52 protein-coding genes (1 of these 52 only partly in view) are annotated in these 56,526 nt (G+C 75.3%); 29 read left to right on the top strand and 23 right to left on the bottom strand.

Annotated elements, in window-relative coordinates; genetic code table 11:
- The 7 genes from LQ51_RS05330 to LQ51_RS33715 form a co-directional block, all read left to right on the top strand.
- Positions 1-2,476, top strand: the 3' portion of a protein-coding gene (locus LQ51_RS05330; RefSeq protein ID WP_052744758.1) for a non-ribosomal peptide synthetase. Its footprint begins 854 nt before the window's first position; the window shows 2,476 of its 3,330 coding nt (coding positions 855-3,330); its start codon lies off the left edge, out of view; it ends in the stop codon at positions 2,474-2,476.
- Positions 2,473-5,601, top strand: a complete 3,129-nt coding sequence (locus tag LQ51_RS05325) for a type I polyketide synthase (protein ID WP_046563530.1) — start codon at positions 2,473-2,475, stop codon at positions 5,599-5,601. The genes LQ51_RS05330 and LQ51_RS05325 overlap by 4 nt, the downstream gene beginning before the upstream one ends.
- Positions 5,594-5,794 (top strand): MbtH family protein, encoded by a 201-nt coding sequence (locus tag LQ51_RS05320; protein ID WP_046563529.1) that lies wholly within the window; start codon positions 5,594-5,596, stop codon positions 5,792-5,794. Before LQ51_RS05325 ends, LQ51_RS05320 begins: the two co-directional genes overlap by 8 nt.
- Before the next feature lie 159 nt (positions 5,795-5,953).
- Positions 5,954-6,472, top strand: coding sequence for a cupin domain-containing protein (locus LQ51_RS05315; RefSeq protein WP_231605401.1), 519 nt, complete (start codon positions 5,954-5,956; stop codon positions 6,470-6,472).
- 238 nt (positions 6,473-6,710) lie between these two features.
- Positions 6,711-7,922, top strand: coding sequence for a helix-turn-helix domain-containing protein (locus LQ51_RS05310; RefSeq protein ID WP_046563527.1), 1,212 nt, complete (start codon positions 6,711-6,713; stop codon positions 7,920-7,922).
- 336 nt (positions 7,923-8,258) lie between these two features.
- Positions 8,259-8,438 carry a hypothetical protein gene (locus tag LQ51_RS31805; protein WP_082159279.1) on the top strand — a complete coding sequence of 60 codons (180 nt, stop codon included), beginning with the start codon at positions 8,259-8,261 and terminating at the stop codon, positions 8,436-8,438.
- A complete protein-coding gene (locus LQ51_RS33715; RefSeq protein WP_082159278.1) occupies positions 8,435-8,743 on the top strand; it encodes a hypothetical protein in 309 nt (102 codons plus the stop codon). Before LQ51_RS31805 ends, LQ51_RS33715 begins: the two co-directional genes overlap by 4 nt.
- 50 nt (positions 8,744-8,793) lie before the next feature.
- Here LQ51_RS33715 and LQ51_RS05305 read toward each other — a convergent pair whose 3' ends face one another.
- Positions 8,794-9,678, bottom strand: a complete 885-nt coding sequence (locus LQ51_RS05305) for an aminoglycoside phosphotransferase family protein (protein WP_046563526.1) — start codon at positions 9,676-9,678, stop codon at positions 8,794-8,796.
- A gap of 175 nt (positions 9,679-9,853) precedes the next feature.
- Positions 9,854-10,678, bottom strand: a complete 825-nt coding sequence (locus tag LQ51_RS05300) for a MarR family winged helix-turn-helix transcriptional regulator (RefSeq protein ID WP_046563525.1) — start codon at positions 10,676-10,678, stop codon at positions 9,854-9,856.
- Positions 10,679-11,063: 385 nt separating this feature from the next.
- Here LQ51_RS05300 and LQ51_RS05295 point away from each other — a divergent pair, with 385 nt between their 5' ends.
- The 9 genes from LQ51_RS05295 (at position 11,064) to LQ51_RS33270 (ending at position 15,966) form a co-directional block, all read left to right on the top strand.
- Positions 11,064-11,642: a helix-turn-helix domain-containing protein gene (locus tag LQ51_RS05295; protein ID WP_046563524.1), complete on the top strand. Its 579-nt coding sequence runs from the start codon at positions 11,064-11,066 to the stop codon at positions 11,640-11,642.
- A 303-nt stretch (positions 11,643-11,945) separates the two neighbouring features.
- The gene (locus LQ51_RS33280) at positions 11,946-12,086 is read left to right on the top strand and encodes a hypothetical protein (RefSeq protein WP_197087534.1); all 141 of its coding nucleotides are present in this window, start codon (positions 11,946-11,948) and stop codon (positions 12,084-12,086) included.
- A 251-nt stretch (positions 12,087-12,337) separates the two neighbouring features.
- Positions 12,338-13,534, top strand: a complete 1,197-nt coding sequence (locus LQ51_RS05285) for a helix-turn-helix domain-containing protein (protein WP_046563554.1) — start codon at positions 12,338-12,340, stop codon at positions 13,532-13,534.
- A gap of 397 nt (positions 13,535-13,931) precedes the next feature.
- On the top strand, positions 13,932-14,084 hold the full coding sequence (locus LQ51_RS05275) for a hypothetical protein (protein ID WP_231605389.1): 153 nt from the start codon (positions 13,932-13,934) through the stop codon (positions 14,082-14,084).
- Positions 14,081-14,254, top strand: a complete 174-nt coding sequence (locus LQ51_RS33275) for a hypothetical protein (RefSeq protein WP_197087533.1) — start codon at positions 14,081-14,083, stop codon at positions 14,252-14,254. The genes LQ51_RS05275 and LQ51_RS33275 overlap by 4 nt, the downstream gene beginning before the upstream one ends.
- 223 nt (positions 14,255-14,477) lie before the next feature.
- Entirely contained in the window at positions 14,478-14,978 is a 501-nt protein-coding gene (locus LQ51_RS05270; protein WP_156312976.1) for a hypothetical protein, read from the top strand.
- A 105-nt stretch (positions 14,979-15,083) separates the two neighbouring features.
- Positions 15,084-15,563: a DUF2975 domain-containing protein gene (locus tag LQ51_RS05265; protein ID WP_046563521.1), complete on the top strand. Its 480-nt coding sequence runs from the start codon at positions 15,084-15,086 to the stop codon at positions 15,561-15,563.
- On the top strand, positions 15,563-15,796 hold the full coding sequence (locus tag LQ51_RS05260) for a helix-turn-helix domain-containing protein (protein WP_046563520.1): 234 nt from the start codon (positions 15,563-15,565) through the stop codon (positions 15,794-15,796). The genes LQ51_RS05265 and LQ51_RS05260 overlap by 1 nt, the downstream gene beginning before the upstream one ends.
- Complete coding sequence (locus LQ51_RS33270) at positions 15,793-15,966, top strand: hypothetical protein (protein ID WP_197087532.1); 174 nt, start codon at positions 15,793-15,795, stop codon at positions 15,964-15,966. The genes LQ51_RS05260 and LQ51_RS33270 overlap by 4 nt, the downstream gene beginning before the upstream one ends.
- A 7-nt stretch (positions 15,967-15,973) precedes the next feature.
- On the opposite strand, the gene LQ51_RS05255 is transcribed toward LQ51_RS33270, so the two are convergent.
- The 11 genes from LQ51_RS05255 to LQ51_RS05205 all read right to left on the bottom strand — a co-directional run bounded on the left by LQ51_RS05255 (position 15,974) and on the right by LQ51_RS05205 (position 33,274).
- Positions 15,974-17,185, bottom strand: a complete 1,212-nt coding sequence (locus tag LQ51_RS05255) for a 2-oxo acid dehydrogenase subunit E2 (protein WP_046563519.1) — start codon at positions 17,183-17,185, stop codon at positions 15,974-15,976.
- Complete coding sequence (locus LQ51_RS05250; protein WP_046563518.1) at positions 17,178-18,191, bottom strand: alpha-ketoacid dehydrogenase subunit beta; 1,014 nt, start codon at positions 18,189-18,191, stop codon at positions 17,178-17,180. The genes LQ51_RS05255 and LQ51_RS05250 overlap by 8 nt, the downstream gene beginning before the upstream one ends.
- The gene (locus LQ51_RS05245) at positions 18,184-19,119 is read right to left on the bottom strand and encodes a thiamine pyrophosphate-dependent dehydrogenase E1 component subunit alpha (protein ID WP_046563517.1); all 936 of its coding nucleotides are present in this window, start codon (positions 19,117-19,119) and stop codon (positions 18,184-18,186) included. The genes LQ51_RS05250 and LQ51_RS05245 overlap by 8 nt, the downstream gene beginning before the upstream one ends.
- A complete protein-coding gene (locus LQ51_RS05240) occupies positions 19,116-19,364 on the bottom strand; it encodes an acyl carrier protein (protein WP_046563516.1) in 249 nt (82 codons plus the stop codon). The genes LQ51_RS05245 and LQ51_RS05240 overlap by 4 nt, the downstream gene beginning before the upstream one ends.
- Positions 19,357-21,243, bottom strand: coding sequence for an HAD-IIIC family phosphatase (locus LQ51_RS05235; protein WP_052744756.1), 1,887 nt, complete (start codon positions 21,241-21,243; stop codon positions 19,357-19,359). The genes LQ51_RS05240 and LQ51_RS05235 overlap by 8 nt, the downstream gene beginning before the upstream one ends.
- A gap of 61 nt (positions 21,244-21,304) precedes the next feature.
- Positions 21,305-22,345: a 3-oxoacyl-ACP synthase III family protein gene (locus tag LQ51_RS05230; protein ID WP_052744755.1), complete on the bottom strand. Its 1,041-nt coding sequence runs from the start codon at positions 22,343-22,345 to the stop codon at positions 21,305-21,307.
- On the bottom strand, positions 22,342-23,931 hold the full coding sequence (locus tag LQ51_RS05225) for a hypothetical protein (protein WP_046563515.1): 1,590 nt from the start codon (positions 23,929-23,931) through the stop codon (positions 22,342-22,344). Before LQ51_RS05225 ends, LQ51_RS05230 begins: the two co-directional genes overlap by 4 nt.
- Before the next feature lie 73 nt (positions 23,932-24,004).
- Complete coding sequence (locus LQ51_RS05220; RefSeq protein WP_046563514.1) at positions 24,005-24,235, bottom strand: acyl carrier protein; 231 nt, start codon at positions 24,233-24,235, stop codon at positions 24,005-24,007.
- Positions 24,232-25,617 (bottom strand): MFS transporter, encoded by a 1,386-nt coding sequence (locus tag LQ51_RS05215; RefSeq protein WP_046563513.1) that lies wholly within the window; start codon positions 25,615-25,617, stop codon positions 24,232-24,234. The genes LQ51_RS05220 and LQ51_RS05215 overlap by 4 nt, the downstream gene beginning before the upstream one ends.
- A gap of 11 nt (positions 25,618-25,628) precedes the next feature.
- The gene (locus LQ51_RS05210; protein ID WP_046563512.1) at positions 25,629-32,489 is read right to left on the bottom strand and encodes a condensation domain-containing protein; all 6,861 of its coding nucleotides are present in this window, start codon (positions 32,487-32,489) and stop codon (positions 25,629-25,631) included.
- Positions 32,486-33,274 carry a thioesterase II family protein gene (locus LQ51_RS05205; RefSeq protein WP_046563511.1) on the bottom strand — a complete coding sequence of 263 codons (789 nt, stop codon included), beginning with the start codon at positions 33,272-33,274 and terminating at the stop codon, positions 32,486-32,488. Before LQ51_RS05205 ends, LQ51_RS05210 begins: the two co-directional genes overlap by 4 nt.
- A gap of 251 nt (positions 33,275-33,525) precedes the next feature.
- On the opposite strand from LQ51_RS05205, the gene LQ51_RS05200 reads away from it, so the two are divergent.
- The 6 genes from LQ51_RS05200 to LQ51_RS05180 all read left to right on the top strand — a co-directional run bounded on the left by LQ51_RS05200 (position 33,526) and on the right by LQ51_RS05180 (position 38,406).
- Positions 33,526-34,317, top strand: coding sequence for a class I SAM-dependent methyltransferase (locus LQ51_RS05200; protein WP_046563510.1), 792 nt, complete (start codon positions 33,526-33,528; stop codon positions 34,315-34,317).
- 55 nt (positions 34,318-34,372) lie between these two features.
- Positions 34,373-35,374: a hypothetical protein gene (locus LQ51_RS05195; RefSeq protein ID WP_046563509.1), complete on the top strand. Its 1,002-nt coding sequence runs from the start codon at positions 34,373-34,375 to the stop codon at positions 35,372-35,374.
- Positions 35,371-36,024 carry a hypothetical protein gene (locus tag LQ51_RS05190; RefSeq protein ID WP_046563508.1) on the top strand — a complete coding sequence of 218 codons (654 nt, stop codon included), beginning with the start codon at positions 35,371-35,373 and terminating at the stop codon, positions 36,022-36,024. The genes LQ51_RS05195 and LQ51_RS05190 overlap by 4 nt, the downstream gene beginning before the upstream one ends.
- A gap of 16 nt (positions 36,025-36,040) precedes the next feature.
- A complete protein-coding gene (locus LQ51_RS05185) occupies positions 36,041-36,943 on the top strand; it encodes an inositol monophosphatase family protein (protein WP_046563507.1) in 903 nt (300 codons plus the stop codon).
- A gap of 64 nt (positions 36,944-37,007) precedes the next feature.
- Complete coding sequence (locus tag LQ51_RS34465; RefSeq protein ID WP_082159277.1) at positions 37,008-38,042, top strand: alpha/beta hydrolase; 1,035 nt, start codon at positions 37,008-37,010, stop codon at positions 38,040-38,042.
- Entirely contained in the window at positions 37,924-38,406 is a 483-nt protein-coding gene (locus LQ51_RS05180) for a YfbM family protein (protein WP_369799822.1), read from the top strand. Before LQ51_RS34465 ends, LQ51_RS05180 begins: the two co-directional genes overlap by 119 nt.
- 123 nt (positions 38,407-38,529) lie before the next feature.
- Here LQ51_RS05180 and LQ51_RS05175 read toward each other — a convergent pair whose 3' ends face one another.
- Both LQ51_RS05175 and LQ51_RS05170 read right to left on the bottom strand, forming a co-directional pair.
- Entirely contained in the window at positions 38,530-39,438 is a 909-nt protein-coding gene (locus LQ51_RS05175; RefSeq protein WP_046563505.1) for a GNAT family N-acetyltransferase, read from the bottom strand.
- A 129-nt stretch (positions 39,439-39,567) separates the two neighbouring features.
- Positions 39,568-40,893 carry a glycoside hydrolase family 18 protein gene (locus tag LQ51_RS05170; protein WP_046563504.1) on the bottom strand — a complete coding sequence of 442 codons (1,326 nt, stop codon included), beginning with the start codon at positions 40,891-40,893 and terminating at the stop codon, positions 39,568-39,570.
- Between the two features lie 206 nt (positions 40,894-41,099).
- On the opposite strand from LQ51_RS05170, the gene LQ51_RS05165 reads away from it, so the two are divergent.
- Positions 41,100-42,065 (top strand): NAD-dependent epimerase/dehydratase family protein, encoded by a 966-nt coding sequence (locus LQ51_RS05165; RefSeq protein ID WP_046563503.1) that lies wholly within the window; start codon positions 41,100-41,102, stop codon positions 42,063-42,065.
- A gap of 111 nt (positions 42,066-42,176) precedes the next feature.
- On the opposite strand, the gene LQ51_RS05160 is transcribed toward LQ51_RS05165, so the two are convergent.
- A complete protein-coding gene (locus tag LQ51_RS05160; protein WP_046563502.1) occupies positions 42,177-42,953 on the bottom strand; it encodes an alpha/beta fold hydrolase in 777 nt (258 codons plus the stop codon).
- Positions 42,954-43,115: 162 nt separating this feature from the next.
- Between LQ51_RS05160 and LQ51_RS05155 the strand changes: the two genes are divergently transcribed.
- Positions 43,116-43,835 carry a phosphotransferase gene (locus LQ51_RS05155; protein ID WP_082159276.1) on the top strand — a complete coding sequence of 240 codons (720 nt, stop codon included), beginning with the start codon at positions 43,116-43,118 and terminating at the stop codon, positions 43,833-43,835.
- Between the two features lie 91 nt (positions 43,836-43,926).
- Here LQ51_RS05155 and LQ51_RS05150 read toward each other — a convergent pair whose 3' ends face one another.
- The 3 genes from LQ51_RS05150 to LQ51_RS05140 are packed head-to-tail and all read right to left on the bottom strand — an operon-like array spanning position 43,927 to position 45,904.
- Entirely contained in the window at positions 43,927-44,550 is a 624-nt protein-coding gene (locus LQ51_RS05150; RefSeq protein ID WP_046563501.1) for a methyltransferase domain-containing protein, read from the bottom strand.
- Complete coding sequence (locus tag LQ51_RS05145; protein ID WP_046563500.1) at positions 44,547-45,233, bottom strand: TIGR04282 family arsenosugar biosynthesis glycosyltransferase; 687 nt, start codon at positions 45,231-45,233, stop codon at positions 44,547-44,549. The genes LQ51_RS05150 and LQ51_RS05145 overlap by 4 nt, the downstream gene beginning before the upstream one ends.
- Positions 45,230-45,904 carry a glycosyltransferase family 2 protein gene (locus LQ51_RS05140; protein WP_046563499.1) on the bottom strand — a complete coding sequence of 225 codons (675 nt, stop codon included), beginning with the start codon at positions 45,902-45,904 and terminating at the stop codon, positions 45,230-45,232. The genes LQ51_RS05145 and LQ51_RS05140 overlap by 4 nt, the downstream gene beginning before the upstream one ends.
- Positions 45,905-46,049: 145 nt before the next feature.
- Between LQ51_RS05140 and LQ51_RS05135 the strand changes: the two genes are divergently transcribed.
- A complete protein-coding gene (locus LQ51_RS05135; protein ID WP_046563498.1) occupies positions 46,050-47,483 on the top strand; it encodes a hypothetical protein in 1,434 nt (477 codons plus the stop codon).
- Positions 47,484-47,543: 60 nt separating this feature from the next.
- Here the strand turns inward: LQ51_RS05135 and LQ51_RS05130 are convergent, their stop codons facing one another.
- The 3 genes from LQ51_RS05130 to LQ51_RS05120 all read right to left on the bottom strand — a co-directional run bounded on the left by LQ51_RS05130 (position 47,544) and on the right by LQ51_RS05120 (position 50,433).
- Positions 47,544-48,605, bottom strand: a complete 1,062-nt coding sequence (locus LQ51_RS05130; RefSeq protein WP_046563497.1) for an NAD-dependent epimerase/dehydratase family protein — start codon at positions 48,603-48,605, stop codon at positions 47,544-47,546.
- Between the two features lie 153 nt (positions 48,606-48,758).
- The gene (locus tag LQ51_RS05125) at positions 48,759-49,841 is read right to left on the bottom strand and encodes a questin oxidase family protein (protein WP_046563549.1); all 1,083 of its coding nucleotides are present in this window, start codon (positions 49,839-49,841) and stop codon (positions 48,759-48,761) included.
- 10 nt (positions 49,842-49,851) lie between these two features.
- Positions 49,852-50,433, bottom strand: coding sequence for a dihydrofolate reductase family protein (locus LQ51_RS05120; RefSeq protein WP_046563496.1), 582 nt, complete (start codon positions 50,431-50,433; stop codon positions 49,852-49,854).
- A gap of 98 nt (positions 50,434-50,531) precedes the next feature.
- On the opposite strand from LQ51_RS05120, the gene LQ51_RS05115 reads away from it, so the two are divergent.
- From LQ51_RS05115 to LQ51_RS05105, 3 genes are all read left to right on the top strand, one after another.
- Positions 50,532-51,557 (top strand): DUF5937 family protein, encoded by a 1,026-nt coding sequence (locus tag LQ51_RS05115; RefSeq protein WP_046563495.1) that lies wholly within the window; start codon positions 50,532-50,534, stop codon positions 51,555-51,557.
- A 188-nt stretch (positions 51,558-51,745) separates the two neighbouring features.
- Positions 51,746-53,065: a molybdopterin-dependent oxidoreductase gene (locus tag LQ51_RS05110; RefSeq protein WP_082159273.1), complete on the top strand. Its 1,320-nt coding sequence runs from the start codon at positions 51,746-51,748 to the stop codon at positions 53,063-53,065.
- Complete coding sequence (locus tag LQ51_RS05105) at positions 53,058-53,507, top strand: hypothetical protein (protein ID WP_046563494.1); 450 nt, start codon at positions 53,058-53,060, stop codon at positions 53,505-53,507. The genes LQ51_RS05110 and LQ51_RS05105 overlap by 8 nt, the downstream gene beginning before the upstream one ends.
- 91 nt (positions 53,508-53,598) lie before the next feature.
- Here LQ51_RS05105 and LQ51_RS05100 read toward each other — a convergent pair whose 3' ends face one another.
- Complete coding sequence (locus tag LQ51_RS05100) at positions 53,599-54,825, bottom strand: ArsB/NhaD family transporter (protein WP_046563493.1); 1,227 nt, start codon at positions 54,823-54,825, stop codon at positions 53,599-53,601.
- A 96-nt stretch (positions 54,826-54,921) separates the two neighbouring features.
- Between LQ51_RS05100 and LQ51_RS05095 the strand changes: the two genes are divergently transcribed.
- A partial coding sequence (locus LQ51_RS05095; protein WP_046563492.1) for a TIR domain-containing protein occupies positions 54,922-56,526 on the top strand: 1,605 nt, incomplete at its 3' end.

Genomic DNA, 56,526 nt, shown 5'->3' with positions numbered 1-56,526 from the left:
GGCGGCGCTGCTGCACCGGCGCAGTCAGCAGGCCGACCTGCTCATCGCCACCCCGGTGGCGAACCGGCAGACCCTGGACAGCGAGACCGCCGTCGGCTTCTTCGTGAACACCCTGGTGCTGCGCAGCCGGCTCGACGCCGGGCTCACCTTCGCCGGCCTGCTCGACCAGCTCCGGGACCGGGCGCTCAGCGCGCTCACCGACCCGGTGCCGTTCGACGCCCTGGTCCAGGAGCTGCGACCCGAGCGCGACCCGGGCCGGCACCCCCTCGCCCAGGTGATGTTCGCCGTGGAGGACGGCTGGGAGGACCGGCTCGCCCTGCCCGGGCTCACCGTGCTGGCCAGCGGCGAGACGCACACCGGCACCTCCATGTTCGACCTGACGCTGACGGTCATCCCGCACGACGGGCGCATCGACGGCCGGGTCGAGTACCGCACCCGGCTCTTCGACGAGGGCACCGCCCGCGCCCTCGCCGACCAGCTCGACACCCTGCTCACCGCCGCGCTCACCGACCCGGACACCCCGGTCGACCGGCTGCCGCTGCTCGGCCCGGCCGCCGGCCGGGAGCTGGTGGACCGCTGGGCCGCCACCGCGCCCCCGGTCGACGACCGGCTCACCCTGCCCGAGCTGGTCGCCCGCCGGGCCGCCGGCGCCCCGGACGCGGTCGCGGTGGCGTACCTGGACCGGACGCTGAGCTACGCCGAGCTGGACGCGGCGGCCACCCGGCTGGCCCGCACCCTGCGCGGCCGCGGCGTACGCGACGAGCACACCGTCGGGGTCTGCCTGCCGGCCGGTCCGCAGTGGGTGGTGGCGTTCCTCGCCGTGCTCCGGGCCGGCGGGGTCTATCTGCCGCTGGATCCGCAGCTGCCGGCGGCCCGGCTGGCCCACCTGCTCGCCGACGCCGACGCGCGGCTGGTGGTCACCGCCGCCGGGGCCGTCGAGGCGCTGCCCGACGCCGACGCCCCGCTGCTGCGCCTGGACGAGCCGGCCGGGCAGGTCGTCCCGCGCGAAGGACCGGTCGCGGGCGAGCCGGCTCCGGGCACCGCCGCGCTGCCCAGCCCGCATCCGGACGCCGCCGCCTACCTCATCTACACCTCCGGCTCCACCGGCCGCCCGAAGGGCGTTGTCGGCACCCACCGAGGGCTGCGCAACCTGGCCGAGGCGCAGGCGCGACTGGTCGGCGTCCGTCCCGACGACCGGGTGCTGCAGTTCCACTCGGTCAGCTTCGACGTGTCCCTGTCCGACCTGGTCACCGCGCTCACCGCGGGCGCCACCCTGCGCCTGCTCGGCCCGGACGAGCGCACCCCCGGCCCCGACCTGGCCGCCGCGCTGGTACGGCACCGGATCACCGTCGCCGACCTGCCGCCGGTGGTCCTCGACGCGCTCGACCCGGCGGCCGTGCCGCGGCTGCGGGTGCTCACCGTCGGCGGCGAACCCTGCGCCCCGGACGTCGCCGCCGCCTGGTCGCGCGGCCGGCTGTTGATCAACGGGTACGGCCCGACCGAGGCCACCGTCACCGCCACCGCCGCCCGCTGCGGTCCGGACGACGGGGAGCTGCCGATCGGCCGGCCGCTGGCCGGGGTGCGCGGCTACGTGCTCGACGCCGAGCTGCGCCCGGTGCCGCCCGGCGTGCCGGGGGAGCTGCACCTGGCCGGCGCGGGGGTGGCCCGCGGCTACCTCGGCGACCCGGCGCTGACCGCGCAGCGGTTCCGGCCCGACCCGTACGTCCCGGGCCAGCGGATGTACGCCACCGGCGACCTGGTCCGCTGGCGTGCCGACGGGCAGCTGGTCTTCCTCGGCCGGGCCGATGACCAGGTCAAGATCAACGGGTACCGGATCGAGCTGGGCGAGGTGGAGGCGCGGCTGCGCGACTGTCCCGGGGTGCGCCGGGCCGCCGCCGTGGTCCGCACCGACAGCCCCGGCGGTCGCCGGCTGGTCGGCTACCTGGTCGGCGACGGGCTGGACGTGGAGGAGATCCGCCGGGAACTGCTCTGCCAGCTGCCCCGCTACCTGGTGCCGGCGGCGCTCGTGCCGGTGTCCGACCTGCCGATGACGGCCAGCGGCAAGCTCGATCCACGCCGGCTGCCGGCACCCGCGCCGACCCGCCCGGCCGGCGCGTACGTCGCCCCGACGGGGGAGTTGGAGCGGGCCGTCGCGGAGACCTGGCGGGAGGTGCTCGGGCTGGCCGAGGTGGGCGCGCACGACAACTTCTTCGACCTCGGCGGCACCTCGATGCTGCTGGCCCGGGTGCAGACCCGGCTGACCGAACGGCTGGGCCGGCCGGTGCCCGCCGTCGAGCTGTTCCGGCACCCGACCGTCGCGCTGCTGGCCCGCCACCTCGGCGGCGCGGACGCGACACCGGCGGACGTACCGGCCGGGGACCCGGACGCCGGCCGGCGCCGGGACGAACGCAAGCAGGCGCTGGCCGACCGGGCCCGGCGGGCCCGGCGGGTGCCGGTGGGGGAGGGACGGCCATGACCGAGCAGGAGACCGGGCTGGAGATCGCCGTCGTCGGGCTGGCCGGGCGCTTCCCCGGCGGCGGCGACGTCGACGAGCTGTGGCGGACCGTGCTGGCCGGCCGGGAGACCATCACCCGGTTCACCCCGGCGGAGCTGGCCGCGGCCGGGCTCAGCGAGGCCGACCGTGCCCACCCCGACCACGTGCCCGCGCACGGCGCACTGCCCGAGGTGGACCGCTTCGACGCCGCCTTCTTCGGCTACTCACCCCGCGACGCCCGGCTCATCGACCCGCAGCAGCGGCTCTTCCTGGAGTGCGCCTGGGCCGCGCTGGAGCGGTCCGGCCACCTGACCGGCGACCCGGACCGGCTGGTCGGCGTCTACGCCGCCTGCGCGGCCAGCGGCTATCTGCTGCACCACCTGTTCCGCAACCCGGCGCTGGACGCGGTCTCCGAGTACGAGCTGATGCTCGCCAACGACAAGGACTCGCTGCCCACCCGGGTGGCGTACCACCTGGACCTGCGGGGCCCGGCGGTGGCGGTGCAGACCGCCTGCTCCTCCTCGCTGGTCGCGGTGCACCTGGCGGTGCAGGGGCTGCTGGCCCGCGAATGCGACGTGGCGCTGGCCGGCGGCGCGCACGTCCGGCTGCCCGGCGGCACCGGCTACCGGTACGAGCCGGGCGGCATCATGTCCCGGGACGGGCACTGCCGCCCGTTCGACGCCCGCGCCACCGGCACCGTCGGCGGCGACGGCGCCGCCCTGGTCGTGCTGCGCCGGCTCGCCGACGCCCGCCGCGACGGCGACCCGATCCACGCCGTGATCCGCGGCTCGGCGGTCAACAACGACGGCCGGGTGAAGGTGGGCTTCACCGCGCCGGGCGTGGACGGGCAGGTCGCGGTGATCCGCGCCGCCCAGCAGGTCGCCGAGGTGGACCCGGCGACCATCGGGTACGTCGAGGCGCACGGCACCGGCACCGACCTGGGCGACCAGATCGAGCTGCGGGCGCTCGGCGAGGCGTTCCGCGGCGTCGCGCCCGGCCGCTGCGCGCTCGGCTCGGTCAAGTCGCTCGTCGGCCACCTCGACGTCGCCGCCGGGGTCACCGGGCTGATCAAGGCGGTGCTGGCGCTGCAGCACCGGGTGGTGCCGCCCAGCCCGTACTGCACCGAACCGCACCCGGGCCTGGCCGGCGGGCCGTTCCGGGTCAACACCGCGCCGCTGCCCTGGCCGGACCTCGGCGCGCCGCCGCGCGCGGCGGTCAGCTCCTTCGGCATCGGCGGCACCAACGCCCACGTGGTGCTGGAGGCCGCCCCGGCCGTCGCGCCGGCCGCGCCCGCACCGGAGGGGCCGCGGCTGCTCGTCCTCTCCGCCCGGGACGCCGACGCGCTGGACCGGGCCCGGACCCGGCTCGCCGCCCACCTCGCCGAGCAGCCCGACCTGCCGCTCGCTGACGTCGCGCACACCCTGCGCGGCACCCGGCGGGAGTTCCCGCACCGCCTGGTCACCGTCGCCGGCAGCGCCAAGGAGGCCGCCGCCCAGCTCGCCGACCCCGACGGCGCGCTGGTCCGCACCGGCCTGGCCGGCGAACCGGCCGGTGTCGCGCTGCTCTTCCCCGGCCAGGGGGCCCAGTACGCCGGGATGGGCGGCACCCTCTACCGCACCGAGCCGGTCTACCGGGCCGCCCTCGACCGCTGCGCCGAGCTGCTCCGGCCGCACCTCGACCGGGACCTGCGGGCGCTGCTCTGCCCGCCCGGCGACGCGCCGCCGGCCAGCGGCGAGCTGGACGAGACCCGGCTGACCCAGCCGGCCCTGTTCGCCGTCGAGTACGCCCTCGCCGAGCTGCTGCGCCACCGGGGGCTGCGACCGGCGGCGCTGGCCGGGCACAGCCTCGGCGAGTACGTGGCCGCCTGCCTGGCCGGCGTCTTCACGCTGCCCGACGCGCTCGCCACCGTCGCCGTACGCGGCCGGCTCATGCAGGCCCAGCCGGCCGGGTCGATGCTCTCCGTGGAGCTGCCCGCCGACGAGGTGGCCGCGCTGCTGCCGCCCTCGGTGTCGGTGGCCGCCGCCAACGCGCCCCGGCTCAGCACCGTCTCCGGCGAGCCGGCGGCGGTCGCCGCGCTCGCCGCCGCGCTGCGCGAGCGCGGGGTCGCCTGCCGGGAGCTGCGCACCTCACACGCCTTCCACTCGGCCCTGATGGACGGCGCGCTGCCCGCGTTCGCCGCGCACCTGCGTACCGTGCCGCTGCGGCCGCCCACCCTGCCGGTGGTGTCCAACGTGACCGGTCGCTGGCTCACCGACGCCGAGGCCACCGACCCGGACTACTGGGTGCGGCAACTGCGCCGGCCGGTGGCCTTCAGCGCCGGGGTGGAGCTGCTGCTCGCCCAGCGCTACGCCCTCGCCGAGGTCGGCCCGGGCCGCACCCTGGCCACCCTGGCCCGGCAGCACCCGGCGGCCCGGGGGAGCACGGTGGTCACCACCCTTCCGGCCGACCGTTCCCCGGCCGGGGAGGACGTCGCGGTGGCCACCGCGCTCGGCCGGCTCTGGCTGGGCGGCGTGGCGCTGGCCCCGGACGCCGCGGACGGCGGGCGTCGCCGGGTGCCGCTGCCCACGTACCCGTTCGCCCGGCAGCGGCACTGGGTGGACCCGCTGGCGAGCTCGACACCGGGCCTGCCCTCCGCGCTGGCCCAGGTCCGCGCCTCGACGGCTGGCGTGCCGGATCCGGCGGCCCCTTCGACGGCCGGCGGGGACCGCGACGACGCGTACGAGGTGGTCCGCCGCATCTGGGTGGAGCTGCTCGGGGTCGACGACGTCGGCCCGCACGACGACTTCTTCGAACTCGGCGGGCACTCGCTGCTGGGTACCCGGGTGGTGGCCCGCATCCGCGACGCGCTCGGCGTCGACCTGCCGCCGGGCGCCATCTTCGAGTCGCCCACCCCGGCGGGCCTGGCCCGGGCCGTCGCCGCGCTGGCCGCGCCGGCGGCCCACGAGCCCGCCGGCGACGCACTGGCCACGCCGGCGCCCCGCGCGCCCGCCGACGACGCGGACGACCCGCTCACCGACCTGCTCGCGGAGATCCGCGCGCTCTCCCCGGAGCGCCTGGCCCGCGAGCTGCATCTGGCCCGACACGAGGAGAGGAACGGCGATGTCTGACGAGCACCGGGTCCTGGTCAACGACGAGGAGCAGTACGCGCTCTGGCCCCGGCACAAGCAGGTCCCGGCCGGCTGGCGGGAGACGGGCTGCGCCGGCAGCCGGGAGGAGTGCCTGGCGTTCGTCGAGCGCACCTGGACCGACCTGCGCCCGCGCAGCGTACGCGAGCACCTGGCCGGAGGTGTCGCCAGCTAAACCGACGATGACCGCTTCGGACTCGGGCCGGGTGGGTTGTCGGACAGTTGGCGGGCGGCGGCCTTGGTGCACATCCGGTCGCGGGCACCGGTTTAGGCGCGGTCTCGACGGCTATGAGGGGGTACCGACTCGCAGACCCGACGATCGAGGAGAATGCCGGTGGTCAACGGTGCGATTCCAGCCGACGATCCAGCCCGTACCCTCGTCCACGCCCGGCCCGATGACCTCAACCTCCAGCACGTTGCCATCGCGGGCGGCACCTACACCATCCTGGTCACCGGGGAGCAGACCGCAGGCCGGTACTGCCTGATCGAGATGCGGGTACCGCCGGGCGGTGGACCGCCGCCGCACCGGCACGACTTCGAGGAGATGTTCACCCTGCTCGACGGGGCGGTGGAGGTCACCTTTCGGGGCGAGCGGACCACGGTGCGGGCCGGGGAGACGATCAACATCCCGGCGAACGCGCCGCACTTCTTCCGCAACTCCTTCGACCAGCCCGCACGATTGCTGTGTATGTGCACACCGGCCGGGCAGGACGAGTACTTCCTGCGCGTCGGCGACCCGGTCGACGGGCCCACGGCACCGGCGCCGGCTCTCAGCGACGAGGAGCAGACCGAACGCCGGAATCGCGCCGCCGCGCTGGCCGCCGACTACCGCACGGAGCTGCTGATCCCTTGATACGGCGACCGACGCCGACGAGCACCGTCACGGCTGAGGCTCCGAGCGGGCAGCCGCGCCGGACGCCTGCGGGACGCGACGCACCGAGCTGACGAGCGGGTGGGCCAGGCATCGTCAGGCGGATGTGGGGGGTGACGCGCGTTGGGCGAAGGGTTCTGGGCCGACAGTCAGCCCGGTAGCGTTGGTGCCACGGTGGCCGGGTGCCGATGGTGCATCCCGCGCTACGAGGAGGTTCGGGATGGATTCCTTGCCGGAGTTGACCTTCGGGCAGCGGTTGAAGGTCTACCGGGAGCGGTCCGGGAAGACTCGTGCGGTGCTCGGTGGGTTGGTGGGTCGCAGCGCCGAGTGGGTCAAGGCGGTGGAGACCGACCGGATCCTGCCGCCGCGCATTCACATGCTGGATCGCATCGCGCGTGCCCTAAAGGTCGACGTGTCCGCACTGGCCGGCGAGCTCAGCGACCGGTCCGCTGTGGTGAACGGGCCTGAGCATCCGGCGCTGGCGTCGGTGCGGGACGCCGTGAACCGTGTCGTGCTCTCCGACGAGGCTGCGGTGGAGTCGTTGACCAGCTTGCGGGAGCGGCTTGCGGTGGCGTGGCGGGCGCGCCACCAGGCGTCCGATCACCGAACGGTGCTGGGTGGGCTACTGCCGAGACTCCTGCACGACGTGCAGCGCGCCGCGCTGGTGTACGAGGGCGTTGAGCGTCGGCAGGCGCAGGCGCTGTTGGCGGAGACGTTCGGGTTGACGCAGATGTTCCTTGCGTACCAGCCGGCTGCCGAGTTGTTGTGGCGGGTAGCTGACCGGGCGATGGTGGCGGCGCAGGATTCCGGTGACCCGGAGGCGGTGGCCCTCGCGGCATGGTTCCTGTGCCAGGTGCATCGGGACGCCGGGGACTGGGACACCGCCATGGCGGTAACGCACGACGTCCTGTCGGCTCTGGAGCCGAAGGTGGCCGAAGCGGGCACGAACCTGCTGGCGTTGTGGGGTGCGCTCAACTTCGAGGCCGCGTACACCGCCGCTCGTGCGGGCGAGGAAGGCCGGGCCTGGCGGTACTGGGATCGCGCGGACCGGGTGGCGCAGCGTCTGCCGGAACGCTTCTATCAGCCGCAAACGTCGTTCTCCCGGGTCATCATGGGCGCTCATGCGGTGACCGTGGCGGTCGAGTTGCAGAAGTCCGGTGAGGCGGTACGGCAGGCACGCCGACATGATTCGGCGGCGATTCCATCGAGGCCGCGCCGGGCACGCCACCTCATCGAGGTCGCTCGGGCGCACTACGGCAAGGACGACAAGGTAGCGGCCGTGACGACCCTGCGGCAGGCATACGAGTCGGCCCCGGAGACGATCCGCTTCAACGGGTATGCCCGCCAGATCACTTTGGACCTGCTCGACGGCCCACGCTCCACCCGTGACGACGCGCGTGACCTCGCGGTCAAGGTCGGGCTGCTCTCGTGATTCAGGGGTAGGAACCTTACCCATTCCGCTCCGCGACCCACCGTAGCTTCCTGCTCACGGGATGCGGCGGGCGGTGCGGGTGTCGCCTGGTCGCCGCGTCCCCCTCAGCTTCGGGGGCAGGACGCCGCCCTCGTTCGTGAGCGAGGGAGGGTCCGTGCGGCGCGTTTCGTATGACGAATACCTTTCGGCCACCGCGCTAACTCTTGCCCGCAGGCACCGGCCGGTGTGGTCGTGGCGGCTCTGGCGGCGCATCTGCCGCTGTGGGTCCGACCTGCCCTGCCGCGCCCGGCATCGGATTCCGATCAATCGCGGCCACTGGCCGTCGGAGGGTGAGCAGTGACCAGCGAGCAGGAACAGGCGATCGTCGCGGTTCATGTACGAGGGCTCGACGGTCTGTGTGTCGGCTGCCGAGCGTGGTGGGCGCGGCTGACCCCGTACCCGTGCTGGCAGGTGAAATGGGCGACGAGTCGGCAGGCGCGGGCGATCACCGCGCGGTTCCTGGAGGGTGCGCGGTGACCACCCACGGCCCGGTCATGCCGATCTGGAGCTGCGGGGGCTGCGGCCTGCCCTGGCCCTGCCCGACTCGGAAGCGGGAGTTGCGGGCGGAGTACTCGGACGCTCCAGTGTCGCTGGCCCTCTACCTCGGAAGCTATCTCGTCCAGGCCACCGAGGACATGCCCTGGACGCCGGCCGGCGTGCTGCACCGCCGCTTCCTCGGCTGGACCAGGGAAACCGGCCAGCCCATGCCAGCAGCACAGCAGCGAAGTACAGCAACCGTGCCAGCCGAACCCGGTCGAGACCAGCCTCACCAGGCCCTCTAACCTCGCATCAAGCCTGATCCGACCGGCCCGCCGACAGTTCACACCGAAGGTCAGTCGTGGCGGTGCCGCACGATGTACCCGATGGAGCGGATCGTGTCGTCGCGGTCGTCCGCGCTGATCGAGTCCCACAGGTCGGCCAGCCAGTAGAGCGAGCCCGAGAGCATCCAGCCCCAGCCGCGCACCCAAGTCGCCTCGTCGAAGCCGAGCGCCTCCCGGTAGGCGGCCCGCGCGCGGGCGTCGAACAGGTTCCAGCCCGGCCGCACCTCGACCGCCGGATCGCCGCGGCCCAACCCGCCGAAGTCGATCACGCCGACGAGTCGGCCCCGGTCGACCAGCAGGTTGCCGGCCAGCAGGTCAGCGTGCAGCCAGACCGGCGGCCCGGGCCACTCGTCGGCCGCCATCGCCTCGTCCCAGGCCGCGGTGACCGCGCGCCCGTCGATGCGGTCGCCCAGCGCGGCGATCGACCGGCGGGTCAGCTCGTCCCGCCGCGCCAGCGGCACGCCACGCACGATGCCCTCCTTGACCGGCCCGTCCATCGGCTCGATCGCGATCATCGCGCGGACGAAGCCGGCGAGGTCGACGGCCAGGTCCGCGTGGTCCTGGCCGGCTTCCGGGTTGCGTCCGTCCAGCCACGGGACGACCGTCCACGGCCACGGGTAGTCCCCGGCCGGCTGGCCGACCGCGACGGGCACCGGCACCGGCACCGGCAGGTGCGGCGCCAGCCGGGGGAGCCAGGTCGCGTCGGTCGCCACCTGGTCGACCGCCCACGGCGCCCGGGGCAGCCGTGCGGTCAGGTCGGCGCCCAGCCGGAACAGCGCGTTGTCGGTGCCGGTCAACGGCTGCGGCACGATCGGCAGGTCCGACCAGGCGGGGAACTGGTCATCGATCAGGGCGCGGACCTGCTGGACCGTTACGACGATCTCCCCGGGGCGCATCGCGCGACGGTACGGCCGGCTCGACCAACCTGTCGATCGAATTCGGACCGGTCCCCTTCACCGAATCGGACTCGCACCGACGAGGAGAAGGCCGAACGGCAGAATCGCGCCGTCGCGCTGGCGACCGACTACCGCACGGAGCTGCTGATCCCTTGCAAGCGCCTGATGCACCCGCTCAGTCGTCGACGGCCTTTACCGCGGCGGCGATCGGCTCGAGCCCCGCGACCAGCTCGTCGAGCTCCTCGGCGGTGAGCACGTCGTACGCCGGCGCCGCCAGCTCGTCGGTGAGGGTCTCGATCCGCTCCTTGGTCTCCCGGCCGGCGTCGGTGAACCCGCCGGCGGCGCTCACGAGGCCGCGACCGCGCAGCCTCTCGATGACAGCGGTCAGCTGCGCCTTGGGCAGGTGGTGGATCCGGCCGAACTCCTCCGCCCGCATGCCGAGGGAGAGAGCGAGCAGGACGTGGGCCTCGGTGCCGCCGATGCCGTGAGCCAGGAGGGCCGCGTTGTGGCCGTCCCCGCGGTGCTCCCGCAGCAGGGTCGCCGCGTGCCAGAGCCTGGCCACCGGTTCCGTGGGCACGTCGAGCGCCCGGAGCCCGGCGTACAGCGCGCGGCCCTCGGTCGGCGCGCTGACCGCTGCCCGGGTGGCGAGGTCGGCGACCCGCACCAGATCGGGGGAGTCGGCGAGCTGCCCGATCCTCTGCCGCAGCGCGGCGGCGCTGCCCCGCTCGCGCACCGCGATCGCCTCCTGCGGGGTGGTCTTCCCCCAGACCCACGGGATGTGGCGCGCCACCTCGCCGTCGGCGAAGTTGTAGAAGACCGCGTGCACCACCTCGGCCGGCGCCAGCCCCAGCGGTGCGGCCCGGCCCGCGAAGTATCCGTCCCAGTAGTTGCGCATGCCGATGGCCAGGAACGCCTCGTTCGGCATCTCGGAGAAGGTGACGGTGGCAATCGGCTCGACGAGCTCGAACATGCGGTGGACCTTGGTCTGCGAATGTGTCATCGGTGGCAACTCCTGTGGTCGCGACAGGGCCTTCGTGGACCGCCTCTCACCGTAGCTACGCCCAACGCGGCCCGGATGCGACAACTCCGGTCGACATCGACCCAGCCACGATCAGGCGCTCTCTCCTGGCCGATGTGCCACGACCGAACCCAGAGCACATGATCTTGCAGGTGCCGAATCCCCGCCGCGACGATGTGCATCATCGCCACTGCCGCCTCGCCCTGACCACCACCGCGAGCGCCAGCGCGAGTCACGCTCATGCCGCAGACAGGGCGCTACATACAGCGATGGCGGACCCGCTGTTCGGCTTCCGCTGTGGATCCGCCGCTCCACCGATGGCTACGCTCTGGCGGTGAGTCCGGCATACCGTGCGCTGAGTCCCGCGGTGATCGAGGCGTTGACGTACTGGCCAGGAATTGTGCATCCGGTGCCGCCGACGCCGGTGGATCTCGGGGTCCTGCCGACGTGGTTCAACGAGCTGCTTGACGAGTGGCCCTGGTGGGACCGCGCCTGGCGGGTGACCCGGGTCGAGCCCGCCCATCCGTGTGAGATCGCTCGGGACGAACCGCGTGCCGTTTCGACGTTCACCGAGGTGACGGTGCCTGGCACGGTCAGCCGCGGCGCCGGGGACACGGTGCCGTTGTCCGCCCGGGTCCGGTTCAGCGACGACCTGCTGATCCGGTTCCAGGCGAAGGTGGGCGACGTCGTCATCGGACCGGCATCCGCCGCGGCGGGCGTGCCGGAGCGGCACCCTTTCGGTTCGGTGCTCGGCACGCTGATGGACCTGCGCGGGATCTCGGTCCGGGAGATGGCCGTACGGTGCGGCAGGTCGATGTCGACGATCAGCATGGTGCGCAGCGGCGGTTGGAATCCACACCGGATTCTGGTCGCGGAACTGGCCGAGGCGCTGGACATGTCCGCGGAGGATCTGTTAGCCATCGCCGGGCTTGCCGTTCATCCCTGATGCGTTGGATCGCGTCCAGTCGCGCCGAGATCCATACGTTCGGCTGTCTTGCCACGGCATCACGCTGGACCCGGCCGGCCATGTGTCGGCAGCTGACCAGGGGGCGACGGACGAGTCGACCTGTACGCCGGAGACAGTTAGTGTCTGCTGCCGTGGAGTTCGCTGCGGGAATCCCCAGTCGGTGGATCGTGACCCTGCGGTCTGGTGGCGTCATGGAGCTGGCGGCTGACGCGTACAGCGAGGAGGACGGGCAACTTCTCTTCAACGTGTTGGTCGAGGCATGACGCTGATGAGCAGGATCAGATGGTGATCGACTGGCGGACACCGAACAACGCACGGCGCCTCGGCATCGTGGTGGCCAAGGTGCCGGCAGCCGAAGTCGCTGACCTCTACACCGCTCCGTTATGGTTCGACGATGCCAGCGGTGTCCACACGACCACCTGACCGATGGGCCAGCGTGCGGCTGCCCACAGCAACGATGACAGCAACCGGCGCGGACGGAGCCGCCCTCTCCCGACCGGTGCCGGACGGTTGCCCGAGGCAGGGGACACGGACGGACCCGGCCGGACGGAGCGCCCAGAACTTACAAGCGAGGGGTCATCGGCTCGCTGGCTAACAGGGGTACCGTCGACGTCGGTGTCTAGTTGTGTCGCGGTCGGGTGAGTCCGCTCGGATCCTTCAGCTTGGAGCGGCGTATGGCTTCATTCGTCGACCTGCGCTTCGGCCTAGCTCTGCGTGGGTTTCGGGAGCGACGGGGTCTGTCGCTTCGGGCGCTCGGGCAGCTCACCCATCGGAGCAAGAGTCACTTGCACGAGCTGGAGACGGGGGTTAAGGCTCCGACCGCCGATACCGCGCGCCACCTGGATCGGGTTCTCGATGCCGGAGGCGTGCTCGCCGGCATGGTCGATGCGCCGATCGACCATGCTGCTGAGGCCGGCGAGCTGCGCGCGAGGGTCATGGCCAGCGACGTCGGTAAGGATGTGCTCGACCGTATCGAGCGGGGCGTGGATGATCTGGCCAGCGCCTATCCGACGACGGCCCCGGCTGATCTCCTGCCGCTGGTGCGGCGGCATCTGGCATATGTGGGCCGGCTGCTGGATGGGCGCGTCACGCTTGCGCAGCAACGCCGGCTGCTGGTCGCCGGCGGGTGGCTCGCGGTGCTGCGGGCCACCGTGCACATTGACCTGAGACAGCGGGCTGCGGCTGCTGCCCATCTGCGGGCTGCTCATGACCTCGCCGAGCACGCGGAGCATGCGGAGATCCGGGGATGGTGCCTGGAGACCCGTGCCTGGGACGTGCTGACCCAGGGCGACTACCGGGCAGCGCTCGACCTTTCCCGACAGGCCCAACGGATCGCCCCGCAAGGCAGCTCCGCCTATATCCAGGCAACTGCTCAGGAGGCGCGCGCCTGGGCGCGGATGGGTGACGTGGGTGAGACCAGACGAGCGTTGGACCGCGTGGAGAGGCTGACGGCCAACCTGCCGGTTCCGGAGCGTGCCGAGCACCACTATCGCTACGACCCGGCCAAGGCTGCCGCGTACACGGCCACGACCCTGTCGTGGGCGGGTGACCCGGGCGCCGAGCAGGTGGCGAGGGCGGTGCTGGCCGACCTGGACCCCGACGGCGATGGAGGTGCACGGCCTCGCCGCTCTGCGTCGGCCCGTCTCGACCTCGGTCTTGCTCTGGTTGCCTCCGGGCAGCCGGACGAGGCGGTCGCTCTCGGGTCGGAGGCTGTCGTGTCCGGGCGGGTGGTGCCGTCGAACTGGTGGCGAGCGACGGAGCTGCTGGCGAAGGTCGAGCAGGCCGGGGTGCCGGAGGCGGCGGCCTTACGTGAACTGTGCGCCGAGTACGCCCCCCGACGCCGGCCATCAGCGGACAGCACAACTGGTTAGCGGACGGTCACCGTCTGGATCGACGACGTTTGTGGCGCGACTCTGGTCCTCACTGCATCGGAGCGCGGACACGGCACATCGGCCGGTGACCTGCGCTCCCCCACAGGGAGGAGCCGGACGTGACGGTGACTGTCGGACTTCTGGGATGGATCACCGGCCGGTGCCTCCCGTCGACGCGGCCTCTGCCAGGCGTCGGGCAGCGCGTCCAAGCCGCGGAGCGGGAAGCGGCGCGGCAGCGGCTCCTGGATGAGGCGCGAGGCACGGAGCACCACCCGACGGCGGACGGTGAGCCGCTCGACCTCGACCGCGATCCGCTCGTGGGACGTGACGAGTGACCGCCCACGGGCCGGTGCTGCCGATCTGGAGTTGCGGTGGCTGTGGCGCACCGTGGCCGTGCGTGACCCGACGCCGGGAACTGCGAGCAGAGTTCGAGGACGCCCCGGTGTCTCTCTCCCTCTACATGGGGGCGCAGCTTGTCCGCGCTACCGCCGACCTGACCTGGGCGCCCGCCGGCACGCTGCATCGGCGCTTCCTCGGCTGGACCCGGTGAGCATCCTCCGGCCAGGTGACGAGAAGTTTCACTACGGCGACGGCTCCCACAAGTGGATCCCACCGGACCCGGACTACGACCAGGAGGTCTGGGACGAACAGGTCCGCCAGCACAAGCAGGGCCACCTCAGGAACGAGCACCCGAAGGTCCGCATCCAGCGCCTGGTGTGATGCCAGCAGCACAGCAGCGAAGCGCGGCAACCGTGCCAGCCCAACCAGGCCGAGAAGGCCGGCAGCAGGCCGTTTGACCTCGCATCAACCCCGTTCCGACCTGCTCGCCGAGAGTTCACACCGACGCGGTCGGTTTCCGGCACGTCATCTCCCCTTGGCAACTAGAGGCGCCACACCGAGCGCTGGGGCTGGCTAGCCGACGAGGCCACGGCATGATCACGTGGTGATTTCCTGGCCTACCTGGGGCGAGTGGCTGGCAACTCTGCCGCCCGATGTCCGGGATTCTGCTGTATCACTCGCAACGAGGTTCAAGCAGCTTGGAGCCCAAGACCCGGAGGAATGGGCTAGGTCGGAGATCAGCGAGAACATTCCGCAGCTGGCTCGGTTCATGGTTCTGCGCGCTCTGTGGCGGGAGGCGATATCTCCCTGGATGGATGCCAGCGCCCTGAGCGACATTGCGGCCGCCCAGCGGCTGATTGACGCAGGCGCGGATCCCCACGATGTGCTGCTGGTCGCACGAGCTGGAGCGTACGAGGCGATCGTCGCCGCAGTTGGCGTTCTTGACGAGGGCGGGGACCCGAACGCGCGCGAGAGCGACCCCGGCTGGCACCTGATCGAGACGGACGCGGAGTGCAACCCGACGGGCCGCGAGATCGGAGGGCTCCATGAATCTCTGGAGGAGACCGACCCGTCCGGCAACGAGGATGCCGACCTGTGGGAGTGACATGCCCGGTGGCATGCCGGCGATGAGGGCTCCGGGCCGTCGCTGGGCCGTCTGGCTTCCGCCGTACCGATTGACAATCGATAGGAAGCTCGCGATAGTCGGTATGTGTTTATCGAGCGTCGAGCGGTAGCCCCGCTCAGAATCTTCCTCGTCCTGCTCTTCGGGGTGCTGGTCGTGTTCCAGACCCTCTCGCTGCCCGGGCAGTTCGCGCACATGGCGAAGGAGGACCCGGACATGGCTTACCTGCGCTGGCCGGCGACCGCCGTGTCGGTGTTCTGGGTGCTCTGCGTGCAGGTGGTGATCGTGGCCACCTGGCGACTGCTCACCATGGTCAAGAACGACCGCATCTTCAGCGACGCCGCCCTGGTCTGGGTCGACGCGATCGTCTGGGCCGTCGCCGCCGCGTGGGTGGTGCTGGTGGGCGTCTTCCTCTACGTCGGGTTCCATGCCCACGACCCGGGACTGCCACTGCTGCTGTTCCTGCTGGTCGTCGGGGTCGCCGTGCTGGGCCTGCTGATGGTGGTGATGCGGGCGCTGCTGCGCCAGGCCACCACGCTGCGCACCGACATGGAGGCGGTGATCTGATGCCCATCGTCGTCCGCATCGACGTCGAGCTGGCCAAACGCAAGATGAGTGTCGGCGAGTTCGCCGAGCGGGTCGGGCTCACCCCCGCCAACGTCGCGGTGCTCAAGAACGGTCGGGCCAAGGCCGTCCGGTTCAGCACCCTGGAGGCCATCTGCCGGGTGCTCGACTGCCAGCCCGGGGACCTGCTCGAGTGGGTCGACGACGGGCACCACCCGGAGAAGGAGACCCCATGACGTACGTCCTCGCCGCCGTCGGTCTGCTCGCCGTGGCGCTCGGCGCCGCCGGCTTCGTCTACGGGGAGGCCGACGACTCGCCGGGCCTCCAGTTGCTCAGCGCCGTACTCATCATCGGGGTGGTCGCCGCCGGCGTCCGCATCGTCCGCCGCGGACGCCGGCAGCGGTGACCCCGGTTCACTCCCCGGCGAGCCGGTCCGGTGCCTCCAGCGCCGCCTTCACCGCCTGGAGGAAGGCGACCGCCTCCCGGCCGTTGACCACCCGGTGGTCGTAGGCCGCGCTGACGTTGACGTACCGGCGGGCGACCACCTGACCGGCGGCGTCGAAGGCCAGCTCGTCCTGGGTGCCGCCGAGCGCCACCACGCAGGTCTGCCCGGGAAAGACGATCGGCCCGGCGAGCACCACGTCCGGGTCGGTGTGCAGCGACACCACGATCGTCCCGCCGGTCAGCTCGCCGGCCCGGAAGCCCTCCGCGCCGGCCCGGGTGCGGAGGTCCATCAGCGTCTCGGCGACCTCCGCGCAGGTCAGCTCCTCGACGTCGCGGATCACCGGGATGAACAGCCCGGTGCCGACGTCGATGGTGACCCCGACGTGGGCCGCCTCGGCCAGCCGTACCGTGTTGCCGTCGGCGGGGGAGGCGAACAGCAACGGATGCTCCTCGCGCAGCCCGCCGACCGCCTTGACCAGCAGCTCCGGCAGCCCCACGAGGGTGCGGGTGGCGCGGGTGAGCCGGCGGGCCACCGCCAGGGCCGCGTCCACCCGCACCTTGATTACGGCGAGCGCGGCCGGCACCTCGCGGTGGGACTCGGTGACCACCGCGGCGACCGCCCGCTGCGAGCGGGGCAGCGGGTGCACCGGCCGGGGGTCGTCCGGCCGCGGCGCGTCGCCGGCGGCGAGTGCCGCCGCGGCCACCACCACGGCCGGCTCCGGGGTGGTCGCCCGGTCGGCCAGCAGCCGTTCCACGTCGGTGCGGCGCAGCACGGACCGGCCCAGCGCCCGCAGCTCCGCGTCGGTGACGCCGTGCGCGGCCGCGAGATCCCGGGCCGAGTCGGTGAGCACCGGCCCGGACCCACCGTCGCCGTCGGCGGCGGCCGGCGCGGCGGGGGTGGCCGGCGCGGCGGGGGTGGCCCGGGCCAGCCAGCGCTGCCGGGCCTCCTCGTCGTCGAAGACGTGCCCGATGACCTGCCCGGGGGCGCACTCCTGCTGGACCGCGACCAGCCGGTGCAGCACCCCGCCGTGCTCGCAGGCCAGTTCCTCGGCGGCCTTGGAGGTCTCCACCTCGGCGACCGGGTCACCGGCGGCGACCTTTCCGCCGTCGTCGACCAGCCAGTCGGTCAGCACGTACGACGTGTCGTTGTTGTTGAGTTTCGGCACGATCAGGTCACGCACCGGTGACCACCTCCTTCACGGCCCGGTGGATGTCCGCGTCCTGCACCAGCACGGTGCGTTCCAGGTGCGCGGCGGTCGGGATGACCTGGTCGGCGGAGTGCACCAGCCGCACCGGCGCCCGCAGCGCCTTCCACCGCCGGGTGTGCACCGCCTGGGCCAGCTCGGCGCCCCAGGTGCCGCCGGCCGTGCTCTCCTCGGCCACCACCATCCGGCCGGCCCGGGCGACCGCCGGCAGCAGCCCGTCGACGTCCAGCGGCCAGAGCCGGGACGGCACCAGCACCTGGCAGACGATGTCGTCGCGCAGCAGTAGCTCCCGGGCCACCGCGACGGCCCGGACGGCCAGCCCGCCGGGCACCACCAGGACGCAGTCGCACTGCTCGGGGTCGTCCACCCAGACCCGGGCCACGTCGCCGTCCGCGCCGACCAGGTCGTAGCGGAACAGCTCGTCGACCACGCCGTCGGCGTACATCCGGTTGGTGTAGAGGACCTTGTCCTCGAAGAACAGCCCCGGCCGCCCCGAGCCGAGCAGCCCGGCGAGCACCGCCCGGTTGTCGTGGAACGGCGACATCTCGCACAGGGTGAGCCCCGGGATGCCGACGAAGTGTTTCTGCAGGCTCTGGCTGTGCGTCGGCCCGTAGCCGCGGTTGCCGCCGGTGGGGCAGCGCACCACCAGCCGCATCGGCACCGCACGCCCGTACATGGCGGTGGACTTGCTGGCGAAGTTGAGGATCTGGTCGAAGGCCAGCGCCACGAAGTCGCTGAACATGATCTCGACGATGGCGCGCTGCCCGGCCAGCGCCAGCCCGCCGGCCACCCCGACGATGCCGCCCTCGCTCAGCGGGGTGGACAGCACCCGCTCCGGCCAGCGGGTGGACAGCCCCCGGGTCACCTTGAACGCCCCGCCGTACGGGTCGACCAGGTCCTCACCGAGCAGGTACAGCCCGGGGTCGTCGGCCAGCAGCGCGTGCAGCGCCTGGTTGAGGTTCTCCACCACCCGCTCAGCCACGCCCGGCCTCCTCCCACCGGCTCGCCGGCCGCCCGGCGACCTCCCGGACCACCTCGGCGACGTGCCGCCGCTGCCGCTCGTCGTGCGCGGCGAACTGCTCCGGGTACGCCCGCGCGTACCGGGCGTACCAGTCCTGCGCGCGGGCGTACCCGATCTCCTCCGGGCGGCGGGTGTCGTCGCCCTTGCTGTGCGGCCCGACCCGGTGGGTGCGCAGCTCCACCACCGCGGGCGTGCCCCGCTCGCGGACCCGGCGCAGCACCGGGGCCAGCGCGGCCCGGACCGTGTTGGTGTCGGTCGAGGTGACCAGGGTGTGCGCCACGCCGAAGGCGCGGGCCCGACCGGCCAGGTCGCCGGCGAGCTGGGCGCTGGTCGGGGTGGACTGGGCGATGCCGTTGTGCTCCACCACCAGCAGCAGCGGCAGCCGCCACAGCGCGGCCATGTTCAACCCCTCGTAGACCGCGCCCTCGCCCCAGGTGCCGTCGCCGAGGTGGACCAGCGCCAGGTGCCCCGGCTCGGCCCGCCGGAGGTGCAGCGCCACCCCGGCGGCCACCGGGACGCTCTCGCCCTGCACCCCGGTGGACAGGTAGCGGTCGCGCAGGATGTGCTGGCTGCCGCCGACCCCGCGGCAGACCGCGCCCTGCCGGCCCATCACCTCCGCGAGCAGGCCGTGCGGGTCGCCGAACCGGGCCAGGTAGTGCCCGTGTCCGCGGTGGTTGCTGAACACGTGGTCGCCGTCGGCGAGCAGCGGGCGCAGCGCCACCGGGACGTACTCCTGCCCGAGGCAGGTGTGCGTGGTGCCGTGCAGCTCACCCCGGCCGAACATGTCCAGCAGCGCCAGCTCGAAGTGCCGGATGAGCAGCAGCAGGTCCAGGTCGTCGTCGGCGAGGCGGGACGGGGCCGGCGGGGCGGCGGTCACCGCGGCGGTCACCGGGACACCCCGTCGGGTGCGGCGGCGACGAGCGCGACCAGCCCGGCCACGTCGGTCACCGCCAGGTACTCGCGCAGGTCCAGCCGGACGTCGAGGTCGTCCTCGAGCACGGTGAGCAGCCGCAACGCCTCCAGGCTGGTCCAGTTGGCCAGCGCGTCGAAGCGCACCTCGGGCGTGACCTGCCCGGCCGGTACGTCGGCGACCTGCGCGACGAGGTCCGCGACGGTGGCGAACAGCTCAGGCACGAACGTCTCCCTTCTCCTCCAGGGCGATCCACGCCGGCAGCAGCCGGGGCGGCGGGTGCAGCGGCAGCGCGTACCGGGTGGCGCCGTCCGCCTCGGCGGCGACGGTGAACCCGGCGGCCGGCCAGACCGCGCCGCCGGGCTTGTTGCGGGCGGTCGGCCGGAACAGCGCCTCCAACCCGGTGGCGCCCGCGTCCCGGGCCAGCTCGGCGACCCGGTGCAGCACCGCCTGCTCGATCCCGCGGGCGAACACCCGGCAGCTGAGCACGAAGTTCTCCACCACCCAGCGGTCCGGGTCGCCGCGGTCCAGCCACACCCCGCCGACCAGACCCTCGTCACCGAACCGGTCGGCCACCTCGACGGTGAGCACCAGGTGGCCCGGGTCGACGGCGCGCTGCCGGGTCTGCGCCTCGGTGTGTGCCCGGTCGGTCATGGTGAACTGGTTGGTCCGCAGCCCCAGCTGGGCCAGCCGGGGCAGGCTCAGCTCGTCCACCGGGCGCACCACCACCCGCAACTTCAACTCGTGCAGGTAGTCCTCGGCGGAGGCGAAGGCGGCGGCGAAGCGCTGCCGGCCGGCCCGGGCCCGGTACAGCGCCGTGCGCTCCCGGTCGGTGGCGCCGGTGGCCAGCACGGTGAAGTGCCCCTCGTCGAGCAGCCGGCGGGAGAAGCCGGCCGGGTCGCCGGCCAGCTCCACCACCCGTACGGTGGGCAGCTCCCGCCGGACCAGCTCGCACTCGAACGGGCTGTCGTCGGCGAAGACCACGCTCTCCAGCCCCAGGTTCAGCGTGCCGGCGAGCTGGCGCAGGTTCTCGTCCTTGCGACCCCAGTTCACCGCCTGCGCCACGAAGTCGTCGGCGCGCAGCAGCAGGTCGGGATGCTGGTCGAACGCCTCGGCCACCACGTCGGGGTCGTTCTTGCTGCACACGGTGAGCAGCACGCCCTGCCGGCGCAGCGCCAGCGCCCGGCGCTGCACGTCCCGGTGGCAGTTGCCCGGATAGTCGGTGCCGAGGGCGATGCCGGCCAGCCCGTCGTCGCCGAGCACCCCGGCCCAGAGGGTGTTGTCCAGGTCCAGGGCGAGCACCTTGGCCGCCCTGCCGAGCACCGCGCGGCAGAAGGTGGCCGCCTCGTGGGCGTACCGGCGCTCCACCCCGGGCGTCCAGGCCATGCTGGCGTACCGGTAGAGGCGCTCGTCGCGGACCGGCCCGTCGTGGTCCACCAGCACCGTCTCCAGGTCCAGCGTGTACGCCCCGTCCCGCTCGCCCAGCTCCAGCAGCCGCCCGTTCAGCTCCCGCCAGATCCGGCCCAACTCGGCCCGGCCGCGGAAGCTGACCAGGCTGCGGTGCTCCACCGGGGACAGCGGCACGGTGTGCAGCAGCAGCGCCCCGTCACTGCGGGCGCTGTGGCCGGCGACCGCCGCGGCCAGCACGTCGGCCCGGTCGGCCAGGGTGTCCCGCAGGCCGGCCAGGTCGCCCGGGTCCCACTCGGCGGGCAGGAACCACCCGTCGTGCAGCAGGCAGAGCGTCACGTCGGGGCGGAACCCGGCCAGCGCGGAACGCGGATCGCTGAGGTCGAGCAGGAGCTGGTCGAAGCCGGAGACGTGCAGCTGCGGGGCGATCCCGATGCGCAGCAGCGCCAGCCGCAGCAGCGGCTCGACGGTGCCGGGGGTGAAGGTGCCGGTGACCGCGACCCGCAGCGGACGCAGCGGGACGTCCGGGGTGGCCAGCTTCTCCGCCGGCACGTCGGCCAGCAGCCGCCCGGCCGTGGCGAGGGTGGTCACCGGCGCGTCGTCCAGGTGGACCAGCGCGGCTGCCAGCTCCGGGTCGGGGGCCGCGTCCGGGCGGCGCAGCCGGCGGATCCGGAGGAGCGCCTCCTCGACTCTCATCGTGTCGTCCTTCCTCCCCCCGGGCCGGGGGCGGTTCGTCGGTGGGGATGGCGTGCGGGGGTCAGACCCGCAGCAGGGTGCAGACCCAGTGCATGCCGCTGCCGGTGCTGGTCAGCGCCACCAGGTCACCGGCGGTCAGGTCGCCGTGTTCGAGGTGGTGCTCCAGGCCGATGAGCTGGTCGGCGCAGCCGACGTGGCCGTGGTCCAGGGCCAGGTCCACGTTGGTGCGGTCCAGCTCGACGCCGAGGTCCTTGGCCAGCTCGGCGAACTGCCGGGCGTTGTCGTGGAAGTGCACGAACCGGCGTACCTCGGCCGGGGTGACGCCGGCCCGGGCGCACGCGGCGGCCACCACCCGCCGGTTGCGGTCCCGGATGGCGGCCACGAACCGGAACATCCGCCGCACGTCGCCGGCGAAGAACTCGTTGAGCCGTTCCGCCGGGTCGCCGACGCGCGGGGTGCCGGCGTCCGGGCCGAACGGGGCGGCCGCCCCGCCGACGGGCATCCGCATGAACCCGGCGTACCGGCCGTCGCTGATCGTCTCGGTGGCCAGCCAGCGGCACCGGTCGTGGTCGCGGACCAGCACGGCGGCGGCCGCACCGTCGGAGAAGACGCTGGTGTTGATCTCCATCCGGTTCCAGTACGGCTCGCAGACCCGGTTGGCGCCGATCAGCAGCGCGGTCCGGTAGCCGGGGTGGGTGGCGAACCGGCCGGCCACCGTGTCGAAGCCGGCCACCCCGCCGCCGCACGCCTGGTTGAGCAGCACCGCCTCGGCGTCGTGCGCGCCGAGCCGGGCCTGGGTGTGCGCGGCCGCGTCCCAGTAGAGGTGTTCCACCAGGTCGGGCACGGCCAGCACGACCAGGTCCAGGTCGGCGGCGGCCAGCCCGGCCCGGTCCAGCGCGGTGCCGCCGGCCACCACCGCCAGGTCGGTCACCCCGATCCCGTCGGCGGCCCGGTGGAAGGTCCGGTACTCCCAGGAACGCACCCGGTCCAGGTCGGTGGTGTAGCTCGGCGCGGCCACCGCCACGTCGACCGGCTCGCCGAGCACGTGGGCGAGCGCGGCCACCCCGAGCGCGACCGGCGGAGCGTCCGCCCGGGCGCTCACTCGAGCGCTCCGGCCGGCTCGGCGGCGACCGGGCCGGCGGCGTCGACCCGGACGGCCCGGACCGGCACGGGCGTGCCGCCGAGCCCGTCCAGGCTGGACAGGAACCGCGCGGCGGTGCCGTTGCGGCCGGTGTCGGTCCAGCGCACCCGCACCTCGCCCGCGCCGGCGGCGGCCGCCCGGTCGGCCAGCTCGCGCAGCACCGCGGCCTCGACGCCCTTGCCGAGCACCGGGCAGGAGAGCGAGAAGAGGTCCACCGTCCAGCGGTCGCCGTCCGGGCGTACCGCCACCAGGCCGCCGGTGCCGTAGTCGCCGAGCCGGTCGCGGACCTCGACGGCGAGCAGGTCGCCGGCCCGTCCGGCGAGCACCCCCGCCGGCGGGGCCGGGCAGAGCGCGAAGTCGTGCGCCCGGGCCACCAGCTCGGCGACCGGCGGCACGTCGTCGGCGGTGACCGGCCGATACGCCACCCGGACGTCCAGGCTGGACACGAAGTCGTCGAGGGAGAGGCCGGCCGGCGGGTCCGCCGACGCGGCCGCCGTGGCGACGGTGGCACCGCCGGTCCAGCGGCGGTCGGGGAGCCGGTCGGTGAGCCGGGCGGCCCGCAGCGCGTCCGCCCAGCCCGCCGGGTCCGCCCCGAGCCGCACCGTCGCCCCCGGCACGCCAGGGCCGGCGTCCGGCGCGGCCGTGACCAGGACGAGTTGGGCCGGGGCGAGGTCCAGTTCGGCGGCGATCTCGGCGAGCTGCGCGGGCAGCGGCCGGGCGTCGGTGGCCCAGCCGTCCAGCACCGGCAGCAGCTCCGGGCAGCCCTCCGCCGACCACCAGCCCGGGCCGCCGGCCCGCAGCGTCACCGCCAGCCCGGCGGCCCGCAGCTCGCGCAGGACCGGCAGCAGGGCGGCCGGGTCGGCCAGCGCGTCGCCGTCGAGCACCAGCGCCCGCGGGGCCGCACCGTACCAGCGGCGCACCAGCCCGGCCGTGGTCGCGCCGAGCGCCGCGAACACCTCCTCGGTGTACGGGATCTTGGCGAACCGGAACAGCGCCGGGTGGTACGCGTGCCGGGCGCCCACCGCCCGGACCGCCTCCTCGGCGTCGACCAGCAGCACCCCCGGGTCGGCGGCCAGCCGGTCGCGCAGCCGTTCCCGGGCCGCGGTGGCGGCGGCGGTCACCCCGTCGGCGTCGACGGCGTCGCCGTAGCCACACGGGCGGTCCTCGGGGATCGCCGGCAGCACGTACACCAGCAGGGCGCCCTGCCGGCGCGCGGCGGCGACCGCCGCGTCGGCACCGGCCAGCAGCTCCTCGACCCAGCCGGCGCCGGCCGGGCCGGCCTCCTCCAGCCGCTGCGCGACCAGCAGCACGTCGGGGCGGACGGTGGCCGGGAAGCCGTCCCCGGCCAGGCACTGCTGGACCACCTGGTTGAACGGTCCGACGTCGACGGTGGCCGGCAGCCCGGCGTCGTGCAGCGCCAGGCCCAGGTACGGCACCAACGGGTCCACCGTGTAGCTGGCCAGCAGACCGATCCGCAGCACCGGCGCCCGGTCCGTGCGGCACACGGCCTGCCAGCGCGACCGCAGCGCGAACAGCTCCGCACTCATGCCGGCACCTCGCGCCGCTCGGCACCGGTACGAGGCACCGCGCCGCACCGATGACTCGCTCGCTGACGCTCGCTCATGCCGGCACCGTGCCCTTGGCCCGCAGCACGTCGCGCAACGCGCCGACGCTGCGCACGTCGCGGATCTCCTCGAAGGCGAAGGAGAGCCCGTAGACCTCCTCCAGGGTGACCACCAGCTGCAGGTGCCGCAGGCTGGTCCAGGTGGGGATGGTCTCCGGCCCGGACTCGTCGGTCACCTCCGCCGGGTCGACCTCCAGCACCCCGGCCACCACCTCGGCGAGCCTCACTTCGCCACCACCGCGCGGTCGTCGGTCAGCTCGTCGGTGCCGGTCGGCGCGGGCAGCGGGGCCGGGCCGGGCTCGGGCTCGTCGTGGTCGGGCAGGTCGACCTCCATCCGGCGGATGCTCGGCGAGAGCCAGCCCGCCGCCGCCACGCCGATGCCGAGCACGCCGACGATGACGAAGATCAGTCCCATTCCGGCGCCCGGCCCGTCGCCGACCAGCCAGCCGAAGAGCGGCACACCCGGCCCGCCCTCGCGCATCATCGGCTCGAACCAGCGGTCCGCGGCGATGCCGGCCAGCGCGGTGCCGCCCGGGTACGCCAGGTCCTCGATGAACTGCCGGGCCGCGAAGACCCGGCCCTGAGCCGACGGCTCGACCTTCTCCTGCCAGACCGACTGGGCGTACCCGTCGATGAACGGGATGGACAGGTGCAGGAAGAGCAGCGCCACCGACCAGACGATGATCGAGTCACCGACGCCGTAGACGATCCGGCCCAGCACGCTGAACACGAGGATGGCCAGCAGCATCCGGCGGATCTTGTGCCGGGTGTTCGGCAGCAGCCCGAGCAGGGCGGCGCCCGCCACGCCGCCGACCGCGCCGATGGTCTGCACCAGGCCGACCGCGTTGGTGCTGCTGTCCGTACGGGCCAGGATCTGCGGCACGAGCAGGGCGAAGCCGACCGCGGCCAGCACGTTGATGGCGAACATGATCGCCTCCAGCCCGGTGAATGCCCGGCTGGCCAGGATGTAGCGGAAGCCGTGCACGGTGTCGGACCAGAAGCCGCCGTCGTCGTGCGCGGCCCGGGGCACCGGCGGCAGCTGGACCAGCAGCACCGCGCCGATGGCCACCACGTAGGAGAGCGCGTCGATCAGCAGGATGACCTTGATGTCGAGGACTCCGAGCAGGGCCGCCGCGAAGCCGGGCGCGAAGATCACCGGGATGGTCCGGACCGCGAACATCATGGCGTTGGCCCGCGGGTACTGGCCCTTCTCCATCATCACCGTGATGGTCGCCTGGTACGCCGGCAGCTGGAACGCCAGGAACGCGCCGGTGACCAGGTTGACCAGGTAGAGGTGCCAGACCTGCACCGAGTCGGTGAGGAAGAGCAGCAGCAGCGCGCCGGTGGTGACGGCCGAACCGATGTCGCTGAGCACCACGGTCAGCCGGCGGCTCCACCGGTCGACCAGGGCGCCGGCGATCGGGCTGAAGACGACAGTCGCGCCGAACGCGAACGCCATCAGCAGGGTCAGGTCGAAGGCCCGGCCGGTGACGTCCCACACCCAGATGCTCAGGGCGAAGTTCGTCATCCGGGTGCCCAGCGCCGACAGCAACTGGCCGAACCAGATCGTGGTGAACCCGGCGAACCGGGACGGGCGTCGGAACGCCATGGGGAGTCCTCCTACTGACGTGGCGGTTGCCCGTGGTCCCCGACCAGGCGCAGCAGGCTGGTCCGGATGCCGTCGAGCAGGTCATCTGCGGTTTCCGGCCGGAAGGCCGGGGTGGCGTAGCTGAGGTCGAGGCGCAACCCGTCGCCGGTGAGCGCGCCGGTGACGTCGAACGGGAACGGCCAGTGACCGTCGGGGTCCTCGGTCGGCCCGAACGGCGCCGGGCAGACGTCGAGGAGCTGGCTGCCGGGGGACACGTCGTCGAAGCCGAAGCCGCCCATGTAGTTGACCGCGATGGCCGGGGGCCGGATCGCCGCCAGCTGCCCGCGTACCCGCTCGTCGGGGCAGAGGTGCCGCAGCAGCCCGTACCCGATGCCGTTGTCCGGCACCCGGCCGAGCTGGCGGATCACCGCGCGCAGCGAGCGGGTCGCCGGCCCGGCGGCGGGCAGCTCCAGCCGCAGCGGGTAGAGCACCTGGAACCAGCCGGCGGTGCGGGTGGTGTCGACGTCGTCGAAGAGCGGCTCCCGGCCGTGGCCGGTGGTGGCCACGGTGACCGGGCCGCCGGTGCGCGCCCCCACGGTGCCCGCCACCGCCCACACCAGCAGGTCCCGCACGCCGGTGCGCAGCCGCCGGGCGGCGGCGTGCAGCCCACGGGTGGCCGCCGCGTCGAGGGTGACCGAGGCCAGCCCCAGCTCGCCGAGGCGGTACGGCCCGTCGTCCGGGACGTCGGCGAGCCCGGCCAGGCCGGCGTCCCCGGTCTGGGCCAGCCAGAACGGCAGCTGCTCACGCAGCCGCGCCGAGCCGGCGTACCCGGCCAGCCGTTGCGCCCAGGCCCGGTAGGAGGTGGTCTTGGCCGGCAGCACCGGCGCCTCCCCGCGTTCGAGTTGGCCGCAGAGGGTCTCCAGGTCGGCCAGGAGCAGCCCCCGGGAGACCGCGTCGACGACCAGGTGGTGAGCCACGATCAGCAACCGGTCGGGCAGCTCAGGGCCGAGCCGCAGGTGCGCCACCCGGGCCAGCGGACCGGCGGTCAGGTCCAGCCCGGTCTGCTCGGCGGCGCACCGGGCCTCGGCCGCCGCCTCCCGTTCCGCCAGCGGCAGCCCGGTGAGGTCGTGGCTGGTGAACGGCACCGCGTCGGCGGGGTCGGCGTGGTGCTGCCGCCAGCTCCCGTCGGCCTGCCGGGTCAGCCGCAGCCGCAGCGCGTCGTGCTGGGCCACCAGCCGGCGGACCGCTTCGCGGAGCAGGTCGGCGGGGAGCGGGCGGGCGAGCCGCAGGTAGTAGGGGTGATTGAACAGCGCCGGCCGGCCCATGGTGGGCGCGATCAGGTCGGTGAACCAGCGCTGCGCCCCGGTCAGCGGTGCCGCGCCGGTCACCTCGCCCTGCTCGGCGTCGACGGTGGTCGCCGCGCCGAGGCTCGCGGCCAGCTCGGCGTCGACGGTGGTCGCCGCGCCGAGGCTCGCGGCCAGCTCGGCGACCGTGGGATGCCGCACGAGCTGACGCGGGGTGACGGTGATGCCGGCCTCGGCGCAGCGGGCCACCAGCTGCATGGCCAGCAGCGAGTCGCCACCGGCGGCGAAGAAGTCGTCGTGGATGCCCAGCCCGCCGGCGCGCAGCAGGTCGGACCAGATCGCCACGAGCTGCCGTTCCCGCTCGGTGCGCGGCGCGGCGGCGGCCCGCTCGGCGCGCCGCCGGTAACCGTCGGCCACCGCGGCCCGGATCGCGGCGGCGTCGGCCAGCTCGACGGCCACCTCGGCGAGCAGGCCCGGGTCGACCGGTGTGCCGTCGCCGGCCGGCGAGTTCGCGCGGGCCGACCTGCCAGGGGCTGCTGGTTCACCGGGCGGGCGGTCCAGCAGCCAGAGCCCGCGCAGCACGGCCGCCGGCCCGTCCTCCGGGTCGAACGGCACCGCGAGCGGGCCCGCCGGGACCGGCTCGGACGCCGGGTGCAGCAGCAGGGTGCCCGGCGCGGCGGTCGGTGCCGGGTCGGCGCCGACCAGCCCGGCGGCGACCAGGGCGGCCAGCTCGGGGGCCTGCGGCGCGGTGGTGAGCAGGACCCGGCGCCCGGCCCGGGCCTGCGCCGCGAGCACGGCGGCCAGCTCCGCCTGCCGCGGCGCCGGCCCGGCCGGTACGACCAGCCGATCGACCGCCGGGTGCCGCAGCGCCCGCCGCACCAGCAGGGTGCCGAGCACCGCCGACAGCTCCGGCGAGCACCCGTCCGCACCGGACGGCTCCGGCACGCGGTAGCGGTGCGCCCAGGCCGGAACCGGGACCACGTCCACCCCGGACGCCGGGCAGCCCGCCCGCAGCCCGGCGGTGAGGTCGGCGAGCACGCCGGCCCACGGCGCACCGGCGTACCGGGGTGTGGCCGGGCAGACCAGCAGCGTCAGCGGCGCCGCCGACCAGCCCCGGTAGGCGGCCAGGGCGGACACCAGCTCGGCCCGGTAGGCGCGCAGCGCGCGCACCGCCGCGCCCAGCGGCCCGCCGGGAATCCGGTCCTCCCAGCGCAGCAGCAGCGCGTTGCGGTCGGTGGCCGCGCCGGCCAGGCCGGCCGCCGGGTCGCGCAGCAGCCGCAGCAGCGCCCCGGCGGGCAGCGGCCGCACGGCGTACGGCACGCCGAGCAGCTCGGACCAGAACCGTACGGTCGGGGCCAGCTCGGCCGCCTCGACGGTGCCGCCCACCACCAGCCGGGGCGCCGGGCGGGCCGCCGAACGGGTCGGCGCGGCGGCGGCCGGGCCGGCGATCGGGGCGTCGGGGCGGCGCAGCCCGTCATCGAGCACCCGGCCGAGCGCGCCGAGCAGCCGGCCCATCCGCTCCGGCGTGAACAGGTCGGCGCTGTACGCCAGGTCGGCGTGCAGCTCCCCGTCCTGCCAGGTGAGGCTGAGGAACAGGTCGAAGTCGACGCCGACGCTCGGCACGTCCACCGGGGCGGCGGCCAGGCCGGCGAACTCGGGCAGCTCGTCCGCGCCGTCGATGACGTTGAGCACGCACTGGAACAGCGGGTGGTACGCGGTCTGCCGGGGCAGCCGCAGCGCCTCCACCACGGTGGCGAAGGGCACCCCCTGATGCCGGTACGCCTCCCGCGCGCTGCGGTACGCCCGCCCGACGAGCTGCCGGAAGGTGGGCCGGCCGGCCACGTCGACCCGTAGCGGCAGCAGGTCGGCGAAGCAGCCGACCAGGCCGGCCAGCTCGGCCCGGTCCCGGCCGGCGGTGGGCACCCCGAGGACCAGGTCCGGCTGGCCGCTCTCGGCGTGCAGCAGCGCGGCGAAGCCGGCCAGCAGCACGGCGAACGGGGTGACCCCCTCGGCGCGGGCCAGCTCGCGCACCGCCGCGCCGACCCCGGCGGGCAGCCGCTGCGACCGGTAACCGGCCACGTCGGAGCGTTCCTCGCCACGGGGGTGGTCGGTGGGCAGCGCCAGCAGCGGCGGCGCGTCGCGCAGCCGCTCCCGCCAGTACGCCAGGTGCGGCTCGACGGCCGTCGAGGCCAGCCAGTCGCGCTGGTGCCGGGCGTAGTCGGTGAACTGCACGGGCAGCGGCGGCAGCTCGCCGCCGGCGCCGGTGGTGTGGTGGCCGTACCGGGCGGCGAGGTCGGCCAGCACGATGCTCCACGAGGTGTTGTCGCAGACGATGTGGTGCATGCCGAGCAGCAGCTGGTGCCGCTGCGGCGCGAGCCGGACCAGCCGGGCGAGCAGCAGCGGGCCGGCGGCCAGGTGGTAGCGGTGGGCGGCGTGCGCGGTGACCGCGCGCCGCAGCGCCCGGGCCTGCCGGCCGTCGGGCAGCGCGGTCAGGTCCAGGGGCTCCTGCCAGGGGTCGAGGTGCGCGTGCCGCACCGGCTCGGGCTCGCCGCCCCGGTCCCGGAAGGTGGTCCGCAGCACCTCGTGCCGGTCGACCACGTCGGCCAGGGCCCGGCGCAGCGCGTCGACGTCGAGGTCGCCGCGCAGCTCGACGGCGGCGGTGGTGTTGTGCCGGACCACGTCGTCGCCGAGCTGGTCGAGGGCCCAGAGCCGGACCTGCGCCGAGGAGGCCACGGCGGGCGTGCCGGGTGGCGCCGCCGTGATCGGCGCGTGCTCGGCGGGCCGCGCCGCGTCGCCGTCGAGCACGGTGGCGAGCTGGGCCACGGTCGGGTGGGTGAAGAGGGTGTAGAGCGACACCTCCCGGCCGAACTCGGCCTGCACCTGGGACAGCAGGTGGGTGGCGAGCAGCGAGTGCCCGCCCAGGGCGAAGAAGTCGCTGGTGACGCCGATCTGCTCGGCCCCGAGGGCGGCCGCCCAGAGCCCGGCCAGCCGCCGCTCGGTGGGGGTGCGCGGGGCGACCAGCTCCGCGCCGGCCGGCTCGCCGGCGGCGGCCGGCCGGCACCGCTCGGCCACCGCGGCCGGGCTGTCCAACTCGGTGGCCAGGTACGCCGCCCGTTCCGCCCCGATCGGGGTGACCAGGCCGTCAGCCGCCTCCCGTCCGGCACCCGGATCGTCCGCACCCCGACCGTCGGCAGCCGGACCGTCGGCACCCGGACCGTCCGCCCCCGGACCGTCCGCCCCCGGACCGTCGGCACCCGGACCGTCCGCGCCCGGACCGCCGGCCCCCGCGCCGCCCCGCCCGGCCGCCGGAGCGCCGGTGCCGGCGGCGACCGTGGGTAGCGGCGGGTCCAGCGGCCAGACGTGGGCCAGGTACCGCCGCAGCTCGTCCCACCCGGCCGGCACGGTCAGCGCCAGCAGCCGCGGGTACGCGGCGCGCAGCCGCGCGACGGTGGCCGGGTCCGGGTCGAGCAGCACGGCCCGGGCCGGGTCGGTGTCGGCGAGCGCGGCGGCGTACCCGCCGGGCGGGCAGGCCCGCACCTCGTGCCCGACCAGCGCCCCGGCGATCCGGTCCACCGGCAGCCGAGTGGCGTCGGCCAGCACCAGCCGGCGCGGCTGGCCGGCGGCCCGGCGCAGTTCGCGGACCACCACCGTGCCGAGCGCGGCGAAGTACTCGGCGGTGTACGGCACGTGGCCCAGCTCGTCGGCGCGGACGTCGCACACCTCGCCGACCGGGTACCGGCCGGCCTGGTCGGCGGCCCAGACCGCGTGCACGCCGGGGGTGCCTGCGGCCAGCGCCGACAGCCGGTCGTCGAGGCGGCCGGCGAGCGCCCGGGCCCGCGCGTCGGCGAAGGCCGGTGAGGCCGGGCAGACCACCAGCAGCAGCGGTGCCGCGGTGCGCGCCCGGTACGCCCGCACCGCCGCGGTCAGGTCGTCCATGGCCGCGTCGAGCGCCGCCTCGTCGGGCCCGTCCTGCCGGCGCAGCCAGTCCTCCCAGCGCAGCAGGCCGACCGTGGCGGCCGCGGCCGGACCGGCGAGCAGGTGCGCCACCAGCTGGCCGTAGCCGACCAGCTCGACGTCGGCGGGCGTGCGCAGGACGTCCAGCCAGAAACGCACCGGGTCGCGCAGCGGGTCGACGGTGAAGGTGGCGGCCAGCGCGATCCGGTGCCGGCGCAGCCCGGGCAGCTCGGAGAGCGGCCGGTCCGGGGCGGCGGCCATCGCGGCCAGCAGCTCGGGCAGCCGGCCGACCGTGCCGGCCACCGTCTCGTCCAGGTACAGGTCGGCGTTGAAGTCGACCGCGCCGTCGATCCGGTCGGCGTGCCGGGTGAGGCTGACGAACAGGTCGAAGTCGGTGAGCCCGTTCTCCGCCGCGTACGGGGTGAAGACCGCGCCCGCCGCCCGCCGGTCGGCCGCGTCACCGTCGGTCATCGTCGCCATCACCTGGAACAGCGGGTTGACGCTCGGGTCCCGGGGCGGCCGCACCTCCTCCACCACCCGCGCGTACGGCGCCTCCTGGTGGGCGTACGCGTCGCTGACCGTGCGGTGCACCCGGCGCACCAGGTCCCGCACGGTGGGGTCGCCGGTGGCGTCGACCCGCAGCACCAGCATGTTGGCGAAGCAGCCGATCAGCGCCTCCAGTTCGGTGCCGGAGCGGCCGGCCGCCGGCATGCCGAGCAGCAGGTCGTCCTGGCCGGTGGCCTGGCGCAGCAGGGCGGCCAGCCCGGCCAGGGCGACCGCGTTGACGGTCGCGCCGGCCCGGCGGGCCAGCCCGTCGAGGGCGGCGAGCGTCGAGCCGTCCACGGTGAACGGCAGGCTGCGCCCCCGGTGGGTCTGCACCGGCGGGCGGGGACGGTCCGGCGGCAGGGTGGAGCGGGCCGGGGCGTCGGCCAGCCGCTCCCGCCAGTGCGCCAGGTGGGCGGCGAGGGCCGCCTCCCCGTCCGGCCGCCGCCGCGCGGCCACGTGGTCGACGAACCGCACCGGCAGCGCCGGCACCCGGGCCGGTTCGCCGCCGGCGAACTCGCCGTACCAGCGGACCAGCTCGTCCCGGAACAGCCCGACCGACCAGGCGTCGAAGACGATGTGGTGGACGGTGACCAGCAGCAGGTGCTCGTCGTCGGCGAGGGCGAGCAGCCGGGCCGCGAGCAGGGGGCCGGCGGTCAGGTCGAAGCGGACGGCGGCGTGCGCCACGGTTTCCCGCCCGGCCGCCTCCCGGCGGTCCGGCTCGGGCAGCGCGCGCAGGTCCACCACCGGCAGCGGCACCTCCAGGGCGTCCCGGACCCGCTGGGTGACCGTCCCGTCCGCCGCGGTGAAGACCACCCGCAGCGCGTCGTGCCGAGCCACCACCGCGTTGACCGCCCGGTGCAGCGCCGCCACGTCCAGCCGGCCGGTGATCCGCTCGGCGAACGGCACGTTGTAGACCGGCGTGCCGGGGTCCAGCCGGTCGAGGAACCACAGCTGCTCCTGGGTGGCCGACAGCGGCCGGGGCGCCCCCGGGTCGGCCCGGCGCCCGCGCGCCCGCCGCAGCCGCAGGGCCAGCAGCTCCCGCTGCTCCGGCGTGAGATCGGCGAGGTCCGGATGCAGGTTCTGGGTCATCGGGTGGCCCCTTCGGCGTACGCGTGGGCGGCCCGGTCGGGCGCGGGTCCGCCGGCCAGCAGGCGGTGCAGCGGGGGAGGGGAGTCGTGCAGGTAGAGGTGACCGCCGGGGACGACGGTGTGGGTGAAGCCGGCGCTGGTACAGGCGGCCCAGCCGGCCACCGCCGCCGGCGCGACGAGCGGGTCGTCGGCCGCCGCGACGGCGTCCACCGGTAGCGGCAGCGCCGGCACCCGCGCCGGCCGGTAGCCGGCGACCACCGCCAGGTCGGCCCGGACGGTGGGCAGGATCAGCGCGAGCAGGGCGGGGTCGGCGAGCAGTTCGTCGGGCACCCCGCCCAGCTCCCGGAGCCAGGCGGTGAGCCCGGCGTCGTCGCGGGTGTGCGCCGCGCCGGCCCGGGCCGAGCGCTGTGGCGGCAGCGCCGCGGACACCACCAGCCGCTCCGGCGCCGGGCCACCCCGGTCGACCAGCCGGCGGGCCACCTCGTAGCCGATCAGGGCGCCCATGCTGTGCCCGAAGATCGCGTACGGCGGCCGGATCCGGTCGGCGATCGCCGCCACCAGCGGCGCGGCCAGCGCGTCCATGGTGGTCACCGGCGGCTCGGCGAGCCGGCGCTCGCGGCCGGGCAACTGCGCGGTCCACAGCTCCACGTCCGGGCCGAGGAGGGCCGCCCACGGCCGGAACGCGCCGCCGCCCGCCCCCGCGTAGGGCAGGCAGACCAGGCGCAGCCGGGCGCTCGGGCGGGCCGCCGCGCAGCTGATCCAGGCGGCGTCGGTGCTCGGTGGCATGGGTACCCCGTTCCTGCTCCGACGGCGACGAGGCGTGGTGTCGCCGACGCCGCAGACGCTAGGAACGGCCCGTGAGGGCGGTCTTAGCGCCGGATGAGGGTTGCCTGCGGTGCGGCTTCGGCCCGGCTGCGGGCGGGCGGCCACCAGCCGACACCGCCGCCGGATGCCACCGGGACGCCGGGGACGGTGCGAGGCTGGACGCCGGGCGCGGCCGCCGTGCCGTCGCCGGCGACCAGCGCAGTGGAGGTGCCATGGCCGAGCCGCCGACCGGGGTGCCGTCGGGCAGCGCGCAGGCCCACGGCCGCCGCGCCAACCGGCGCAGCTATCACGACGGCGCGCAGGTCAACGGGTACGTCGAGGACCCGTACCACCGGGTCCGCCGGGCGGTCGCGGCCCGGCTGGTGCGCGCCGGGGTGGGTGGCGGCGGACCGGTGCTGGAGCTGGGCTGCGGCCCGCGCGGCATGCTGGACCCGGCGCGGCTGCCCGGCCCGTTGGTGCTGGCCGACATGGCGGAGACCGCGCTTGGCGCGGCCCGGCGGGCCGCCGCCGGGCGGGCGCTGCCGGTCTGCCTGGACGCCACCCGGGGCCTGCCGTTCCGCGCGGGCAGCTTCGCCGGGCTGCTCACCGGTGAGCTGATCGAGCACGTCTACGATCCGGTGGCCCTGCTCCGCGAGTGCCACCGGGTGCTGGTCCCGGGCGGGCTGCTGGTGCTCACCACCCCCAACCTGGCCACCGTCCAGGACCGGCTGGCCTTCCTGGCCGGCCGCGCGCCGCGCCAGGTGGACCCGCTGCACCCCTACCTGTGGCTGCACATCCGCCCGTTCACCGCGTCGCTGCTGCGCCGGGTGCTGCGCCGGGTCGGCTTCGAGCCGGTGGCGATCCGCTCCAACCACGTCGGCTGGCGGCTGCCCGGCGGGCGCTGGGTCACCTCCCGGCTGCTGGCCCGGGTCGCGCCCGGGCTCGGCGGGTCGCTGATCTGCGCGGCCCGCCGGCTGCCCGGCCCGCCGTCACCGGCCGTGCCGAAGCGACCGAACAGCGCGTGATGGTGATATTGACAAAGGGCTATCATGGGGATTCCGTCGTCGACCGGGGGATGTCATGGCGCGCCTGTTCACCTGGGTCGTCAACAATCTCGACGCGTTCATCGGTCTGCTCCTCGCCCTGACCGTCGCGGTCCTCGGGCTGACCAGCACGGTCAGCCAGGAGGTGGTGAACAGCGCGATCCTGCTGATCCTCGCGCTGCTCGCCCAGGCCCTGCTGCGCGACCGGCTGCGCCGGGAGACCGCCGAGCACCAGCTCCGCCAGGTGGTCCGGGACACCCGGGACCGGCTCACCGACCTGGTGCCCCAGATGCGGGAGATCACCGGGCCGGAGGGGGCGCTGAACCGGGCCCGGGAGGCGATCGACAGCGTCTCCATGGTCCGGGTGCTGCACGGCAGCGAGGTCGGTCAGGCGCTGGCCGAGGCGCGCCGGCACACCGACCGCTGGACGTTCAAGGGCGGCACCGGCACCTTCACCCGCGCGGTCACCCTCCCCGAGTGTCTGGAGCACGCCCGCCGGCGCAACGCCACCCTGCACGTCGCCATCGAGATCATCGACCCGACCGACGAGGAGGTCTGCGAGCGGTACGCGCGGTTCCGGCGCAGCCTCGCCCCGGACGCGCCGGGGGAGCGGTGGACCGTCGACCGCACCCGCAAGGAGTCGTACGCCACCGTGCTGGCCGCCTGCTGGCACCTGCAACGCTCCGGGCTGCTCACCATCGACGTGCGGCTCTCCGCGCAGATGACCACCTTCCGCTACGACCTCTCGTCGAGCTGCGTCATCATCACCCAGGAGAACCCGCAGACCCCGGCGCTGCGGATCGACCGCAAGGAGCTCTACTACAACCGGTTCAACATCGAGCTCCAGTACAGCCGCGAGCAGAGCAGACGGGTGCCGATCGAGGCCGCCGCGGCGGTCAAACTCGACGACGAGCCCTCGGTGGAGCAGGTCCGCCGCCTGTTCACCGCGCTCGGGCTGCCGCTGCCCCGGTCCTTCGGCGACCGCGAGGTCGCCGACATCGTGGGCCGGGCCATCCAGGCGAGGAACCCCTACACATGATGAGTTACGCCGACCTCGAACGGGAGATCGACCGGGGCACCCGGCCGGAGTTGCTGCGCGGCTGGGTGCTGGACGTCCTCGACGATGTCGGGGCGGGGCGGCGGCCGCTGCGGGCCGTACGCCACCCGCTCGGCTTCACCTGCCTGCCGGTGGACCGCTCCGGCCCGGACGGCATCTGCGTGCACGCCTGGCCGGCCGACCCGTCGCCGGTGCGGCCGACCACCTCCACCATGCACTCGCACAGCTGGGACCTGCTCAGCCACGTGCTGCACGGCCGGGTCCGCAACGAGCTGATCGAGGTGACCGACGCCCGCGCCGACCCGGCGTGGCGGGTCTACGAGGTGCGCAGCCACGGCGACGTCGACGAGATGGCGGCCACCGACCGGCTGGTCACCGCGGTGACCGCCGCCGTGGAGAGCCACTCGGCCGGCGACTCGTACGCGCTGCGCGCGGGCGGGTTCCACACCTCCGAGGTGGAGCCGGGACAGCCGGCGGTGACCGTGGCGCTGGGCCGGACCACCCCCGGCGTCCGCGACCTGAGCCTCGGCGCGGTGGACGGGCACAGCCACCGGGTCCGCCGGGACCGCTGCGACCCGGCGGAGACGGCCCGGCTGGCCCGGGCGATATCCCGACTGTTGGCACGGGGCTGACCAGCTTGGAGGAGCCATGGACGTGGAGCCGGGCAGAGGCGGACCCGACCTGCGCGACGCGCACCGGTTCGCGGTGGCGGCGGCCCGGGACGCCGGGCGGCTGCTCCGCCGGGGCACCCGGGGCGAGCTGCACGCCCGGGCCAAGAACGACTCCGGTGACCTGGTCACCGACCTGGACCTGGCCGCCGAACGGCTGATCGTGGAGCGGATCCGGGCCCGCTGGCCCGGGCACGGGGTGATCGCCGAGGAGGGCGGCCAGTACGCCGCCGACGAGTCCTGGGCCTGGCTGGTGGACCCGCTCGACGGCACCAACAACGTGGCGATCGGGCTGCCCGCGTACGTGGTGGGCATCGCGCTGTGCGAGCAGGGCTCGCCGGTGCTCGGCGTGGTGCACGACCCGGTCGCCGGCCGCACCTGGTCCGCCGTGCGCGGCCAGGGCGCCTTCGTGCACACCGCGGGCGGCGCCGGTCGGCCGCTGCACGCGCCGCGCCGGCCGGTGCCGGCCGCGCCGGTGCTGGCCTGGACCCAGGGCCACGAGGTACGCCGCGACGACAGCACCGCCCGCGCCCTGAAGGTGGTGCTCGACTCCACCGCGCGGCGGGTGCTGCAACTGTGGGCGCCGCTGCTGTCCTGGGTGATGCTGGCCCGCGGCGACATCGACGGCATCGTCGGCTACCGGCCCGAGGCGGTCGACCTGCCGGCCGGCCTGCTGCTCGCCGCCGAGGCGGGCATGGCGGTCCGGGCCCTAGACGGTGGCTGCTTCGACGACCGGTACGGCTGCCCGGCCGACCGGCGCAGCTTCGTGGCCGGCCCGCCGGAGACCATCGACCGGCTGGTCAAGCTGGTCACCGCGGCCCAGTGGATCGAGCCGGAGGTACGCCGGCTCACCCCGATCAGCCTCACCTCGGTCGGCTGGTGAGCCGCGCCGGCAGGTGGCCACCGGTCCGGCACCGCGACAGCCGGACCTGGCAACGTCGTCCGTCATGACCGCCTGCCGCGAGTCCGCGACGCGCTATGCGGCCGCCGACGGCAGGGAACTGCCCCTGCTGCTCTTCGCGCCGGGCGACGGGGCGCGGCCCCGCGCCGGGATCGTCCTGTTCCACGGCGGTGCGTTGCGCGGCGGATCGGCCGACGGGCTGGCCCCGCACTGCCGGAAACTCGCCTCGCGCGGGATCTTCGCGGTCTCCGCCGGTTACCGGCTGCTCGATCAGGGCGCGGCCAGCATCGACGACTGCGTCGCCGACGTCCGACGCGCGGTCGCACAGGTCCGGCAGTTGGCCGCGCTCCAGGGCCTGACGGCACGGCAGCTGGCCTCGGGCGGCAGTTCGGCCGGGGCACATCTCGCCCTGGTCGCCGCGATGACCGCCCCGCACGGGCCCGCCCCGGCACCGGAGGCCGCCGTCGCAGCCGTGGTGGCCCTCAATCCGGCGGGGCTGGACCTGCGCGCCTTGGATCCGGCGGCGCGGCGGCACCTCGCAGGCCAGGTCGGGGTCGCCGTGGACAGGCTGGCCGACTACTCGCTGATCCGGTACGTGCGGCCGGGAAATCCGCCCATGCTGATTCACCACGGCACCCGCGACGCGATCGAGCCGATCGACCGGGTGCGGCGGTTCCGGGACGCGCTGGTGCGTGCCGGCAACGAGTGCCGGCTACGCGAGTACCACCAGGCCGGGCACGGATTCCACTACCCCGGCAACGGCCCTACTTCGCCGACGTCACCGACAGCACCGCGCGGTTCCTCCTCGACCGGATCGGCGGGCCGTGACCGGCGGCGGTGGCCCGCGCTTGCCCGGCATCCGAGGACGGATCGGGCCTGCGGTACGGTGCCGCCGGACGAGACCGCCGGACGGCGGGGCCGCACGCCGGCGACGGGAGAGGGGCCGCTTCGTGGGCATGGAGTTGATCGGGCGCCGGTTGTCGGCCGAGGAGTGGGCCGACGTGCGCGCCGACGAGTCCGTTGTCGACCTGCTGCTCTACGGGGATCTGGACGACGACGAGGCCGAGATGCCGGAGCTTGACCTGGGCAAGTCCTGGCACGGCATCCACTACCTGCTCACCGGGACGACGTGGCAGGTCGGCGAGGGCGCCGGGGCGGCGATCCTCGGCGGCGTCGAGATCGGCGAGGACGGTGGCTACGGCAGGCCCCGGCTGCTCGATCCGGACGGCGTCCGGGCGGTCGCCACCGGGCTGGACACGCTCGACATGGCGACCCTGCGGGCCCGCTGCGATCCGGACGCCATGACGGCCGCCGAGATCTACCCGCAGGCGTGGACCAACGCCGCCGACGACTTCGACTTCCTCATGCCGCACCTCGCCGACCTGCGGCGGTTCTACCACTCGGCCGCGACGAGCGGTCAGGCCGTGTTGCTGGCGATCACCTGACGGGCGCGCACCTCCGCCCGGCCGGCGCGGACCGGCTGTGTGCCGCGCGCCGCTCCGGTCGGGGGTCGGCGAGCCGGCGGTCCGGAGGCGCGGCCGGCTGGTCGAGGTCGGCGCCGGCCGGCGTCAGGGGACGATGACCAGGTTGGCCATGTCGACCACCGGCCGGTAGCCGAGGTTGGCGTAGATCTTGTTCGAGGTCGGGTTGGCCTGGTCGGTGTAGAGGCACACCCGCTCGCCGCCGGCCTGGAGCCGCCGGGAGACCTCGGCGACGGCGTTGCTGGCCCAGCCGCGCCCGCGCTGCTCCGGCGGCGTGTACACCGGGCCGACGCGGGCGACCCCGAACGCCGGCGGGTTGGCGGCGGTCAGGTGCACCGGTCGCCCCGTCCCGTCGGTCCAGAACCAGACCCGGCCGGTCCCGATTCGGCGCAGCAGGTCCGTACGCTCGGGGGCCTCGTGCGCGGTGGCGCCCCGGGGCCGGCCGGCCTGCTCGTCGGCGTCGCCCATGAACGCGTCGTACCACCGCGCGACCAGGTCCACGTCGTCCTCCGTGGCGACAATCAGCGCGCCGGGCACCGGGTCCGGCCGCACCAGGTCGCCCAGCTCGTGCAGCCGGGTGTGCTGGCTGACCTCGACCCGGCCGCCGGCGAGCCGGGCCAGTTCGGCGGCGCAGCGCTCGACGGCGGGCAGGGCCCCGTTCACGGCGCGCACCTCCTCGCCGCGCTCGTGCAGCGCCCGGGCCAGCGCCACGGCCGCCTCGTCGGGCATCGGCAGCAGGAACGGCGGGTAGGGCGGGTACGGCGCGCTGCGCATCCCGGCGCCGACCACCGCGCCGGCGCCGTCGCGGACCACCAGCCACCAGTTCCGGGCGGGCTGCGCGATCCCGTCGGCCCGCGCCGCCCGGGTCCGCTCGGCCAGGGTGGCCACCACCGTGCTGACCACGGGATCGGCGGAGAGGTGGTCACCGGCCGCGGCGAGGAACACGCCCGGGTCGGTGTGGAACTCCAGGCGGGGTACGTCGGTGCGGGCGGCCATGCCGGCACGCTATCCCGGTACGGGCCGGCACCCGTACCGGATTTCCGGGTCCCGGGCGCACCGCCGACCGGTGGCGGTCGGCGGTGGCCGGGGTCCGGCCGGCGGTGGCCGGGGTTCGGCCGGCGGCCGCTACGGGGTGCCGAGCCCGAGGCCGATCGTCCTGGTCAACGTGGCGTGGTCGTCGTCGCCGTCGAGCGACCAGACCATCGCCCCGGCCAGGCCGGCCCGCCGGATGTAGCGCGTCTTCTGCAGCACCACCGCCGGGTCGTCGTACGTCCAGAAGGTCGTGCCGTCGAACAGCCAGGCGTGCCCGGCGCGCAGGTCGCGGTGGACGGTGAAGCCCTTGCCGGGCAGGGTCTTGAGCTGCTTGTAGTCCTCGGAGCCGGGCTCGAAGGTGGCCGGGGCGGGACCGGTCGCCGGCTGGAACAGCCCGTCCCCGCCGCCGGTCACGCCGGTCCAGCCGCGACCGTAGTAGGGGATGCCGAGGACCAGTTTGCCGCGCGGGGCGCCGCGGGCCAGCCAGGCGTCGATCGCCACCTCGGCGGAGAAGTCGGGGGAGCCGGGTGCGCCGGCCGGCACGCGCAGCGCCGACTGCTGGTTGGTCACCGGCTCCCAGGTGCCGTGGAAGTCGTACCCCTGCACGGTGGCGAAGTCCAGGTACCGGAAGATCTTGCGGCCCTCGTAGCCGGCGTCCATGGTGGCCGGGTTGGCCGGCAGGAACGCGGTGAGCGAATGGTGCCGGCCGGTCTGCCGGCCGTACGCGTCGAGCTGCCGGCGGAACTCGGCGAGCAGCGCGGTGAAGTTCTGCCGGTCCTCGGGGCGGATCACGTTGCCCGGTTCCCCCGGCCAGTTGGGCCACTCCCAGTCCAGGTCGAAGCCGTCGAAGACGCCGGCGGCGGCCCCCGGACCGCCGCTGCCGCCGTCCAGGACCGGCAGGTTGCCCTTGAGGTAGAGGTCGATGCAGGAGGCGACGAACGCGCGGCGCGACTGCGGGGTGCGGGCGGCGTCGGAGAAGTACGTCGACCAGCTCCAGCCGCCCAGCGAGATCAGCACCTGCAGGCCGGGGTGCCGGGCCTTGAGCTTGGCCAGCTGGCCGAAGTTGCCGTTGAGGGGTTCGCCCCAGGCGTCGGCGACGCCGTCCACGCTCTCCTCGGCCGGCACCGGACGCTGGTAGTCGGCCCACGCGTCGCCCTCGCCCGGCCCGCCGTCCAGATAGCAGCGCCCGTCGGGGCTGACGTTGCCGAAGGCGTAGTTGACGTGGGTGAGCCGGCTGGCCGCCCCGGAGGTGTCGAGCTTCTTGACCGGGAAGGCCCGGCCGTAGATGCCCCACTGGGTGAAGTAGCCGACCCGGTGGTAGCCGGTGCGGCCGTGCGCGCCGGCGGTGCTCGGTGGTGCGGCGGTGACCAGCAGGGTGGCCAGGGCGGCGAGGGCGGTCAGGCGGCGGAACGGTCGCATCGGCACTCCCACATCGGACGGGCGGGATTAGTTAAGAGACCTTTCTGATCGATGAAGCTAGGCGGGTCACCGGCCACGGTCAAGGGCGGGTCACCGGCCCCGGTCAAGGGCGGCCACCGGCCACGGTCGAGGGCGGGTCGACCGTCACGGTCACGGGTCGGCACCCCGTTGCGGCGGCCCGGAGCGGGACAGGCCAGGATGGGGCCATGACGGAACCTCCGCGGGACAACGCCCTGCCGAGGCGGGTGGTGGTCACCGGCGCGGCGGGCAAGCTGGGCCGGGCGGTGGTCGCGCACCTGCGCCGCGTCGGCGTCGACGTGCTGGCGGTCGACCGGACCGCCGGGCGCGACCCGCGCGACGTGGCCGGCGAGTTCCTCCTCGTCGACCTCACCGACTACGGGCAGGTCGTGGAGGCGCTGACCGGCGGGGCCGACGAGCACGCCGGCCGGATCGACGCGGTGGTGCACCTCGCCGCGGTCCCGGCGCCCGGGCTGCTGCCCAACGCGACCACCTTCGCCAACAACTCCGCCGCCACCTACCACGTCTTCGCCGCCGCCCGGGCGGCCGGGATCAAGCGGGTGGTGTGGGCGTCCAGCGAGACCGTGCTCGGGCTGCCGTTCGACACCCCGCCGCCGTACGCGCCGGTCGACGAGGAGTATCCGCCCCGGCCGGAGTCGACCTACTCGCTGAACAAGGCGCTCGAGGAGGAGATGGCGCGGCACTTCAGCCGCTGGGACCCGGAGCTGGTCCTGGTCGGCCTGCGCTTCTCCAACGTGATGGACGTCGAGGACTACGCCCAGTTCCCGTCCTTCGACGCCGACCCACGCTCGCGTCGCTGGAACCTGTGGGGCTACATCGACGCCCGCGACGGCGCCCAGGCGGTCGAGCGGGCCCTGCGCTACGACCGCCCCGGCGCCGAGGTCTTCATCATCGCCAACGCCGACACCGTGATGAGCCGGTCCAGCGCCAGCCTGATGGCCGAGGTCTACCCCGGCGTCGAGATCCGCCGGGAACTCGGCGAGCACGAGACCCTGCTCAGCATCGACAAGGCCCGCCGGCTGCTCGGCTACCAGCCGCAGCACTCCTGGCGCGACCACGTCGACCCGGCCGGCCGCGGACGGGCACCCGGCGCCGACCCGGTCAGCGGCACCGGTGAACCGGCCGGCGCGTGACGCCGCGCCGCACGGTCCGGCGGAGCACCGGCGCACGCAACCGGGCGAGCAGACCGTCGGGGACGCCGCCGACGAAGGCGCGGGGGTCGACCGGAGGCGCCGGGCCGAGGCTCACCCGCCGAGGAAGTCCTCGAGGACGGTGACCAGCCGGACCGGGGTCTCGTACATCGCGTAGTGCCCGGCGTTGGCGAGCACCTCGAGCCGGGCGTTCGGGTAGTGGCGCAGCCAGGTCCCGCGCATCGTGTCGGCGCCCAGCGCCGGATCGTGCTCGCCGACGACGGCGAGCGCGGGGATCTCGTTGCCTTTCACCTCGTCGGTGAAGTCGGTGCGCGCCCACGCGGTGAGGTACGCCCCGAAGGCCGCCGGCGTGGAGTGGTCGAGGGAGAACCGGACCATCTCCTCCAGCCACCGGCCGGAGAGCCGGTTGCCGGTGGTCAGGTCGATGATCGCGCGCCGGTTGGCCGGGTTGGCCGCCGCGCCGTCGAACAGCGCCCAGCTCTGCAGGTCGAACGGCACCCCGCCGGCCGGCACCGGGCTGATCCCGACGAGGCGGTCCACCCGGTCGGGCGCGTCGGCGAGGACCCGCTGGGCGGCGCTGCCGCCCATCGAGTGCCCGACCACCGAGAAGGTGTCCCAGCCGAGGGTGTCGGCCAGCTCCAGCGCGTCGTGGGAGATCTCGGCGAGGGTGTGGTCGCCCGGGACGTCCCGGCGGGCGCCGTACCCGCGGTAGTCGAGGAACGCCCAGCTGAAGCGCTCCGGGTCGATCAGGTCCGGCAGGAAGCCCCAGCCGCGCGCCGAGCCGAACCAGCCGTGCAGCGCGAGCACCCGGTGCGGGCCGTGACCGACGCGGACCGGTCCCGCGCCGGTGTCGGTGCTGCTGACCGTCATGATGGCGACCCCTTCCGGTGGCGCGGCGCGGCGACGGGCGTCGGACCGGCCGGTGCGGCGATCGGGCGGTGTGCCAGCGACCGTAGTCGGCGCACGGGTGGTTGTCGATCGGCCCTACGGTGGGGCGGGTCGGGCCGCCGGCCCCGAACTGGAGGAGTCCCGATGGCGATCGAACCGGTCGAGCGCACCGACCGGCCGGGCGACGGCAGCAGCGCGATCCCCGCGGTGACGGGCCCGCCGCTGGCCTCCGGCCGGACCGCCGACGTGTACGCCCTGGACGGTGACCGGGTGCTGCGCCGGTACCGGTCCGGTGGCGACGTGCGCGCCGAGGCGGCGGTGCTGCGTCACCTGCACGCCGCCGGCTACCCGGTGCCCCGGGTGCACCACGCCGACGGTCCGGACCTGGTGCTCGACCGGGTGCCCGGCCCCACCCTGGTCGAGGCGTTCGTCGCGGGTGACGTGCCGCTCCGGTCGGTGGCGCGCCTGCTGGTGGACCTGCACGCGCGGCTGCACGCGTTGCCCGCCCCGCGCTCGGCCGATCCCGCCGTCCGGCTGCTCCACCTCGATCTGCATCCGCAGAACGTGCTCCTCACGCCGGCCGGGCCGGTCGTCATCGACTGGACGAACGCGACCGAAGGCCCGCCCGCGCTGGACCGGGCGATGACCGCGCTGATCCTGGCCGAGGTCGCGGTGGACCGGTCGCAGCCGCTGTGCGGGGTGGCCGGTGAGCTGCTGTCGGCGTACCTGGCCGACGCGGGCCCGCTGGGGTCCGTGCCGGCGGCGGCGCGGCGGCGGGCCGGGTTGGGCCCGCTCGACGCCGCCCGGCTGCCCGAGGCGGCCGCCCTGGTCGAGGCCACGGTCCGGGCGCGCCACGGTCGGTGACCCGCCGGGACCGCCCCGATCAGCGGTCGGTGACCGGCCGGGACCGCACCGGTCAGCTCGATGCGGGTCGGACCCTCCGGTGCCCGGTGGATCAGCCGGCCGCCAGCTCGGCGAACCAGCGGCGGCCGGCCGGATAGACCTCGCGGACCGTCAGGCCGGCCGCCGCGGCCACCTCGGGCACCGCCCGGGTGTCCAGCCGGGCCCAGCGGAAGCTCGGCCCGCGCCGCCGGCCGGACACCACCCGCGCCTGCCCCCGCCAGGCGCCGCTGCCCGGCGGGTCCAGCTCGACCAGGACGCTGCCGGCGGGCCGCAGCAGCGCCCGGCACCGGCGCAGCAGCGCCGCCGGATCACCGCCGATGCCGATGTTGCCGTCGAGCAGCACCGCGTGCCGCCACCGGCCCTCCGCCGGCAGCGGGTCGAACAGGTCGGCCTGGACGGCGACCGCGCCCCGCGCCCGGGTCAACGCGACCGCCCGGGCCGACACGTCCACCCCGACCGTGGTCACCCCCGCCCCGGTGAGCGCCTGGGTGAGCCGGCCCGGACCGCAGCCCAGGTCGAGGGTGGGGCCGGCGCAGCGGGCGACCACCGCGAGGATCGCCGCCTCGGCCGTGCCGTGCCACCGCTCCACCGGCAGCCGGCTGCGCGTCCCGTCGGCGTGTACCAGCCAGTGCGTGCCACGCGAGCGCAGGGCGGTGGCGAAGCCGTCCCCGGTCACCGGGCGTCCCCGAGCACCAGGGCGCGGTGCAGCGCGGCGACCTCCCCGGCGAACCGGCCACCGGGCACCAGGCCGGCCACGGCGAGGGCGTCGGTCCAGCCGTCGACGTCCCGCAGCACCGGCAGCGGCGCCACCCGCAGGCCCCGCCCGGCCAGCGCCGCCCCGGTCAGCCGTCCGGTGCCGGGAGTGGACATCGGCACGCCGCGCAGCGCCGCCGCGTGCCGCGGGTCGCGCAGGCCCAGCGCCCACCAGCCGCCGTCCGCGGCCCCGCCCAGCACCGCGTCGGTGCCGGCCACGGCCAGCCGGCGGACCGCCTCGGCCAGGTCCGACGGGGTCACCTGGGGGGTGTCCATGCCGATCTGGAGCACCGGCCGGCCCGGGTACGCGGCGGCCACGTCGGCGTGCGCGTGCGCGAGCCGGGAGGCAAGGTCCGGGCCCCGCTGCGGCAGGACCGGCCAGCCGGCGACCGCGGCGGCCAGCTGCTCGCCGTCCTCCGCCTCGGCGAGCCGGCCGGACAGCGCGAGCACCGGCGTGACCCCCGGGGTGGCGGCCACCGCGTCGACGGTGTCGCGCAGGGCCGCCGCCGCGATCCGGGCCGCCCGGGCGGGGGTGGCCGGCGGGCAGAGCCGGGTCTTGACCGCCCCGGCCACCGGGGCCTTCGCCACCACCAGCAGGACCGTCACCGCCGGCCGTCCACGGTGCGCAGCACGGTGACGAAGTCCCGGGTGGCGCGGAGCGTGCCGCGTACCGAGCCGGAGACCTTGGACCGGGTGCCGGCCGCGCGCGGGGCGTAGGCGACGTCGCGTTCGTGGATCCGCCAGCCGGCCGCCGCGGCGCGGATCATCAGCTCCAGCGGGTAGCCGAAGGCCCGGTCGGTGACCCCGAGTCCGAGCAGTGCCTCCCGGTGGGCCACCCGGATCGGGCTGAGGTCGCGCAGCGGCACCCCGCGCTGGCGCAGCAGCGCCGCGACCAGCGCGGTGCCGGCCCGGGCGTGCCACGGCCACACCCCGGCCCGGACCGGGCGCCGCCGGCCCACCGCCAGATCCGCCGTCCCGGCCAGCACAGGGGCGACCAGGGCGGGCAGCTCAGCGGGGTCGAACGAGCCGTCGGCGTCGAGGACGCAGACCAGCTCGGTCTCGGCGTGTTCCAGTCCGGTGTGCACCGCCGCGCCGTAGCCGCGCCGGGGCTCGCGGACCACCCGCGCGCCGTGCCGGGCCGCCACCTCGGGCGAGCCGTCCCGCGAACCGTTGTCCACCACGATCGCCCGGTAGCCGGGCGGCAGCGCCGTCAGCACGCCCGGCAGGGCGGCGGCCTCGTCCAGGCACGGCAGCACCACGTCGATCTCAGTCGGCATGCCGCCGACGCTAGGCCGCCGGACGCCCACGTACGCCGCGATCGTCCTTACCGAACCCTTACCGAACGGGCGATTCTTACCGTCCGGTGACGGGCCGGCCGTTCGGCGGACGGGACGGCCGCGGACGCCGTACCGTCCGGTCGTCATGAGACCCGCACCCACCCTGGCCCGCCGGCCGGCCGCGGACCGCACGCCGCGACGGCGCCCGGCCGACGTGCTCGTGCTCGCCGTCGAGGCGGCGCTGCTGGCCGCCGCGGTGCTGGTCGGGCTGGTGCTCAACCGGCGCGGCGTGGGGCTGCACGCGGACGCCGCCCCGCTCTACGCCGCCTGGCATCCGCACGTCGGCTGGGGCACGCCGCTCGCGCTGCTGGTCGCCGGGGTCGTGCTCGGGCCGGGCCTGCGCTGGGCCCGGACCGCGCGGTGGGGGCCGCTGCTGGCCGCCGGCTGGCTCGCGGCGGTGGCCTGGACGCTCGCCCTGGCCCTGGTGGACGGTTGGTCGGTGGGGCTCACCCGCCGGCTCACCCCGCAGGCCGAGTACCTGCACGAGGTGCCCGGCGTGGTCGACATCCCCCGGATGCTGGCCGGCTTCACCGCCCGGATCCTCGACTTCCAGCCCGACTCCTGGTCGACGCACACCGCCGGCCACCCGCCGGGCGCGCTGCTGGTCTTCGTCTGGCTGGACCGGGTCGGCCTCGGCGGCGGCACCGCGGCGGCGCTGTGCTGCGTGCTGGTCGGGGCGACCGCCGCGGTCTCGGTCCCGGTCACCCTGCGCGCGCTGGGCGCCGCCGATGCGGCCCGGGCGGTGCTGCCCTTCCTGGTGCTGCTGCCGGGCGCGGTCTGGATCGGCGCCTCCGGTGACGCCGTCTTCACCGGTGTCGTCGCCGCCGGGCTCGCCCTGCTGGCGGTCCGGGGGCCGGTCGCCGCGCTGGCCGGTGGGCTGCTGCTCGGCTTCGCGCTGTACCTGTCGTACGGCTTCGTGCTGGTCGGCGTGCTGGCGGCGGTCGTGCTCGCGCTGCGCCGGGACCGCCGGGCGGCCGCGCTGGTGGCCGCCGCGGCCGGGGTCGCCGCCGTGACCGCCGTGTTCCTGCTGGCCGGTTTCCGCTGGTGGGAGGGGTACGACCGGGTCGTCGAGCGCTACTACCAGGGTTGGGCGGCCGACCGCCCCTACGGGTACTGGGTCTGGGCGAACCTGGCCGCGCTGCTGCTCTCCGCCGGTCCGGTGCTCGGTCCGGCGCTGCGCCGTACCGCCCTGGCGGCCCGCGCGGCGTGGCGGTCACCCGCCGCCCCCACCCCGCCCCCTGGTCCGGGGGACCGGCGCGTTCGGGCGGGTCGGGCGGTGGACCGGCGGGTACGGGCGCTGGGGCCCACCGTGCTGCTGCCGGCCGGCGCGGCGCTGGCCGTGCTCGCGGCCGACCTGTCCGGCATGAGCAAGGCCGAGGTGGAACGGATCTGGCTGCCCTTCGTGGTGTGGCTGCTGGTCGCCGCCGCCCACCTGCCGGCCCCCGCCCGCCGCTGGTGGCTCGCCGGCCAGGCGCTCACCGCCCTGGCCGTCAACCACCTCCTGCTCACCGTCTCCTGACCGCCCCGACGCCGCCGGCCGCGCCGCGTCGCGTGGCCCGCGTCGCGGCCGGGGGAAGGGCTAGGCGGGCAGGGCTGCGGGCTCGCGCAGCGGGTCGGTGGCGAAGGCGGTCACCCCGTCCGCGAAGCGCACCTCGGCGGTGAAGCCGAGCAGTTCCCGGGCCCGCCGCGGATCGGCCACCACGTGCCGCACGTCGGCCGCCCGCGCGCCGCCGACCACCTCGGGTTCCGGGCCGTCCATCGCCCGGGCCAGCGTCACCGCCAGGTCGCCGACCGTGCGCGGCTCGCCGGAGCAGATGTTCACCGCCACCAGGCCGTCCGGCGTGGGCGCGCTGAGCGCCCGCAGGTTGGCCCGGGCCACGTCGGTCACGTGCACGAAGTCGCGGCGCTGCCGGCCGTCCTCGTAGACCAGGGGCGCCCGCCCGCCGGCCAGCGCCGAGCGGAACAGCGAGGCCACCCCGGCGTACGGGGTGTCGCGGGGCATCCGCGGCCCGTAGACGTTGTGGTAGCGCAGCGCCCACACCCCGCCCCCGGTCTGCCGGGCCCACGCGGCGGCGTAGTGCTCCTGGGCGAGCTTGCTGGCCGCGTACGTGCTGCGCGGCTCCAGCGGGGCGTCCTCGGGAACCAGGGCCGGGGCGAGGGTGCCGCCGCACGTCGGGCAGGTCGGGTCGTACCGGCCGGCGGCCAGGTCGGCGGGGCGGCGCGGCGCGGGCCGGACCACCCCGTGCCGCCGGCAGGTGTAGCGCCCTTCGCCGTAGACCACCATCGAGCTGGCCAGCACCAGCCGGGCCACCCCGGCCCGGTGCATCGCGGCGAGCAGCACCGCGGTGCCGTGATCGTTGTGGGCGGCGTAGTCCGGGGCGTCCGACGGGTCCAACCCGTGCCCCACCATCGCCGCCTGGTGGCAGACCGCGTCCACCCCGGACAACAGCCGGTCCAGCAGCCCGGCGTCGCGTACGTCGCCGAGCACCGGGTCGTGCCGCCGGGACCACTCGGGCAGGGTGCCGCCGTGCGCCTGGGGCAGCAGCGCGTCCAGGCACACCGGCTCGTGCCCCTCGGCGACGAGCAGGTCGGCGATCTGCGATCCGATGAAGCCGGCGGCGCCGGTGACCAGTACCCGCATGCGATCCACGCTAGGGCACCGGGCGACCCGGACCGGCCGGTTCGCGGTGGACGTCAGCGTTCCGTAAGAGCGCCAGGCCCACCAGCCCCGCTCCGGCAGCCGCATCCAACCCGGCCGGCGCTCCGGACCGTCGCCGAGGGCCCACCGCGCGCGTCAGGGGCGCTCGATCAACGCGCCCACGTGCAGCGTCGCGGCCAGCATCGCGGGATCGCCGGTACGGTCGTACGCCTCGACGGCCGTGTCGGCGAACTTCAGGACATGCTCGTCGCCGTGCTCGGCGGCCCGCTGGAGCGCGTCCTCGCGGGTCACCCCGGGGTAGCGCCCGGCGATCTCGGCGGCCGGCGCCGGCCGGGCCGGGGCGTACGTCGCGACCACCGCCGCCGCGGCGGCCCAGGCTGCCGCGAGGCTCGGCAGCCACAGCCCGACCGGCAGGACCGGCAGCACGTGGCGCACCGCGTTGGGCGCGGTGGCGGCGTGCACCAGCAGGACCGGCGAGCCGTGGCCGAGCCCGAGGTAGGCCTCGGTGGCGGCGTCGACGAGTCCCGCCAGCCGCGCCGGGACCTCCTCGGCGGACCCGGCGGGCGCCAGGGTCCGCAGGCTGCCGGCCCAGCCCGGGCTGCGTTCGAGCCGGTCCAGGCGATGCGCGATGAAGCCGCTCTGGTCCGCCAGCCGGGTGACGGCGGGGAGGGCCTGGCGCGGGCTCAGGGTGCCGGCCGGCGCGACGACCCCGGCGAGCGGGCGGTAGCGCGCGGCCCAGAACGCCAGCCCGTGGGCCAGCTCGTCGAGGGCCGGGCCGGCCGGCGCGCCGGCGGCGCCGCGCAGGGCGCGCACCGCGTGGCCGACCCGGATCACGCCGTGGGTGGAGCCGGCCACGATGCCCGGCAGCAGCCGTGGCCACCACTGGGCGAGCACCTCCTGCCACGCCCGCCCGGCCAGCTCGTGCCGGAAGTACGCGGCCCAGTCGGGCAGCCGTCGCGCCTGACCCAGGGCGGCCTGCCACTCGTCGGCGCGGATGGTCGCGCCCGTGGCGGGCAGCTCCGCCAGACGGCGTACGTAGCGGTCGAGCCAGCCCTCGACGTCGACGTCCAGCCCGCGCCGGAGCATCACCTCCACCGCCATCGGACCGTGGTTGGTCAGCCCGTGGTTGCCTTCCTCGTCGCCGCCGAACTCCGGCCCGTACGCGTGCAACCGCTCGTACGCCGCGGACAGGCTCTCCGTCACCGGTTCGTGGTTCATCCCGGTCACCTCAGCGGACCACGTCGTAGACGAGTTTGACGATGCCGTTGGCGTACGTCTCGGACTCGACGACCCTGAGCAGCTGCTTGTCCCTGTCGGTGTCGCTGAACATCCGCTTGCCGGCGCCGAGCAGCAGCGGGAAGACCAGCAGGTGGTAGCGGTCGATCAGGCCGGCGTCGGAGAGGTTGCGGGCGAGGGTGGCGCTGCCGTGCACGACGATCGGGCCGCCGTCGGTCTCCTTGAGCGCCGCGACGTCGTCGAGGGAGCGCAGGATGGTGATCTCACCCCAGTTGTGGACGAGGGCCGCCGGGTCGAGGGTGGTCGAGACGACGTACTTCGGCAGGTCCTTGAGGGCGGCGAAGTCCGCCAGGTCCGGCCACACCGGTGCGAACGCCTGGTAGCTGGTCCGGCCGAACATCAGCGCGGCGGCCTCGGTGGTCTCCCGGCCCTTCAGCTCATACGCCTCGGGCCGGAACTCGATGTCCCGGTAGGTCCACCCGCCGCTGCGGTGCGCCTCGGTCGGGCTGCCGCCGCCGGGCGAGTCGACGACGCCGTCCAGGGATACGAAGGCGGTGTAGATCAGGGTACGCATCTCTGCTGTCCTCCATGGTCCGGTTGGGTGTCCTCAGTCTCGGGTGGCCACGACGGCCCGGCCACGATTAGGCTGAGCCCTAATCGGAGGGCGTCCGCGTGATCCATCTGCACGTCACGGCGACGGACCTGGCCCGGGTGCGCTTCGCCGCCTCGCCGCTCACGGAGACCGTCGCGAGCCTGCGTACCCTCGCCGCGGGCCAGCGCGGGCCGCACCTGCACCGTCCGTGGCTCGACCGGTTCGCCGAGCGCGCGGGCCGGCTGCGCGGGCACGACCTCGACCTGCTGCGGGCGCTGGTGCGCCCAGCGGGCTATCTTCCCGACTTCCTGCTGCCGCCACCGGAGCGCCGGTCGTCGACCTTCGCCGAGGCGCTCGAGCAGGTCGCCGCCGCCGACCCGGAGGTCGTGGCGCGGGAGCTGGCGCACCTGGCGGGCCACCGGATCGCCCAGCAGGGCCCGGGCCGTGAGGGCCGGCGCGCCCTGCTGCAGGCGCTGGTGGACCGCCCGGACGCGGGCATCGGCCCGGTCACCGCGGCGATCGAGGCGTACCACCGGGTGGTGATCGCCCCGGACTGGCCGCGGCTGGACGCGTTGCTCAACGACGACATCGCCTACCGGCTCGACGCCCTGGCCGACGGCGGCGTCGACCGGATGCTGCGCGACCTGCACCCGTCGGTGACCTTCGCCAACGGGACGCTGCGCGTCGTCAAGTACTACGAGGGCCACGCCGACTGCGGCGGGCGTGGGCTGCTGCTCGTGCCGTGCGCCTTCGCCTGGCCGGATGTGCTGGTACGCACCGCCGGGCCGGCGGCACCGAGCGTCTCCTATTCCCCGCGCGGGCTCGGCCGGCTGTGGGCGGAGCGCCTCGATCGGCCCGGCTCGGCGCTGACCGGTGTCCTCGGCCAGACCCGGGCCGCCCTGCTGGCCCAGCTGGACCTGCCGATGTCGACCAGCCAGGCCGCCACCCAGATGGCGCTCTCCGCGCCGACGCTCAGCGTGCACCTGCAGGCGCTGCGCGCCGCCGCGCTGCTCACCTCGCGCCGGGTGGGCCGGCAGGTGCTCTACTCGCGGACCGACCTCGGTGATCGCCTGCTCGCCGAGGCGGGCCGGCCCGGGCACGGGTGAGCCGCCGGTGTGCGCCGAGCGCAGCCCCGCATGCCCGACCGCGGCCCCTGGACGGGGTTCGGGCCGCGGGTCGGGCGGCGGCACGACGGTAAGCGTTCGGTAATGCGGCAAACCGGGCCGGTGGCCGGCGGCGGCGTCTAGCGTCTGGCTGGAGCCGGGACCCGCCCGCCACCGACACAGGAGGAGACGTGCCCGCCAGCCCACCGCCGCCGGACGACGCGCCGGCCGCCGCCCCGGCCGCGCTGTGGCGCGCGCTGGCCCGGCACCGGCCGCCCGGGGTCGACGCCGCGGACCGAGCCTGGCGCAGCCCGGTCCGGGGACCGTGGCTGACCTCGATGCTCGGCGCGGTGCTGCTCGCCACCCTGCCCCTGGTGATCGTCACCGGCCTGCTCGACTGGATCGCCTACGCGCCCCGGCTCGACCAGGCCTTCCCCCGGGACGTGGGCTGGCTGCACCCGCCGGTCTTCGCCTGGCCCACCCGGCCCGCCTGGCTGTTCCGGGTCACCCAGGGACTGCACGTGACGCTCGGCATCGTGCTGGTGCCGGTGGTGCTGGGCAAACTCTGGTCGGTGGTGCCGAAGCTCTTCGACTGGCCGCCCGCCCGCTCGGCCGCGCAACTGCTGGAGCGGCTGTCGCTGCTGCTGCTGGTCGGCGGCATCCTCTTCCAGACGGCCACCGGCCTGCTCAACATCCAGTACGCGTACCTGTTCGGCTTCGACTTCTACACCGCGCACTGGTTCGGCGCCTGGATCTTCACGGCGGCCCTGGTGACGCACGTGGCGATCAAGCTGCCCCGGATGCTCACCGCGCTGCGCGGGCCGAACCACGGGCGTACCCCGCTGGACCGCACCGGGCCGGAGCCGGCGGACCCGGACGGCCTGGTGGCCAGGCGGCCCGGCCCGGCCACGATGAGCCGGCGCGGGGTGCTGGCCCTGGTCGGCGGCGGCTCGCTGCTGCTGGCCGCGCTGACCGTCGGGCAGAGCGTCGACGCGCTGCGCCGCACCGCGCTGCTGCTGCCCCGGGGCCGGCGGGCCGGCGCCGGCCCCACCGGCTTCCCGGTCAACCGCAGCGTCGCCGCGGCCGGCGTCACGCCGGCGCAGACCGGGCCGGACTGGCGGCTCACCCTGCGCGCCGGGGACCGCACCGCCACCCTGGACCGGGGCCGGCTGCTCGCGCTGGCGCAGCACACCGCCACCCTGCCGATCGCCTGCGTGGAGGGGTGGTCCACGTCGCAGACCTGGACCGGGGTCCGGTTGCGGGACCTCGCCGCGATGGTCGGCGCGACCGACCCGGGCTCGGCGCGGGTGCGCTCGCTGGAGCGGACCGGCCAGTTCCGCCAGGCGAGGCTGCAGGGCAACCAGGTCGGCGACCCGGACGCGCTGCTCGCCCTGCGGGTCAACGGCGTCGACCTCAGCCCGGACCACGGCTACCCGGCCCGGATCATCGTGCCCGCGCTGCCCGGGGTGCACTGCACCAAGTGGGTCGAGGAGATCGTCTTCGATGGCTGAGTTCCGGCGGGCGTACGGCGCGGCGCCCTGGCACCTGGCGCTGCTGGCCGGCTGCTTCGCGGTCACCGGCTGGATCGCGCTGCGGTTGGCCGGCGAGGCGTCGGCCGGCCGGATGCTGCTCTGGTTCGTCGGCGCGGCCGTCGCGCACGACCTGGTCCTCTTCCCGGCGTACGCCTCGGTCGACCGGGTGCTGCGGGCCGCCCTGGGCCGGCGGGGGACGCCGTCGTCGTTGAACCACGTCCGGGTCCCGGCGCTCGGCGCCGGCCTGCTGTTCCTGGTCTACCTGCCCGGGATCCTCGGGCTCGGCGACGGCACCTACCTGGCGGCGACTAGCCTGGCGCCTCGGGCGATGCTCGGCCGATGGCTGGCGGTCAGCGGGGCGCTCTTTGCCGCCAGCGCGCTGCTGTATGCCGTCCGCCGGTTGGCCGGGCCGTCACGCTGACGACGGCGGCCTGGGCCGAGGCCGGTGAGGCCGGGCGCACGAGGCCGGCCCGCCCGTCGCGACCCGGTCGCGGGGGCCGCCGACCAGGGAGTCAGGACGCGACCAGCAGGGTGGCCACGGTGGCCGTGGTGGCCAGGGCGGCGAGCGCGGCGCTGGTGGCGACGAACCGGCCCAGCGGCACCGCCACCCCCGCGGCCCGGCAACGCTCGTACCAGATCAGGGTGGCCAGCGACGCCCACGGGGTGGCCAGCGGGCCGACGTTGGTGCCGACCAGCAGGGCCAGCAGCTGGGTGTGGTGGTCGACGGCGATCACCGCCTCCCCGGCCAGATAGGCGGGCAGGTTGTTGACCACGTTGGCGGCGAGCGCGCCGACGGCGCCCGCGCGCAGCGCGCCCTCGGCGCCCGGGTCGCCGCCGATCAGCGTGCCCATCACGGTGTCCAGCCCGTACCGGCCGATGGTCTGCACCACCAGGAAGAGCCCGGTCACGAAGACCAGCAGCCGCCACGGCACCAGCGCGAACCGCAGGCTGCCCCGGGCGCGTACCGCGAACCCGCCGACCAGGATCGCGGCGGCCACCCCGGAGGCGACGCCGATCTCGACCCCGACCAGGATCCCGGCCACGAAGAGCAGGCAGGCGAGGATCGCGGTGCGGTACAGCACCCGGTCGGGCGGCACGTGCGGCGGTGGGGGCACGAAGGGGTCGGCGCCGGCCCGCGCCGGCCGCCAGTACCACCACCACAGCAGCACCATGGTGATCACGATGGCCACCAGTTGCGGCGCCCACATCCGGGCCGCCCACGGCACCGGCTCCAACGCGATCCGGTCGCTGGCCAGGATGTTGGTCAGATTGGACACCGGCAGCAGCAGGCTCGCCGTGTTCGCCAGCCAGACCGTGGTCATCGCCAGCGGCGTCGGTGGCACACCGAGCTTGCGGGCCAAGGCGATCATCACCGGGGTGAGCAGCACGGCGGTGGTGTCCAGGTTGAGCGCGATGGTGGTCACCGAGGCGAACCCGACGCAGAGCCAGAACAGCGCCCGGTAACTGCCCCGGGCGGTGATCGCCACCCGGGCGGCCAGGGCGTCGAAGACCCCGGCCACCGCGGTCAGCTCGGCCAGCACCACGACCGTGCCGAGGAAGACCAGGATGGGCCCGATCCGGCGGAGGGTGGCCTCGGCGTCGGCCCGGGGGAGCAGGCCGGTGAGGACAGCGGCCACGCCGAGGACCGCGAGCCCGATCGCGATCCAGTCCAGTACGTGCAGCCGACCCCAACGCGATCGGTCCGGCACGGCGGACGGCGGCTCGCCGACGGTCTTCACGACGCATGATCCTCGCACACCCACGCGCGCCCGGTCGGGCCCGACGCGGCTGCCGAGGGTGGCCACGGATTGACCGTCGGTGGTGATAATGACCACGTGGCTGTAGGCGCGCACCCCACCCGGTCCGACCGCCCCATCGACTTCTTCATCAGCTACTCGCCGGCTGACGAACGCTGGGCCACCTGGCTCGCCTGGGAGTTCGAGGCCGCCGGGTACCGCACGCTGTTGCAGGCGTGGGACTTCGTGGCCGGCACCAACTTCATCGACTTCATGGACCGCGGGGTCCGCGAGGCCGAGGTGGTGGTGGCGGTGCTCTCCGAACGCTACCTGCACTCCACCTACGGCAAGCTGGAGTGGCAGGCGGCGCTGCGCGCCGACCCGGACGGCACCGGCAACAAGCTGGTCACCGTCCGGGTGGAGGACTGCCCGATCGACGGGCTGCTGGCCACCATCACCTACGTCGACCTGGTCGGCGTCACCGACCCGGCACAGGCCCGGGGCCGGGTGCTCGACCGGATCCGGGAGGCGCTCGACGGCCGGGCCAAGCCGATGCGGCAGCCGGCGTTCCCGCACCACCCCGCCGATCCGGCCGGGGTGCTCGCCGCCCCGGCCGCCGGCCCGCCGGCACCCCGGCGGGCCCGGCGTACGCCGATCAACCCGCCGCCGTTCCCGCCCGCCGCGACCGCCGCGCCGGTGTCCCGGGGCACGCTGACCGTGCTCCAGGTGGCCGGGCCGCGCTTCGGCCGCGGCATGATCGCCCCCGGTGCCCCGGTCACCCCCGGCGAGCTCCAGGAACACCTGATGGGCGACCTCACCCTGCTGATGAACGACGGGGTGCCCCGCCCGGACCTGCTCGTGGTGGCCGGCAACCTGACCGAGTCGGGCAGCCCGCGGGAGTTCTCCGACGCGCTGACCTTCCTCACCGGCCTGCGGGTGCTGCTCGGGCTGGAGCCGCACCGGCTGGTCGTGGTGCCCGGCCCGCGCGACGTCACCCTGGCCGCCAGCCGGGCGTACTTCGCCACCTGCGAGGCCGACGACGTCGACCCGCAGCCGCCGTACTGGCCGAAGTGGCGGCACTACGCACGGCTCTTCGACGAGCTGTACCAGGGCATCGAGGACCGGATCTTCGACAGTGAGCAGCCCTGGACGCTGTTCCCCGTGCCGGACCTGCGGGTGGTGGTGGCCGGGCTGAACTCCACCATCGCCCTCACCCACCGCGAGGAGGACCGGTACGGCTTCCTCGGCGAGGCCCAGTCCACCTGGTTCGCCCAGCGGCTGCGCCACTACCAGCAGTCCGGCTGGCTGCGGCTGGGCGCCATGGCGCACGCGCCCGGCCCGCGCACCCCGTACGCCGACGAGGTGGCCATCCCGGACGGGGTGACCCTGCGCGACCGCAGCGGGTTCCACCGCCTGGTCGGGCCGATGCTCAACCTGCTGCTCTGCGACGCCGCGCCCGGCGCCCGGGTCGACTCGGCGGTGCCGCTGGCCACCACCTCCCGCGACGGCCGCGCCCAGCTGCTGCGGCTGGCGGCCGACGGGATGACCCGCTGGGTGCTCGGCCGCGACGACCGGCACGACGTCGGGGAGCCGGCCGCGCTGCGCTGGCCCGGGACGGAGGCCACCTTCGGGGCGGCCGGCCCGGCCCAGGTGCCCGATCCCCGGCTGCCCAGCGCCGAGGAGGGGCCGACCCAGGGCGCGCCG

The organism is Micromonospora sp. HK10, from assembly GCF_000982955.1.
Taxonomy (GTDB): domain Bacteria; phylum Actinomycetota; class Actinomycetes; order Mycobacteriales; family Micromonosporaceae; genus Micromonospora.
This window is presented reverse-complemented; position numbering and strand designations above follow the sequence as displayed.

Coding starts and splice junctions, on each gene's coding strand:
- LQ51_RS05160 (WP_046563502.1), bottom strand. CDS start 42,953: ATGACGGTCAGCAGCACCGACACCGGCGCGGGACCGGTCCGCGTCGGT.
- LQ51_RS05210 (WP_046563512.1), bottom strand. CDS start 32,489: ATGACCCAGAACCTGCATCCGGACCTCGCCGATCTCACGCCGGAGCAG.
- LQ51_RS05325 (WP_046563530.1), top strand. CDS start 2,473: ATGACCGAGCAGGAGACCGGGCTGGAGATCGCCGTCGTCGGGCTGGCC.
- LQ51_RS05215 (WP_046563513.1), bottom strand. CDS start 25,617: ATGGCGTTCCGACGCCCGTCCCGGTTCGCCGGGTTCACCACGATCTGG.
- LQ51_RS05165 (WP_046563503.1), top strand. CDS start 41,100: ATGACGGAACCTCCGCGGGACAACGCCCTGCCGAGGCGGGTGGTGGTC.
- LQ51_RS34465 (WP_082159277.1), top strand. CDS start 37,008: ATGACCGCCTGCCGCGAGTCCGCGACGCGCTATGCGGCCGCCGACGGC.
- LQ51_RS05170 (WP_046563504.1), bottom strand. CDS start 40,893: ATGCGACCGTTCCGCCGCCTGACCGCCCTCGCCGCCCTGGCCACCCTG.
- LQ51_RS05320 (WP_046563529.1), top strand. CDS start 5,594: ATGTCTGACGAGCACCGGGTCCTGGTCAACGACGAGGAGCAGTACGCG.
- LQ51_RS05305 (WP_046563526.1), bottom strand. CDS start 9,678: ATGCGCCCCGGGGAGATCGTCGTAACGGTCCAGCAGGTCCGCGCCCTG.
- LQ51_RS05205 (WP_046563511.1), bottom strand. CDS start 33,274: ATGCCACCGAGCACCGACGCCGCCTGGATCAGCTGCGCGGCGGCCCGC.
- LQ51_RS05120 (WP_046563496.1), bottom strand. CDS start 50,433: ATGCGTACCCTGATCTACACCGCCTTCGTATCCCTGGACGGCGTCGTC.
- LQ51_RS05140 (WP_046563499.1), bottom strand. CDS start 45,904: ATGCCGACTGAGATCGACGTGGTGCTGCCGTGCCTGGACGAGGCCGCC.
- LQ51_RS05300 (WP_046563525.1), bottom strand. CDS start 10,678: ATGACACATTCGCAGACCAAGGTCCACCGCATGTTCGAGCTCGTCGAG.
- LQ51_RS33270 (WP_197087532.1), top strand. CDS start 15,793: ATGACGTACGTCCTCGCCGCCGTCGGTCTGCTCGCCGTGGCGCTCGGC.
- LQ51_RS05260 (WP_046563520.1), top strand. CDS start 15,563: ATGCCCATCGTCGTCCGCATCGACGTCGAGCTGGCCAAACGCAAGATG.
- LQ51_RS05105 (WP_046563494.1), top strand. CDS start 53,058: ATGGCTGAGTTCCGGCGGGCGTACGGCGCGGCGCCCTGGCACCTGGCG.
- LQ51_RS05190 (WP_046563508.1), top strand. CDS start 35,371: ATGATGAGTTACGCCGACCTCGAACGGGAGATCGACCGGGGCACCCGG.
- LQ51_RS05125 (WP_046563549.1), bottom strand. CDS start 49,841: ATGAACCACGAACCGGTGACGGAGAGCCTGTCCGCGGCGTACGAGCGG.
- LQ51_RS05175 (WP_046563505.1), bottom strand. CDS start 39,438: ATGGCCGCCCGCACCGACGTACCCCGCCTGGAGTTCCACACCGACCCG.
- LQ51_RS05195 (WP_046563509.1), top strand. CDS start 34,373: ATGGCGCGCCTGTTCACCTGGGTCGTCAACAATCTCGACGCGTTCATC.
- LQ51_RS33280 (WP_197087534.1), top strand. CDS start 11,946: ATGGTGATCGACTGGCGGACACCGAACAACGCACGGCGCCTCGGCATC.
- LQ51_RS05155 (WP_082159276.1), top strand. CDS start 43,116: ATGGCGATCGAACCGGTCGAGCGCACCGACCGGCCGGGCGACGGCAGC.
- LQ51_RS05310 (WP_046563527.1), top strand. CDS start 6,711: ATGGATTCCTTGCCGGAGTTGACCTTCGGGCAGCGGTTGAAGGTCTAC.
- LQ51_RS05130 (WP_046563497.1), bottom strand. CDS start 48,605: ATGCGGGTACTGGTCACCGGCGCCGCCGGCTTCATCGGATCGCAGATC.
- LQ51_RS05135 (WP_046563498.1), top strand. CDS start 46,050: ATGAGACCCGCACCCACCCTGGCCCGCCGGCCGGCCGCGGACCGCACG.
- LQ51_RS05185 (WP_046563507.1), top strand. CDS start 36,041: ATGGACGTGGAGCCGGGCAGAGGCGGACCCGACCTGCGCGACGCGCAC.
- LQ51_RS05225 (WP_046563515.1), bottom strand. CDS start 23,931: ATGAGTGCGGAGCTGTTCGCGCTGCGGTCGCGCTGGCAGGCCGTGTGC.
- LQ51_RS05235 (WP_052744756.1), bottom strand. CDS start 21,243: ATGAGAGTCGAGGAGGCGCTCCTCCGGATCCGCCGGCTGCGCCGCCCG.
- LQ51_RS05200 (WP_046563510.1), top strand. CDS start 33,526: ATGGCCGAGCCGCCGACCGGGGTGCCGTCGGGCAGCGCGCAGGCCCAC.
- LQ51_RS05285 (WP_046563554.1), top strand. CDS start 12,338: ATGGCTTCATTCGTCGACCTGCGCTTCGGCCTAGCTCTGCGTGGGTTT.